48 protein-coding genes and 3 pseudogenes (1 of these 51 running past the window's edge) are annotated in these 57671 nt (G+C 63.8%); 35 read left to right on the forward strand and 16 right to left on the reverse strand.

What is annotated here, in order from left to right:
* Positions 1–262: 262 nt before the first annotated feature.
* From DWF00_RS20570 to DWF00_RS20590, 5 genes are all read right to left on the reverse strand, one after another.
* Entirely contained in the window at positions 263–2035 is a 1773-nt protein-coding gene (locus DWF00_RS20570; protein ID WP_181832895.1) for an ABC transporter permease subunit, read from the reverse strand.
* A gap of 23 nt (positions 2036–2058) precedes the next feature.
* Positions 2059–3081, reverse strand: a complete 1023-nt coding sequence (locus DWF00_RS20575; RefSeq protein ID WP_114832441.1) for an ABC transporter substrate-binding protein — start codon at positions 3079–3081, stop codon at positions 2059–2061.
* A gap of 27 nt (positions 3082–3108) precedes the next feature.
* Positions 3109–4197 (reverse strand): ABC transporter ATP-binding protein, encoded by a 1089-nt coding sequence (locus DWF00_RS20580; RefSeq protein WP_114832442.1) that lies wholly within the window; start codon positions 4195–4197, stop codon positions 3109–3111.
* The gene (locus tag DWF00_RS20585) at positions 4197–5402 is read right to left on the reverse strand and encodes a M24 family metallopeptidase (protein WP_114832443.1); all 1206 of its coding nucleotides are present in this window, start codon (positions 5400–5402) and stop codon (positions 4197–4199) included. The genes DWF00_RS20580 and DWF00_RS20585 overlap by 1 nt, the downstream gene beginning before the upstream one ends.
* Before the next feature lie 242 nt (positions 5403–5644).
* Complete coding sequence (locus DWF00_RS20590; protein ID WP_114832444.1) at positions 5645–6640, reverse strand: LacI family DNA-binding transcriptional regulator; 996 nt, start codon at positions 6638–6640, stop codon at positions 5645–5647.
* 357 nt (positions 6641–6997) lie between these two features.
* Here DWF00_RS20590 and DWF00_RS20595 point away from each other — a divergent pair, with 357 nt between their 5' ends.
* From DWF00_RS20595 to DWF00_RS29900, 11 genes and pseudogenes are all read left to right on the forward strand, one after another.
* Complete coding sequence (locus tag DWF00_RS20595) at positions 6998–8422, forward strand: amidase (protein ID WP_114832445.1); 1425 nt, start codon at positions 6998–7000, stop codon at positions 8420–8422.
* Positions 8423–8504: 82 nt separating this feature from the next.
* Positions 8505–9674 (forward strand): mandelate racemase/muconate lactonizing enzyme family protein, encoded by a 1170-nt coding sequence (locus DWF00_RS20600; RefSeq protein ID WP_114832446.1) that lies wholly within the window; start codon positions 8505–8507, stop codon positions 9672–9674.
* Between the two features lie 330 nt (positions 9675–10004).
* A pseudogene (locus DWF00_RS20610) lies at positions 10005–10217 on the forward strand (IS6 family transposase); the annotation flags it as partial.
* Between the two features lie 289 nt (positions 10218–10506).
* Positions 10507–11934, forward strand: coding sequence for a 3-isopropylmalate dehydratase large subunit (leuC, locus tag DWF00_RS20615; RefSeq protein WP_114832447.1), 1428 nt, complete (start codon positions 10507–10509; stop codon positions 11932–11934).
* Positions 11935–11936: 2 nt separating this feature from the next.
* Positions 11937–12530, forward strand: a complete 594-nt coding sequence (gene leuD, locus DWF00_RS20620; RefSeq protein ID WP_114832448.1) for a 3-isopropylmalate dehydratase small subunit — start codon at positions 11937–11939, stop codon at positions 12528–12530.
* Between the two features lie 66 nt (positions 12531–12596).
* Positions 12597–13655: a 3-isopropylmalate dehydrogenase gene (leuB, locus tag DWF00_RS20625; protein ID WP_210207954.1), complete on the forward strand. Its 1059-nt coding sequence runs from the start codon at positions 12597–12599 to the stop codon at positions 13653–13655.
* A 57-nt stretch (positions 13656–13712) separates the two neighbouring features.
* Positions 13713–14735 (forward strand): ABC transporter substrate-binding protein, encoded by a 1023-nt coding sequence (locus DWF00_RS20630; RefSeq protein WP_114832450.1) that lies wholly within the window; start codon positions 13713–13715, stop codon positions 14733–14735.
* Between the two features lie 2 nt (positions 14736–14737).
* Positions 14738–15586 carry an ABC transporter ATP-binding protein gene (locus tag DWF00_RS20635; RefSeq protein WP_181832903.1) on the forward strand — a complete coding sequence of 283 codons (849 nt, stop codon included), beginning with the start codon at positions 14738–14740 and terminating at the stop codon, positions 15584–15586.
* A complete protein-coding gene (locus DWF00_RS20640) occupies positions 15567–16373 on the forward strand; it encodes an ABC transporter permease (RefSeq protein ID WP_114832452.1) in 807 nt (268 codons plus the stop codon). The genes DWF00_RS20635 and DWF00_RS20640 overlap by 20 nt, the downstream gene beginning before the upstream one ends.
* A gap of 48 nt (positions 16374–16421) precedes the next feature.
* Positions 16422–17186 (forward strand): SDR family NAD(P)-dependent oxidoreductase, encoded by a 765-nt coding sequence (locus tag DWF00_RS20645; RefSeq protein ID WP_114832453.1) that lies wholly within the window; start codon positions 16422–16424, stop codon positions 17184–17186.
* Between the two features lie 100 nt (positions 17187–17286).
* A pseudogene (locus DWF00_RS29900) lies at positions 17287–17409 on the forward strand (SMP-30/gluconolactonase/LRE family protein); the annotation flags it as partial.
* A 32-nt stretch (positions 17410–17441) separates the two neighbouring features.
* Here the strand turns inward: DWF00_RS29900 and DWF00_RS20655 are convergent.
* Both DWF00_RS20655 and DWF00_RS20660 read right to left on the reverse strand, forming a co-directional pair.
* A complete protein-coding gene (locus DWF00_RS20655) occupies positions 17442–18332 on the reverse strand; it encodes a LysR family transcriptional regulator (RefSeq protein ID WP_114832454.1) in 891 nt (296 codons plus the stop codon).
* Between the two features lie 32 nt (positions 18333–18364).
* Entirely contained in the window at positions 18365–18727 is a 363-nt protein-coding gene (locus DWF00_RS20660) for an SDR family NAD(P)-dependent oxidoreductase (protein WP_245974150.1), read from the reverse strand.
* A 36-nt stretch (positions 18728–18763) separates the two neighbouring features.
* Between DWF00_RS20660 and DWF00_RS29905 the strand changes: the two are divergent.
* The 7 genes and pseudogenes from DWF00_RS29905 to DWF00_RS20690 all read left to right on the forward strand — a co-directional run.
* Positions 18764–18922 (forward strand): annotated as a pseudogene (locus DWF00_RS29905) (transposase); the annotation flags it as partial.
* Between the two features lie 299 nt (positions 18923–19221).
* A complete protein-coding gene (locus DWF00_RS20665; protein WP_114853070.1) occupies positions 19222–21591 on the forward strand; it encodes a CaiB/BaiF CoA-transferase family protein in 2370 nt (789 codons plus the stop codon).
* 558 nt (positions 21592–22149) lie between these two features.
* Entirely contained in the window at positions 22150–23472 is a 1323-nt protein-coding gene (locus tag DWF00_RS20670) for a Rieske 2Fe-2S domain-containing protein (protein ID WP_114832457.1), read from the forward strand.
* 184 nt (positions 23473–23656) lie between these two features.
* Complete coding sequence (locus DWF00_RS20675; RefSeq protein ID WP_114832458.1) at positions 23657–24763, forward strand: type 2 periplasmic-binding domain-containing protein; 1107 nt, start codon at positions 23657–23659, stop codon at positions 24761–24763.
* A gap of 207 nt (positions 24764–24970) precedes the next feature.
* Positions 24971–26002 (forward strand): ABC transporter substrate-binding protein, encoded by a 1032-nt coding sequence (locus tag DWF00_RS20680; protein WP_181832896.1) that lies wholly within the window; start codon positions 24971–24973, stop codon positions 26000–26002.
* A 9-nt stretch (positions 26003–26011) separates the two neighbouring features.
* A complete protein-coding gene (locus DWF00_RS20685) occupies positions 26012–27784 on the forward strand; it encodes an ABC transporter permease (RefSeq protein WP_114832460.1) in 1773 nt (590 codons plus the stop codon).
* A gap of 9 nt (positions 27785–27793) precedes the next feature.
* Positions 27794–28903, forward strand: a complete 1110-nt coding sequence (locus DWF00_RS20690; RefSeq protein WP_114832461.1) for an ABC transporter ATP-binding protein — start codon at positions 27794–27796, stop codon at positions 28901–28903.
* Here the strand turns inward: DWF00_RS20690 and DWF00_RS20695 are convergent.
* The 3 genes from DWF00_RS20695 to DWF00_RS20705 are packed head-to-tail and all read right to left on the reverse strand — an operon-like array spanning position 28896 to position 31253.
* Complete coding sequence (locus tag DWF00_RS20695) at positions 28896–29696, reverse strand: IclR family transcriptional regulator domain-containing protein (RefSeq protein ID WP_114832462.1); 801 nt, start codon at positions 29694–29696, stop codon at positions 28896–28898. The genes DWF00_RS20690 and DWF00_RS20695 overlap by 8 nt on opposite strands.
* Positions 29696–30928: an NAD(P)/FAD-dependent oxidoreductase gene (locus tag DWF00_RS20700; RefSeq protein ID WP_114832463.1), complete on the reverse strand. Its 1233-nt coding sequence runs from the start codon at positions 30926–30928 to the stop codon at positions 29696–29698. The genes DWF00_RS20695 and DWF00_RS20700 overlap by 1 nt, the downstream gene beginning before the upstream one ends.
* Before the next feature lies 1 nt (position 30929).
* Entirely contained in the window at positions 30930–31253 is a 324-nt protein-coding gene (locus DWF00_RS20705; RefSeq protein ID WP_114832464.1) for a 2Fe-2S iron-sulfur cluster-binding family protein, read from the reverse strand.
* A 269-nt stretch (positions 31254–31522) separates the two neighbouring features.
* On the opposite strand from DWF00_RS20705, the gene DWF00_RS20710 reads away from it, so the two are divergent.
* Positions 31523–31954, forward strand: a complete 432-nt coding sequence (locus DWF00_RS20710; RefSeq protein WP_181832897.1) for a type IV secretion system DNA-binding domain-containing protein — start codon at positions 31523–31525, stop codon at positions 31952–31954.
* A gap of 342 nt (positions 31955–32296) precedes the next feature.
* Here DWF00_RS20710 and gcvA read toward each other — a convergent pair whose 3' ends face one another.
* Positions 32297–33271, reverse strand: coding sequence for a transcriptional regulator GcvA (gene gcvA, locus DWF00_RS20715; protein ID WP_342769120.1), 975 nt, complete (start codon positions 33269–33271; stop codon positions 32297–32299).
* On the opposite strand from gcvA, the gene DWF00_RS29155 reads away from it, so the two are divergent.
* Positions 33205–33558 carry a DUF1127 domain-containing protein gene (locus tag DWF00_RS29155; RefSeq protein WP_147283836.1) on the forward strand — a complete coding sequence of 118 codons (354 nt, stop codon included), beginning with the start codon at positions 33205–33207 and terminating at the stop codon, positions 33556–33558. The two genes, gcvA and DWF00_RS29155, sit on opposite strands and share 67 nt — an antisense overlap.
* Positions 33559–33681: 123 nt before the next feature.
* On the opposite strand, the gene DWF00_RS20725 is transcribed toward DWF00_RS29155, so the two are convergent.
* Both DWF00_RS20725 and DWF00_RS20730 read right to left on the reverse strand, forming a co-directional pair.
* A complete protein-coding gene (locus DWF00_RS20725; RefSeq protein ID WP_114832468.1) occupies positions 33682–34059 on the reverse strand; it encodes a hypothetical protein in 378 nt (125 codons plus the stop codon).
* A 345-nt stretch (positions 34060–34404) separates the two neighbouring features.
* Positions 34405–35634 (reverse strand): citrate synthase family protein, encoded by a 1230-nt coding sequence (locus tag DWF00_RS20730; protein WP_114832469.1) that lies wholly within the window; start codon positions 35632–35634, stop codon positions 34405–34407.
* Positions 35635–35862: 228 nt separating this feature from the next.
* On the opposite strand from DWF00_RS20730, the gene DWF00_RS20735 reads away from it, so the two are divergent.
* The 8 genes from DWF00_RS20735 to DWF00_RS20770 all read left to right on the forward strand — a co-directional run bounded on the left by DWF00_RS20735 (position 35863) and on the right by DWF00_RS20770 (position 47153).
* A complete protein-coding gene (locus DWF00_RS20735) occupies positions 35863–37026 on the forward strand; it encodes a M20/M25/M40 family metallo-hydrolase (RefSeq protein ID WP_114832470.1) in 1164 nt (387 codons plus the stop codon).
* A 109-nt stretch (positions 37027–37135) separates the two neighbouring features.
* Positions 37136–38677, forward strand: coding sequence for an ABC transporter substrate-binding protein (locus tag DWF00_RS20740; protein WP_181832898.1), 1542 nt, complete (start codon positions 37136–37138; stop codon positions 38675–38677).
* Between the two features lie 33 nt (positions 38678–38710).
* Positions 38711–39661 carry an ABC transporter permease gene (locus DWF00_RS20745; protein ID WP_114832472.1) on the forward strand — a complete coding sequence of 317 codons (951 nt, stop codon included), beginning with the start codon at positions 38711–38713 and terminating at the stop codon, positions 39659–39661.
* Positions 39661–40545 carry an ABC transporter permease gene (locus DWF00_RS20750; protein ID WP_114832473.1) on the forward strand — a complete coding sequence of 295 codons (885 nt, stop codon included), beginning with the start codon at positions 39661–39663 and terminating at the stop codon, positions 40543–40545. Before DWF00_RS20745 ends, DWF00_RS20750 begins: the two co-directional genes overlap by 1 nt.
* Positions 40546–40558: 13 nt before the next feature.
* Entirely contained in the window at positions 40559–41935 is a 1377-nt protein-coding gene (locus DWF00_RS20755) for an MmgE/PrpD family protein (protein WP_114832474.1), read from the forward strand.
* A 17-nt stretch (positions 41936–41952) separates the two neighbouring features.
* Positions 41953–43809: a hydantoinase B/oxoprolinase family protein gene (locus DWF00_RS20760; RefSeq protein WP_181832899.1), complete on the forward strand. Its 1857-nt coding sequence runs from the start codon at positions 41953–41955 to the stop codon at positions 43807–43809.
* A gap of 10 nt (positions 43810–43819) precedes the next feature.
* Positions 43820–45871, forward strand: a complete 2052-nt coding sequence (locus tag DWF00_RS20765) for a hydantoinase/oxoprolinase family protein (protein ID WP_114832476.1) — start codon at positions 43820–43822, stop codon at positions 45869–45871.
* 16 nt (positions 45872–45887) lie between these two features.
* Complete coding sequence (locus DWF00_RS20770) at positions 45888–47153, forward strand: MFS transporter (protein ID WP_147283838.1); 1266 nt, start codon at positions 45888–45890, stop codon at positions 47151–47153.
* A 72-nt stretch (positions 47154–47225) separates the two neighbouring features.
* Here the strand turns inward: DWF00_RS20770 and DWF00_RS20775 are convergent, their stop codons facing one another.
* Both DWF00_RS20775 and DWF00_RS20780 read right to left on the reverse strand, forming a co-directional pair.
* Entirely contained in the window at positions 47226–48923 is a 1698-nt protein-coding gene (locus DWF00_RS20775; protein ID WP_114832478.1) for a M28 family peptidase, read from the reverse strand.
* On the reverse strand, positions 48923–49945 hold the full coding sequence (locus tag DWF00_RS20780) for a ketopantoate reductase family protein (protein ID WP_114832479.1): 1023 nt from the start codon (positions 49943–49945) through the stop codon (positions 48923–48925). Before DWF00_RS20780 ends, DWF00_RS20775 begins: the two co-directional genes overlap by 1 nt.
* 154 nt (positions 49946–50099) lie before the next feature.
* On the opposite strand from DWF00_RS20780, the gene DWF00_RS20785 reads away from it, so the two are divergent.
* The 5 genes from DWF00_RS20785 (at position 50100) to DWF00_RS20805 (ending at position 55302) form a co-directional block, all read left to right on the forward strand.
* The gene (locus tag DWF00_RS20785) at positions 50100–50825 is read left to right on the forward strand and encodes a GntR family transcriptional regulator (RefSeq protein ID WP_181832900.1); all 726 of its coding nucleotides are present in this window, start codon (positions 50100–50102) and stop codon (positions 50823–50825) included.
* The gene (locus DWF00_RS20790; RefSeq protein WP_114832481.1) at positions 50822–51580 is read left to right on the forward strand and encodes an SDR family NAD(P)-dependent oxidoreductase; all 759 of its coding nucleotides are present in this window, start codon (positions 50822–50824) and stop codon (positions 51578–51580) included. The genes DWF00_RS20785 and DWF00_RS20790 overlap by 4 nt, the downstream gene beginning before the upstream one ends.
* 128 nt (positions 51581–51708) lie before the next feature.
* Positions 51709–53343 (forward strand): ABC transporter substrate-binding protein, encoded by a 1635-nt coding sequence (locus DWF00_RS20795; protein WP_114832493.1) that lies wholly within the window; start codon positions 51709–51711, stop codon positions 53341–53343.
* 121 nt (positions 53344–53464) lie between these two features.
* Positions 53465–54406, forward strand: a complete 942-nt coding sequence (locus tag DWF00_RS20800; protein ID WP_114832482.1) for an ABC transporter permease — start codon at positions 53465–53467, stop codon at positions 54404–54406.
* Positions 54403–55302 (forward strand): ABC transporter permease, encoded by a 900-nt coding sequence (locus DWF00_RS20805; RefSeq protein WP_114832483.1) that lies wholly within the window; start codon positions 54403–54405, stop codon positions 55300–55302. Before DWF00_RS20800 ends, DWF00_RS20805 begins: the two co-directional genes overlap by 4 nt.
* Before the next feature lie 82 nt (positions 55303–55384).
* Here the strand turns inward: DWF00_RS20805 and DWF00_RS20810 are convergent, their stop codons facing one another.
* Positions 55385–56209, reverse strand: coding sequence for an IclR family transcriptional regulator (locus DWF00_RS20810; RefSeq protein ID WP_114832484.1), 825 nt, complete (start codon positions 56207–56209; stop codon positions 55385–55387).
* Between the two features lie 84 nt (positions 56210–56293).
* Here DWF00_RS20810 and DWF00_RS20815 point away from each other — a divergent pair, with 84 nt between their 5' ends.
* Positions 56294–57364: an extracellular solute-binding protein gene (locus DWF00_RS20815; protein ID WP_114832485.1), complete on the forward strand. Its 1071-nt coding sequence runs from the start codon at positions 56294–56296 to the stop codon at positions 57362–57364.
* A 12-nt stretch (positions 57365–57376) separates the two neighbouring features.
* Positions 57377–57671: the 5' end (the start) of an ABC transporter ATP-binding protein gene (locus DWF00_RS20820; RefSeq protein ID WP_114832486.1), read on the forward strand. The gene runs 803 nt beyond the window's last position; only the first 295 of its 1098 coding nucleotides appear in the window; its start codon is at positions 57377–57379; its stop codon lies beyond the right edge, outside the window.

Consider the following 57671-nt stretch of genomic DNA (forward strand, 5'->3'; position numbering starts at 1 on the left):
GCTGAACTCGTAGAACAGAGCCTCTTGCGCCACCCGCCGTTCGCCCATCATTGCGCCGCCCTCCGTAAGGACGACTGAATCAGGACTTCACGCCCGCAGCAACGGCGACTTTTTCAACGACATCCGCCACTTCCGGACATTGGCGCACCACCCGAAAGCGGACATCGCCATTGAGGTTTTGCTAACGCTCAGCGCCCATCGAATTTCGAGTGCCAGAACCGCGATGCTCGGCAGAATACTGCTTGTGGCCTTCCCAGCGTCGTTAAACCGGGGCTCTGTTTGATCTTAACAGACGAGCGCCGCGCTGACGGCCAAAGATTGCCGCGATACCGACAAGGATGATGAGGCATGTCACGCACAACAGCATGGCTGACACCGCGGCCGCTTCAGGGCTCGTATTGAACCGGATGCCCTCCCACAGCTTCCTCGGCAATGTCTTCACCGACAGGTTGCTGAGGAAGATGGACGCCACCGATTCATCGAATGAAAGTAGCATCGCCAGAAGGGCACCGATGGCCAATCCGGGCAGCAGCAGCGGGAAGACGACGGTCTTGAATATCCGCCACGGATTGGCCCCGAGGCTCGCGGCGGCGAATGACAGCCACGGGTCGATCGAACTGAAAGTCGCTGCGGCGACGAGATAGACGACCGGGAAGATCAGGACGGTATGGGCGATGATGATTCCCGCTTCGGTATCGACCAAGCCCACTCGCGCGAATGTCAAATACGCACCGAGCGCGAAGACGACCGATGGCACGGTCAGCGGAGACTGTACGAAAGCCTCTGCGGCAGCTTGGGACCTGAAATTTCGACCGAGGCCAAGAACCGTGAGGGTGGCCAGCATGACGCTCAGGACACAGGTGGTTGCGCCGATGCGCAGGCTGGTCCACCCGGCCTCGACCCATTCGGGGCTGCCGAGGATCCTCTCGAACCAACGCAGCGAATAGCCGGGAGGCGGAAAGATTAGAACATCCGCCGAACTGAACGAGACGGGAAAGAGCACGACCAGCGGAAGGAGGATGAAGGACGAGATGACACCGAGATAGATCGGTTCGGCGAGCATCGAGCCGGACTGAAACAATGCTGGAATGCGGAGCCGCGACTTCGGCAGAGTGACCGGCCGGCGAAGCAGCGAGGTGTCCGCAAGTACCGTCTGATGCGCGGACGAGACCGCCGACAATTGACTTGGGTTCTGCCAGCGCGAGAACAATCGCGCGACTATCGACAGCCCGAAGACAATGACGGTTGCGGTTATTGCGAGGGTGATGCCGAGCGCTGCAGCGAGAGGCCAGTCGGCGCCCGTCTCGATTTCCGACTGGATCACCTGCGCCAGCATCTGTTGGCGCTGATTGCCCAGCAAAGCGGGGGCGATGAAGCTCGCCATCGTAAACAGGAACACGATGATGACGCCGGACTGGATCCCGCGGATCGCCAGAGGAACCACAATCCCCAGCCAAGCGCGCAGTGGTGTTGCTCCAAGCGTGTGAGCTGCCAGAAGGACGCGCCCGTCGATGCGCCGCAGGACAGTGACGAGCGCGAAGACCATCATCGGAATGGATGAGTGCACCAGGGCAAGAACGACCGCCGGCTCGCGGAACAGCAGCGGAAGAGGCTCCTCGATCAGGCCGAGGTTCAACAGCATCGCGTTCACTAGGCCGCGTTGCCCGAGAATGGCCAGCCAGGCGAATGTTCTCACCAGCACGCTGGTCAAGAAGGGCACCAGAACCAGCAGGCTGAGGAGGAGAAGCTTCACCCCGGTTGCACGGCTGAGGATCCAGGCCAGCGGGAAGGCCACAACGAGTGTGATCGCCGTGGCTTCCAGGCCGATGCGCACGGTCGTCCAGATGACCGTCCGGTAGACCGGGCTGCCGAAGATCCGGACGAACCGCCCGGCGGCATCGCCGCCGAACGCTTCCGGGACGATCGCCAGCAACGGCAGAGCGAAGGCGAACAGAAGCAGGATGGTCACGGGCGCCAGCAGGAGGAGCCGGCCCCAGTTCACGTCCCAAGTTGCGAGCCCACTGCTACGCGCCATCGTCCCGTTCTCCGTTCTGCGCGTCAGTGCATGATGTACGTGTTCCACCGAGCCGATACGGCCTCGAGGTTCTCGTTCCACCATTTCGAGTTGAGTACGCCGCCGAGCTTCTCGTTCTCCGGATTGCCCGGCAGGCCCTTGGTAACCGCCGGATCCACGAGCTTCAGCGCGTCGACATTGGTCGGGCCGTAGAAGATGTGGCGCGGGAGTTCGGCTTGGGCCTGCGGTTGAGCGGCGAAGTTGATGAATTTCATCGCCTCTGCCTTGTTAGGTGCGCCTTTGATCACCGCCCAGTACTCGACCACGGTGACCGATGCCTCATAGCCGTAGGCCCAGCCTGCGCCGGCCTTAATGGCGTTGTCGATGCGGCCGCCCGGGCCAAAGGCGAGGTCGACCTCTCCCTGCTGGATCAGGGCCTGGAGATCCGATGGCGGCTTGAAGCCGACGACCTGGTCCTTGATCCGGTCGATGACCTTCAGGCCGCGATCCACATCCAGCGGATAAAGATCCGCAGGCTTCACGCCGTCGGCCAACAATGCGAATTCGAGGTTGTAATAGGGCAGCGCCAGCATGACGCGACGCGCTTTCACCTTCGGGTCGAAGAACTGGGCTGCCGTCAGACCATTCGGGAACTTGGTCTTGTTCCAGGCCATGTTCTGCGCGAACTTCATGTAGCCGACGCCGTATTGCTTGCGCAGATCGGCTGGAATGCCATCGGATTTGACCACCGAGTAGTCGATGGGCTCGAGAAGGTCGTCCTTGACTTCGTTCTCGTAGGCGGCGGCGTCGGCGGAGATGACGTCCCAGGTGATGTTGCGGCTCGCGACCATCGCCTTGACCTTCGCGTGGCCGGTGCCGGTGGTATCGGTAACCCTGGAGCCCGTCGCCTTGGCGTAGGGCTCGAAGAAGGCCTTCTTCTGGGCGTCCTGGAAGGAGCCGCCATAGGACGAGATCACGACCTTGCCGGTATCGGCGGCGGCCGCGCCGATGAAGATCACGCCGATCGCCGCGATCGACAGGCCCATATATCGCTTGAGATTTTTCATGTTTTTTCCCCTCTCCGTGAATCCGCTTTAGATGGTCCCCTCAGCCGGAAGAACAGCGACGGCGCCGGGCGCCCATCGCGCGATGACGTCTTTGCCGGGCTCGAGCCGGCCGGCGGCCTCGTCCCCGCGCACGACGGTGGCGAGCAGGGATTGCCCGTCGGGCAGCGCGAGCGTCACGCGCCAGCCGGCGCCGAGGTAAGTGACGTCCCGGATCTTGGCCGGAATTCCGAAGGCGCCGTCAGCGGCGGCGCTTGTCGCGGAACGGACGGCGACGTTCTCTGGTCGCACGACGATGTCGAACGGCGCTGCCGTCGCCAACGGCAATGCCTGACGGGCGCCAGCGATCTCGTATCCACGGCCATTGTCGATCGCGGTTGCCCGCAGGATCGAGCATTCGCCCAGAAAGCGCGCGACGAAGTGGCTGGAAGGCGCTGCATAGATGGTTTCCGGGTCGGCCACCTGGAGCAGGCGCCCGCCCGCCATGATCCCGATCCGGTTGGCCATCGCCATGGCTTCCGACTGGTCATGCGTCACATAGATGACGGTGATGCCGAGCTCGCCCTGGATGCGCTTCAGTTCCAGCTGCATCTGGTCGCGCAGTCTGCGATCGAGCGCGCCGAGCGGCTCGTCCATCAGCAACAGGCTGGGACCGAAAACGAGCGAGCGGGCAAGCGCGACACGTTGCTGCTGCCCGCCGGACAGCTGAGACGGGTACGAGGCGCCCCGGTCGGTCAGGTTGACGAGGCTCAGCGCGGCATTCACCCGCGCCTCGCGATCAGCGCGGCCGACTCCGCGCATCTTCAGCGGATAGGCGACGTTCTCGGCCGCCGTCATATGCGGGAACAGTGCGTAGTTCTGGAAGACCACGCCGATCTGCCGCCTATGCGGGGGAACATCGGAGACGGACGTGCCCGACATCAGGACGCTGCCTTCGGTGGGTTTGTCGAACCCCGCGAGGAGCATCAGAAGCGTCGTCTTGCCGGAGCCGCTCGACCCGAGCAGCGCGAAGAACTCCCCCGAAGCGATGTCGAGGCTCACATCGCTTACCGCGGCGACAGGCCCGTAGCGTTTCGTGACACCTTGAAAGGAAACGGCGGCGAGCGACGCGTCCGTCATCAGATGTCCCTGCCGAGATCGAATGGGGTGAGCACCTCATGGCCGGCTTCGGTCACGAGGACCGTATCGCCGAAGCGCGCGCCGCCGACGCCATCGACATAGATGCCCGGCTCGATGGTGATGACCATGCCAGGCTCGAGCACGGTCTGGGAGCCGGCCTTGATCTCGTGCCCGTCCCAGCTGGAATAGCCGATCGAACGGCCGGTGCGATGCAGGACGGGGTTTTCCCAGCCACCACGGTCGATCACGGCCATGGCTGCAGCGTGCACTGCGTCGGCCGTCGCGCCGGGGCGCGTGGCGGCCAACGCCGCCTCCTGCGATTCACGCGCGAGATCGATGACCTTGCGCATCTCCGCGGAGGGTCTTGTGGAGCCGACCTGCACGGGACGGTCATAGCCGATCAAATGCCCGAAGAAGCCCGTACTGCATCGACATATCTGCACGACGTCGCCTTCCCGCATTCTGCGGCCGGCGCCGGCGGCGTGGCAGCGCGCCGTGCGCTCGGCCCCGCTTCCCGTCATGTGCAGGCCCAGCGCCAGCGGCGACTGTTCCTCGTTTCCATTCCATAGCTCGGCAGCCCGCCGGGTGCCGGCCACGAAAGAAGCGAGCGAGACTTCCCATTCGGCAATGCCGGGAGCGACAGCGTCAACGCTGGCCCTGAACTGATGGCCGATGACATCGCAGCTCAGTCGAATGACGTCGAGCGCCGCAGCGTCCTTTATCGCCAGCAGATCGCGCAGCAGCAGGCCTGCGTCCCTGACGCGCTCTTGCCCGAGCGCCTGCCGGACGAGCTCGATGTTCGCGCCGTTCGTGCCATTGAAGTCGATGCCGATCGTACGGGCTTGCGGTGCGCTTTCTGCGACGTAGCCAGCGAGAGCGTCCTGGTGCGTCGTGGGAGCCGGGACGGGCTCCTCCCATTCCACCCATCTGGCAATCACCGGCGTGCCGGACCGTGCCTGGATTTCCTTAACTTCGCTGCCGGGCGAGACGAAGCCCGGATTGCCGTTTTGGGGAACGATCAGCCAGATCGGGCGGGTGACCGGAAGCCCATGCAAGCCGGTGAGAAATCTCAAGATGTCGGCGCCGGCCAGTGCGAGAATGTCGAACCCGCGCTTCTTCATCTCAACCTGGGTGCGCTTGAGGCGATTGCGATAGTCCGCATCGGACGGAACAGGAGGGGGGGCTGCAGTGGGGCTTGCGAGCATGGTCTCTTCTCGGCGTGATCCAATCGTTTGGACATCTCATACAATCGTTTGTATTGTCAATTGCCAATCGATTGGATTGGCATTTTCAGCGAAGTAGCAGCCTGATCGGTGATATGGCGGGCTCGGTTGGCTCAGAACAACGAGTTGGGCGACGTTTTGATGGCCGACCCGTTCCGTCTCATGTGATCGCGGAGGATGATCGCAGCCGCGGTGCCAAGCCCGCGAATTGCAGGTCGATCAGATCATCGGGCCTGCGCGACGCTGTCCCGCATCACCAATCGATGATCGAGCACGATCTTATCCGAGGGCGGTGCGCCCCTATAGACTTGGCGAAAGAGCGCCTCTGCTCCCTTCCGCCCCATCTCGAAGCGTGGAACGGCAACCGTCGAGAGCGGGGGGGACATCAGTCCGGCTACTTTCAGATCGTCGATCCCGAAGAACGACATGTCGCCGGGTATGCTCCGGTTGGCCCGTCGGGCTGCGGCCATGGCGGCGATCGCAAGTTCGTCAGTGGCGCAGAAGACCGCCGTGGCGTGCAGGCCATCGTCGAGCATGGATTTCATGATCGCGAAACCCGACTCGGCGTCGTCCTTGAAAGAGTCGGTCGAGCGCATGTTCACGAACTCGCCGAGCCCGTTATCGCGCATGAAATCGACGTAAGCGGCGCTTCGCTCGCGATATGTCTCGGAGCTGGTCGGTCCTCCGATATGCAAGATACGCCTGTGCCCCATGGAATGGAGCTGGACCATAACCTCCTTGGCGGCGGCGTAGTTGTCGATCGTGACGCAAGTCACGCCGTCATGCGGCACAGGACGCGATATCGCGACCACTTTGCTGCTGAGCCCTTGCATGCCGAGAATTGTCGTCGGCAGCGTTCCGGTGACCGTGATGATGCCATCCACGACGCCGGTCATCAGCTGGTTTCCAAGCTTCTCCTCGCGCTTCGACTGGCGCAGCGTAACGCCGAGCAACACGTTGATGTCGCGTTCCGCCAATGTCTCGACGATGCCTTGAACGACGTCGGAATAGAACGGAGCACCGATGTCTGAAACGATGACGAGCACCTGGTTCGCGCGGCCATCCCGCAGCGCGCGCCCTCTCTCGTTCACCACATAACCGGTGTCGCGCACGATCTGATCGATGAGCTCGCGTGTCTCCTTGGCGACGCGCGAGCTTCCCGCCAGGGCGCGACTGACCGTCGAGATGTCGACGCCCGCTATGCGCGCTATCTCGGCCATTTTGGGCCGCCGTCCATCGGCTGGCCCTTCTGCGTTTTCGTCGATCTGCGAGATGAGCGCGTTTCCTTTTTCAACGCCTTACGCTGTGAGTTGGTCACTCCGGCCCGACGAGCTGCTGCTACGCGCAAGCCGTCGGATTATCAAAGTCCTTTTCGGCCCTTGCTGCCGCGGAGATTCGAGTTCCGTTCAACGAACGCTACTCCTCCGGCTCGGTATTGACAATCCAATCGATTGTAAATAATTGCCAATCGATTGTATTATGATTTTAATGCCCATTGCGGCCCGTTTGGCACGAGCGCCGCCAATGCCGCGGATAGGGAGGTTTGGTTGGGACATCTCATCGCGAATGGAGCCGACATGGATGTCGGCTTCCTCTCGGCCACAGAGCTCGGGCGCGCATTGGCTCGCGGTGAGCTGACGTCTCAAGCGCTTGTGACCGCGCTGCTCGCTCGGATCCGGGCCTATGATCCGGTTTTGAAGGCTTTCGTCGAAGTCTACGACGACGACGCTCTGCAGGCGGCGTGGCAGTCGGATGAGCGGCGGTCCCGCAACCAGACCAGAGGCTTGCTCGATGGCATCCCTTTCGCGGCCAAAGACCTCTTCGACGTCGAGGGCCGTCCGACATTGGCGGGATCGAAAGCGTCGGACGCGACGCCTGCCGCGCAGTCAGCCAACGCGGTCCTGCGACTTCTGGCCGAGGGCATGATTCTGATCGGCAAGACGCGTACGGTCGAATTCGCCTATGGCAGCTGGGGAACGAACCCTAGCTGCGGCACCCCGGTTAATCCGCGCGACACCGTCGTTGCGCGCGTAGCGGGCGGTTCATCCAGCGGGTCAGGGGTAGCGGTCGCGGCCGGGATGGTGCCCGTCGCGCTCGGCACCGACACCGGGGGCTCGGTGCGCACCCCTTCGGCTCTGTGCGGAATCGTCGGAATGAAGCCATCGCCCGGGCTGATCGGCCGCAGCGGAGTTCAGCCCTTGGCCCTGGTCTTCGACACCGTGGGCCCGATGGCGCGTTCGGTCGAGGACGCCGCACTTGTCCAGGCCGTGCTGCAAGGGGAGGATCCCGACGATCCCGCGACTTTCAGCATTCCCCGAGCGAACCCGATGGCCGATCTGGGCAAGGGCATCGCAGGGCTGAGGCTGCGCCACCCGTCGATGGAAAACCTGAAAGCCGCCGATCCCGAAATCCTCGACAGATTCAGGGATATGCTCGCCGATCTGGCCGGCATGGGTGCGCTCATCGAGGAGAAGCCGCTGCCTCGCCCCCTCGAACTCTATGCAAGTCTCGCCGCCAACATCACCACCGCGGAGGCATGGAACCGTTTTCGGCCCTTGATCGATGTGGACGACAGTCTTGTCGACCCGGAAATCGCGACGCGGATGTCCCGCGGCAGGGCGATGAGCATTGCTGACTACCTCGGCTACGAAGAGCAACGCCGGCTGATGCAGACGGAGTTCCACCACTACTTTTCGGGGGCCGATGCGCTCCTACTCCCCTCGTCTCCGATCACGGCGAAACCCATCGACAGCGTGCACGACAGCTTTGCGCCGTTCGGCATTTTCACCCGTCTCGCCGGTCTGATGAGCCTCGCTTCGCTGAGCGTACCGATGGGCGATGTGGAACGGCTCCCAACAGGCGTTCAGATCATGGTTCGGCGCTACGCCGATCCGCTTGCATTCCGGATTGGGCATGCCCTCGAAATTCGGCGTGGCGGCTCGTTCGTACGCCCGCTTGGATATGAGCGCCTGGATCACCCGGACCCGGTAGCCGCGGAGTGAGCATTTGGATTGCCGGGAGGCGGCGCGCGTCAGGTTCGCTGGTCCCAATCACCTATCGTTTTCAGCACAGAAAGCCACGTCGATGCTCGCGATCGAGAACCTTCGCATTTTCAATGTCCGCAGCGGTCCTCAGCGCCCCGTCATCGTCGAGTTGACGACGAAGGATGGCATCGTCGGCTATGGCGAAGCCGCCGTCGCATATGGGATGGGCGCCGCCGCCGCCGCAGGCATGCTGAAGGAACTGGCCCCCGCCGTGATCGGCGCGGACGCGACCTATCCGCGTCATGTCTGGCACGAAATCTACGACAATTCGTTCTGGGCCAAGGGCGGCGGCGCCATCATGTTCGCAGCCCTCAGCGCGATCGATCAAGCCCTCTGGGACATCAAGGCCAAGGCGCTGGGCGTGCCTGTCTACGAGCTGTTCGGCGCGAAGTTCGCGGCCGAGATCGAGGTTTACGCCAATGGCTGGAGCACCAGGCATGACGACGTCCTGGGATGGGCCAAATCGGCCGAGCGTCCGATTTCGGAGGGGTATCGGCAGCTGAAGTGCTATCCGCTCGCGAACTACGAGAAAGGGCGAACGCTGCGGCATGTTCAGCGTCGCCAACTCGATGATGTGGCGTTCAAGCGCGCCATCGACCGTGTCAGGACGCTGCGCAAGGTCGTGGGACCGGATATCGGGCTGATGTTCGACCTCTCCGGTGGGCTCAACAACGACCAGCTGATCCGTTTCATGGACGTTTGTGCCGAGCTCGATCCGATCTGGGTCGAGGAACCGCTCGACGCGTTCAATTTTGGCGGCCTGCGCGATCTGGCCGGGCGATGGCCGATCCCTATCGCCGCCGGCGAGCGCGTTTATACCCGCCACGGCTTTCGCAATCTGCTGCAGAGCGGAGGCGTCGACGTTGCAATGCCGGATGTCGGAAATTGCGGCGGCATCTTCGAGTTCGTCCAGATCGCGGCCATAGCAGAAACCTACAATGTCCGGGTTTCGGCCCATAACTGCGCGAGCACTCTTTGCACTGCAGCCTCTATTCAAGCGATCGCCGCAACGGCTATGGCTATGCCGCTCGAAACCTATCCCTATTATTCGGAAGCGAACGACTACGTTCAGATCCTGAAAAATCCGCCAGAAAAGGCGATCATCAACGGCCGGCTTGCCGTTTCCACCTCGCCAGGACTTGGTGCGGAAATTGATATCGACGCGATCACTCCGTACCGCTTCTTCGACTATCGCGAAGCGGCGGCTTGAAGTCATTGCCCAGGCCAGTGCGCGCAAGGCGCAAGCCGACGCACGTGTGCCGAATCTGCCGGTGCGCCGCCGACGGCAAAGCAACGACTGCCAATTGTTTTGGCTCATGATACCAGCGATCAACAGGTACCAGGCGGCGGCGCGCCAGGTGCGGACGTTGAGTGTCTACCCAGAAGCGGACGTTCCCGACGGGATATCCTTGACCGTCTGGAACAGCCCGGATTGATGATCAAGCAGAAGAAACAGCGTATCGAACGGGTTCAACAGGGCTGCGCCCCCGCCTGTCGCGAGCACGTCGATTTTTCGGACGACGATTCCATCGCAGTTCTGCGCCACCAACAAGGTTTGCACCGGAACAACAGGGCGGCAAACTCACACTAGGTGGTGCGGCGACGGGAGCAGAAGATGCAGCGCTTCAAGTCACCAGGCTCCGCCCAGCGCTTCCTCTCGGTTCATGCCGCCGTCCACAACACGTTCAATCTCCAGCGCCACCTCATCTGCCGACGCACGCTGCGGCTCTTCCGAGCCGAGGCCCAACAATAGTGACAGACCGCAACTGCGGCCGCCTGAGCACAACATCGACTGACATAAACAGCGGCTCTCTCAGGTTCGCGTGACAATGCCCGAGCCGGCAATCCACCATCACGGATCGCGATGGTGGATTGCCCGATGACCATGCCAAAAACCGCCGATCCCGATGCAGCATGGTCGCGAATAAGAGCGGCCAGCCCAGCGCTCGTGCCGGACAGGCGCTGCGGACCCTTGAACGGCCGCTGGCTCCGCGTTCGACATCGCCCTGCGGACCGGTCGCCATGGGTAGGGAAACGACACCATGCGGTCCAGCGCCGGCAGCGCGCAGACGATGCACGACAAGATCTGGAACAGCCACCGGATCGTGTCGCGCGATGACGGGCAGGACCTCCTGTTCATCGATCGCCATTTCATCCACGACATCACCGCCCCTGCCTTCGAGATCTTGCGCGAGCGCGGGCTGAAGCCGCGGGCGCCGCATCGCATCTTCGGCACGGCCGACCACTATGTCCCGACCCACAGCCGCGACATGGCCGCGGTCAACCATCCCGAGCGCCGCACCATGATCGAGGCGCTGACTAGAGACGCCGCCGAGTCCGGCATCCAGATCTTCGGGCTCGGCGATCCACGCCAGGGCATCGTCCACGTCATCGGGCCGGAACAGGGGCTCAGCCTGCCCGGCATGACCATCGTCTGCGCCGACAGCCATACCTCGACCCATGGCGCGCTCGGCGCGCTCGCCTTCGGCATCGGTGCGACCGAGGTCGGGCACGTGCTCGCCACGCAGTCGCTTTGGCAGCGCAAGCCACGCAGCATGCGCATCTCGATCGACGGGACGCTCGGGGCCGGCGTCACCGCCAAGGACATCATCCTCACGATCATCGCCACGATCGGCGTTGCGGGCGCGACCGGCCATGTCATCGAATATGCCGGCTCCGCGATCCGGGGCCTGTCGATGGAGGGCCGGCTGACTGTCTGCAACATGTCGATCGAGGCCGGCGGGCGCGCCGGCATGATCGCGCCGGACGACACCACCTTCGCCTATCTGAAGGACCGGCCCTATGCGCCCAAGGGCGAGGACTGGGAGCGCGCGGTCGCCGGCTGGCGCGAGCTCGCCTCCGATCTCGATGCCGTCTTCGACCGCGAGATTACGATCGACGCGGCCTCGATCGCGCCCATGGTGACCTGGGGCACCACGCCCGAGGATGCGACGCCGATCACCGGCGTGGTGCCCGATCCCGATGCGATCGCCGATCCCGGCCGGCGGGAGGGCATGGCACGCGCGCTCGCCTATATGGGGCTCGTGCCCGGCACGGCGCTGGAAGAGGTGCCGATCGACCGCGTCTTCATCGGTTCCTGCACCAATGGCCGGATCGAGGATCTGCGCAGCGCCGCCGCGGTGGTGAAGGGGCGCAAGGTCGCCGGCCGCATCGAGGCCTGGGTCGTCCCCGGCTCGCAGCAGATCAAGGCACAGGCCGAGGCCGAGGGACTCGACCGCATCTTCAAGGCAGCCGGTTTCGACTGGCGCTTCGCCGGCTGCTCGATGTGCCTCGCGGCGAATGGCGACACCGTCGCGCCGGGGCAGCGCTGCGCATCGACCTCGAACCGCAACTTCGTCGGCCGGCAGGGGCCGCGCGCCCGCACGCATCTGATGAGCCCGGCCATGGCGGCGGCCGCGGCCGTGACCGGGCATCTCACCGATGTGCGCCGCCTGATGGAAGGCGCCTGAGCATGGACCGTCTCGACCGGATCGAAGCCGTCGCACTGCCCATCGCCGAGGCCAACTGCGATACCGACCAGATCCTGCCGGCGCAGTATCTGCAGAAGCCGCGTGCTGATAATTTCGGCAACTACCTCTTCGCCGCCTTCCGCTTCCGCGAGGACGGCTCGGAGATCCCGGACTTCATCCTCAACCGTCCAGCCTATCGCCCGGCCCGGATCGTCGTCGCCAGCCATAATTTCGGCTGCGGCTCGTCGCGCGAGCATGCCGTCTGGGCGCTCTACGATTACGGCATCCGCGTCGCGATCGCGCCGAGCTTCGGCGACATCTTCCAGACCAATTGCCTCAAGAACGGGCTCCTGCCTGTCGTGCTGCCGACCGATGTCGTCGCGGCCCTGCTGCAGGATCTCGAAGCGACGCCCGGCGCCACGATCAGCGTCGACCTGCCCGGCCAGATCGTCGTGCTGCCGGACGGCTCGTCGCATGGCTTTGCAGTCGATGCCTTCGCCAAGGATTGCCTCGTCAACGGCATCGACGAGCTCGATTACACGCTCGCCCGCGCGAGCGAGATCGACAGGTTCGAGCGCGACCACAGCCCCGCGTAGGGCGATGCGGTTGCGCTTCAAGGTTCACGTCACTTAACGGAGAAGCCACTCGTGAAGATTGCAATCATGGCCGGCGACGGCATCGGGCCGGAAGTCGTCGCGCAGGCGGTGAAGGTGCTCCGCCACGTGCTGCCGCAGGCGGAAACCGAGGAAGCGCCGGTCGGCCTCGCCGGCATCGAGACCCGCGGCGTGCCGCTGCCCGACGAGACGCTCGCACTGGCGAAGCGCGCCGACGCGATCCTGTTCGGCGCCGTCGGCGGGCCGGACGAGGCGAGCCTGCCGCGCGAGCAGAGGCCCGGCACCGGGCTGCTGAAGCTGCGCAAGGAATTGACGCTCTTCGCCAATTTCCGGCCAGCCTTCATGTTCCCGGAGCTGATCGGCGCCTCGACACTGAAGCCCGAGATCGTCGATGGGCTCGACCTCGTCATCCTGCGCGAGCTGAACGGCGATATCTATTTCGGCGAGCCGCGTGGCATCGAGACCGGGCCTTCTGGCGAACGCTACGGCATCAACACGATGCGCTACACGGAATCCGAGGTCGAGCGCATCGCGCATGCGGCCTTCCAGGCCGCAAGGCGCCGCCGCGGCAAGGTCTGCTCGGTCGACAAGGCCAATGTGCTTGAGACCATGCAGCTCTGGCGCGAGGTGATGACCCGCGTCGGCCGAGAATACCCGGATGTCGAGCTCAGCCATCTCTTCATCGACGCGGCGGCCATGACGCTGATGCGCGCGCCCAAGCAGTTCGACGTCATCGTCACCGGCAACATGTTCGGCGACATCCTGTCGGACGCGGCGGCGATGCTGACCGGCTCGATCGGCATGTTGCCCTCGGCCTCGCTCGGGCTCGACCGCAAGGGCCTCTACGAGCCGGTCCACGGCTCGGCGCCGGACATTGCCGGGCAGGACATCGCCAATCCGCTCGCCGCGATCCTGTCCTTCGCCATGCTCTTGCGCGAGAGCCTTGGTCTCGAAGACAAGGCCCAGGAGGTCGAGAGCGCGGTGCGCTCGGTGCTGGCCGGCGGCTATCGCACCGCCGACATCTACCAGCCCGGCACGCACCGGGTCGGCACGGAAGAGATGGGCGACGCCGTCGTCCAGGCTCTGCAGGCGCGGAGGGCCGCATAGCGCTCAACGCCGGCCAGACCACCTAAACAAAATAAAACTGCAACGGAGGGAAACGACATGAAACGGATGCTGAAGTCGGCCTTGTGCGCTGCCATCGCCATGGCCGGCACCGTGAGCGCCATCGCCAAGGACACGCCGGAAAAGCCTGCGGTCCACATCGCGGCGGCCTCGATCGGGGTGACCTACCTGCCCCTCATCCTCGCCAAGGAGCTCGGCTACTTCAAGGACGAGGGCCTCGACGTTACCATCGCCGCCTTCTCCGGCGGCGCCAAGGCGCTCCAGGCCCTGCTCGGCGGCAGCACCGACATGGTCGCCGGCGCCTATTCCAACACCCTGACCATGGCGGTGAAGGGCCAGAAGCTCGTCACCATCGCCGCCCAGGTCAATTGCCCGGCCTGGGTCTTCGGCATCGCCAAGAAGAATGTCGGCAAGGTGAACGCGGTCAAGGACCTCAAGGGCATGCGGGTCGGCGTCAGCTCGCCGGGCTCCAGCACGCACATGGCGGTCAACTACATCCTGCACAAGGCCGGCCTGAAGGCCGAGGACGTCTCGATCATCGGCGTCGGCCAGGCGGCGGGCGCCGTCGCGGCGATCCGCTCGGGCCAGATCGACGCGCTCGTCGTCAACGACCCGGTCGCCACGATCCTGGTCGAGGGCGGCGATCTCACCCCGCTCGCCGAGATGCGCACCGAAGCCGGCAACAAACTCGTCTTCGGCTCCGACTATCCGGAATCGAGCATCTACGGGACGAAGGCCTTCGTCGAGAAGAACCCGAAGACCGTGCAGGCCGTGGCCAATGCCATCGTCCGCGCCGAACGCTGGATCGCCAAGGCGACGCCGCAACAGGTGGTCGATACCGTTCCGGCCGAATATGTCGTCGACGACAAGGGCCTCTACGCCAAGGGCTTCGAGAACAGCCGCCGCTGCATCTCGCAGACCGGCATCCTCGATCCCGCCGGCGCGCAGACCGTCCGGGACGTGCTCTCGGCCTTCGATCCGGAGATCGGCTCGGCCAAGATCGACATCACCGAGACCTACGACAACAGCTTTGCGCGCAAGGCTGCGGAAACGATCCGATGAACATGGCGGTCGCCAGCATCGGTGAGCGGAGCGCCGCGCAAGACGTGCACCCGGCGCTCTGCTTCGAGCATGTCACATGCACGTTCGCCAGCAACGAGGGCGCAGGGAAAACCTATACTGCCGTCCACGATGTCAGCCTCACGGTCCGGGAAGGCGAGTTCGTCTCGGTGGTCGGACCGACGGGCTGCGGCAAGTCGACCTTGCTCAACGTGGCGGCGGGCCTGATGCGCCCGTCATCGGGCGCGCTGAGCGTGTTCGGGCGGCCGCTGAGCCAGGGCCTCAACCGGGATGCGTCCTATCTCTTCCAAGTGGACGCGCTGATGCCCTGGAAGAGCGCGGAGGACAATGTCGCCGCCGGGCTGATCTTCCATGGCAAGCCCAAGGCCGAGGCGCTCGCGATCGCACGCGAGTGGCTCGTCCGCGTCGGCCTCGACGGCCATGGCAAGAAGTACCCGCACCAGCTCTCGGGCGGCATGCGCAAGCGTGCCGGCCTGGCCCAGGCGCTGGTGCTCAACCCGCGCATCCTGCTGATGGACGAGCCGTTCAGCGCGCTCGACATCCAGACGCGCCATCTGATGGAGGACGAGCTGCTGCGGCTCTGGTCGGAGGATCGCAAGTCGGTGGTCTTCGTGACCCATGATCTCGAGGAGGCGATCTCGCTGTCGGACCGCGTGATCGTGCTCTCGGCTGGCCCGGCGACGCGGCCGATCGCGGAGTTCGAGATCGACCTGGAGCGCCCGCGCGAGGTCGCGGAGATCCGCATGACCCAACGCTTCCTGCAATTGCACTCGGCCATCTGGGATGTGCTGAGGGGTGAGGTTCTGAAAAGCTATGCGCGCAATCGCTCTTGACCCGAACAACCGCGCGCTCGTCAACGTCACGCGCTTCCTGCTACTGGCCGGCGGGCTGTTCTTCTGGTGGCTCTCGACCTCGCAGGGCTGGCTCTCGCCGTTCTTCTTCGGCGAGCCGTTCGGCGTGCTCAAGACGCTGATCCGCTGGTTCACGACCGGCTCGATCTTCATCCACCTCTACACGACGCTGCTGGAAACGCTGCTCGCCTTCGGCATCGGCACCGTGCTCGGCCTAGCGGTGGGGCTCGGCCTCGCGCTCAACCCGTTCCTCGCGGTGGTGACCGACCCGTTCATCAAGGCGTTCAACTCGATGCCGCGCCTGATCTTCGCCCCGATCTTCGCGCTCTGGTTCGGGCTCGGCATCTGGTCCAAGGTTGCGCTGGGCGTGACGCTGGTCTTCTTCGTTGTGTTCTTCAACGTCTTCCAGGGTGTGCGCGAGGTCAGCCCGGTTGTCCTCGCCAATACCCGCATGCTGGGGGCGAATTCGCGGCAGCTGCTCCGGCACGTCTACATGCCCTCGGCGATGAGCTGGGTGTTCTCCAGCCTGCACAACGCGGTCGGCATCGCCTTCGTCGGCAGCGTGGTCGGCGAATATCTCGGCTCGGAGAAGGGCGTCGGCTACCTCATCCTGCTGGCGGAAGGCGTCTTCGACATGAATTCGGTGATCGCCGGCATCCTGCTGCTGACCGTGTTCGCGCTGGTGCTCGATATCGCGGTCTCCCAGTTCGAGAACCATTTTATGCGCTGGCGGCCGGTGAGCGGCGAGACCGTCGCCGCTGCCGCCTGATCCTTCCATGACATCGGCAGCAACTCCCTGCGAATAGGAAACTTTGTCTTGCAAACCAATGCGATCAATCTGAACGGGCGCGTCGCCGTGGTCACCGGCGGCGCGCAGGGGATCGGCCACACCGTCGGCCGGCGCCTTCTGGCCTCGGGTGCGCGGCTCGTCATTTGGGACATCAATGCGCAGGGCCTGGCCCAGGCGAAGGCCGAACTTTCCGCCGATGGGGGCCATGACATCCATACCGAAGTGGTCGACATCGCCGACTATGCCAGCGTCGAGGCGGCCGTCGCCGGGACGGTCGCGGCGGCGGGCGGCATCGACATCCTGATCAACAACGCCGCGATCGTCGGGCCGAACTTTCCGCTGGCGAGCTATCCGATCGACGCCTGGCGGCAGGTGCTCGACGTCGACGTCAACGGCACCTTCCATTGCTGCCGCGCCGTCGTGCCGCTGATGGTCGCGAAGAACTACGGCCGCATCGTCAACATCGCCTCGATCGCCGGCAAGGAGGGCAACCCCAACGCCGCCGCCTACAGCGCCGCCAAGGCCGCGGTGATCGCCATGACGAAATCGCTCGGCAAGGAGCTCGCGGGCAACGACATCGCCGTGAACTGCGTGACGCCCGCCGTCGCGCGCACGCCCGGCGCCATGGAGCAGGCGCCGGAGCACATAACCTACATGCTGAGCAAGATCCCGCGCGCCCGCTTCCTCGAGCTGAACGAGGCGGCGGCGATGATCGCCTGGCTCGCCAGCGAAGAGAACTCGTTCACGACTGGGGCGGTGTTCGACCTGTCCGGCGGCCGGGCGACCTATTGACGGCAGGGCTAGAGCATTTTCGAGCGAAGTGGATACCGGTTCGCGTGAAGAAAATGCGTTAAAACAAAAAGATAGAGCATTTCCGCGCTCCAGAGAAGCGCGAAAATGCTCTAATATCTACTTCGGCGGGCCGAACCTCCGCACGGCCTATATCACGCTGTCGGGAACCGGGCGCCTTGCGATGGACTGGCCGGAACCGGGGCTGCCGCTGGCCTATTCCTAGCGGCTTTCGCGACAGCCGCGTCCCCTGGAGGCTCACGCGTGCCGGGTGCCGAGATGCGTCATCAGGAGCTGGACCGGCGCGGGCAAAGAGAGCACGTCGCGCACGCAGATGTTCCAGTGGCGAACGGCCCAATCCTCGTCGAGAGGCACCGCGACGAGCGGAGCGGTGGCGACATAGCGTGCGGCGTGGTGCTCCGGCACAAGCGCGATGCCGAGTTTCGCCTCGACCATGCTCCGCGCCGGCTCGAAGCCGTTCACCCTGATGCGCAGCCGCAAGGGTTTGCTGAGATCGGCTGCAGCGCGCAGCACGAGCGAGTTGAGATAGCTGCCCTTCTGGGGGCCGACGAGGTCGTGCTCGGCTACCTCGTCGAATTTGAGCTTGGCCGCGCTGCTCAAGGCATGATCCTCCGGCATGATCACGACTAGCCGATCGCTCCGGTACGGCAGGATGTGCAGGCCGCTCACCAATGCATTGCCGCCAAAGATTCCGATATCGGCGGCATTCTCGGAGACCGCGCGGACGACGTCCTGGCTCAGCCCTTCCTCGAGATCGATCAGAACTCCCGGGTGCAGCGTCATGAAATCGCGAATATCCGCCGGCAAGTACTGCACGACCGTGGACAGGCTCGCATGCAGGCGGATCTGCCCACGTATCCCCTTGGAATGATCGGCGAGCTCTGTTTCCATCTGGGAGATATCGCGCAAGATGGTCCGCGCATGCTGAAGCAGGCTATAAGCCGCCGGCGTCAACTCAAGGCCTCTGTTACTACGAGTAAAAAGAGGCGTTTTAAGAATTCTTTCGAGAATTGAGATTCTTTTGCTGACCGCCGATGCAGAAATATGCTCAATATCCGCCGCTCTGACGATATTTTTCTGCTCGCAAACAGTAACGAACAGTTTGAGCGACAAAAGATCGAACAGCATGTCGGCCCCTCCCATATGCGCCATACGTACCTCTAACACAGGATACCCGGCCTGCGAGATCTACGCGTGGCGGGTGATGAAAGTCCCGGTTGACGATCTCGAAAAGGCAGCCGCCTACGAATTTTATCGGCGCGCCGTCCGCGAGCGAGTAGTCGGACCACCTGGATCGAGCCGATGGCGTTGGCGTCAAACTGATGGCGGATCTGCTCGTCGGATACCTCTTTCGCAGCGCCCGTGAGGCCGTATCCTGCGTTGTTCACGATGACGTCGATACGCCCGAAGTCGCCGAACGCTTTGGCCACCACCTGTCGAACCGCGGCAGTGCTGGTGACATCGAGATGGCGCGTCCAGAACAGCTCTCCGTATTCGCGAGAAAGGTCAGCCAGGACCTCCATCCGGCGCGCCGTTCCCGCGACGCGATCACCGCGCTCCAACAGCTGCCGAGGCGGTGGGTCGTCGAGCGCACCTTCGGCTGGATGACCCGGTGGAAGCGCCTCGTCCGAGACTGCGAACAGCGCCTCGACGTCTCCGCAGCCATGATCCACGTCGCCGTCGGAAGCCTCATGCTTCGGCGTATCGTCCATCCGTGAGCATTCTCAAAACGGACTCTTAGAGCCTCGATTTGCTCGAACTTGATTCTTGCGCTGTCAAAAATTATCCCACAAACTAAAAGATGAAACAAAAGTCCGCTATGCGGACAATTGGTGGGTCCCGACATGCCGGCCGATCATCAAGACAATCCAACGATGCTGGAAAGCTTCGCGCATTCATACGCGTTCCGCTCTTCACATCGTGTCCCTGAGGGACCGGGTGGCGATAGCGAGTGTGTTTTCTAGAGAATGAAGCCGCTCCACTTTCTTCAATTGCCACAGGAATTCATTTGTCGACCATGTCCGATCATGTCACCACGCCATCGCTTGCCCCGCTCGCCGGATTACGAGTGCTTGAACTAGGCGGCGACGTCTCGCTAGCTTTCGCCGCGCGCCTGCTGGCCGATCTGGGCGCCGAGGTGCTCAGGGCGGCTCCACCAGGAGGCGATGCGATACGCAATGCCGCCCCGCTGACGGTTGGCGGTAGCGGGCTGTTTACCTATCTCAACCATGGAAAAAAGGAGATATCCGCCGAGCCCGCCACACTTGCACGGCTGGCGCTGCAGGCCGACCTGCTTCTCTGGGCGCCGGAGGCTGAGGGAAGCGCGGCTTTTCGGACAGCTGTCCCCCGACAGGATGAGGCCGCGCGGCCACCGGTCATCGTTTTTACTGCGCAAGGGCTGACCGGGGCTAGGGCCGGCGCTCCCGGCAATGCCTTTACCGCTCAGCACGGCGGCGGCTTCGCATGGCATCAAGCATCTCCAGTGAGCGATCCCGAGGGGCAGCCGCCTCTCGGCTGCCCCGACCTTGAGGCTTCCATGCTGATTGGCCTGGTCGGCGCCAACGCGGCGATGACCGCGCTGGCCGAGCCGCGTGGCGAAACCCCGCCGTCATGGCTGGACATCTCGGCCGAGGACGTGTTCGCGTGGAACCTGGTCGATGCGCTGGCCGAATATCATGACGGCGTTTTGACGCCGGGCCGCCAACGCACGCCCGGCCGGGAGATCACAATTGCCGGCGGGCTGATCTGGCTTTTGCCCTGCGCCGACGGAACCATCGTCGTATCGCCTCGCGAGGACCACCAATGGGAGCGCTGGGTGGAGCTCATGGGAAACCCTGACTGGGCAAAGGATCCGAACCTATGCGGTACGCGCGCCGTACGGACGGCGCATGCTTCGGAGATCGGAAGGTATATGCGCGACTGGTCGGTCGGCGTGTCCGCCCGTCCGATTTTCGAGGCCGCGCAGGCCGCGCGCGTGGCCTGCTTCCCAGTCAGCACAGCCCGCGACCTGCTTGAGAACCGGCAGTTGGCGGCGCGCCATTTTTTCCGTTCCTGGGTGCTGCCGGATGGTGTGGCGGTGAAGATGCCGGGGTTGCCCTTCACAATGCGAAGCAGCGGTGGCGCTGCGTTGCTTCGCACCAGTCCGATCCAGCCTCCGGTGCCGGCGGACCCATGCTTCGCGACACCCCATCGAGATATAGTCGAACTACCGCGTGCGCGACGTCACGCTCCCCTGGCAGGCATAAGGGTGGTGGACTTCTCCTGGGTTGTCGCCGGGCCGATGGCTACCAAGATGCTCGGCGCGCTTGGGGCTGAGATCATCAAGATCGAATCCTCGCAGCGGGCCGAGTTCGCCATGCGCGGGGGCTGGTTCGCGGGCGTCAACAACAACAAGAGAAGCTGTACCATCGACATCACGACCGAGGAAGGTCGGGCGCTCGTACGCGGACTCGTGGCCAAAAGCGACATCGTCGTGGAGAACTTCTCCGCGCGTGTGCTGAGCAAGAACGGGCTCGCATACGAAGACCTGAAAGCGGTGCGGCCGGACATCGTCTACGTCTCCGCCTCCGGCCTGGGCCGTGAAGGCCCCGAGCGCGATCTGGTCGCTTACGGATCGCTGCTGCAGTGCTATAGCGGACGCGTCGGGCTGATCGGAAAAGCCAATCCCAAGCTAGAGGCGATGGGCGTGATGCCGGCATGGACAGACCCCATTACGTCGCTTTGGGAAAGCTTCGCCATTCTCGCCGCGCTTCGGCATCGCGCTGCCACGGGCGAAGGGGCCTACGTCGATCTCTCGATGCTGGAAGCCACGGTGGCATTGCTGCCGGACGCACTTCTGCATGTAGCCCTCGGACGGAACCCGCCGCGCGATGGCAGCGCCGAAGATCTTGGCGGCGCGCCGTCTGGACTGTTTCGGTGCGCCGGGGACGACGCATGGCTTGCGGTTTCGGTAAGCGGCGAGACATCTTGGCGAGGGCTTTGCAGGGCGCTCGGTCGAGCGGATTGGGCAGCCGACGCCGATATGGCATCGGCGGAGGGGCGGCGGAATGCGGCCGAAAGCCTGCGTGAGGATGTTGCTGCTTGGTGCCGTGTTCGCGACGCATTGGAGGCACAGGCGGCGCTTCGCTCGCATGGAGTGCCTGCCGCGAGGTCGCGGGGAATAGTCGATCTGGTCGAGGACGTGCAGTTGCGTCAGCGCGGAATCTATAGGCAACTCGCGAACGGTGCCTGGAGCATTGCCTTGCCTTGGATGGATACCGATGGCTGGCGGGGCAAACTAACGCCCATGCCGGAGTTAGGTGCTGACAACGAGTATGTGTTCGGAGAAATCCTGGGATTGAACCGCGAACGGATGGCGGCGCTTAAAGCCAGCGGCGCGATCCGGTAAGGAACGGAGTTCCTTCGTCCACAATTCGCGCGATAGGACACGTTCAGGGCAACTATTGAACGCAAGGGCGTAAACCGGCGGTGAACTCGAAACGTGTATTGTCGGCAACCGCTTACGCCCAGAATGGAACCCGCGTCGCAAAGACGGAGGCGCGCTTCGTGCTTCGGCGACGGCCGCTTATGGCACCTTGATAATCTTGGGAACAGCGGCGCGATGGGACGAAGGCGCAAGCAGCAAACTGAGATAACAAAGTTTCCCCGTTTCAGGCGTTCAGAGCCTCAAGAGAGCGCTTGCCGAGCGGCGTGACAGCGATTCGAACCGGCGCTTTCGCCGGATGAAATCCAAAGTGAAAAATATATAACAGAATAGATTAATTTGTTTTCGGGAGTGTTGCCCGTTTTTCTTATGGTATAACCTAACAGTATTTAGTATAGAACATATTTCAAAGAAAATTATTTCTTCCGCCGCAATAGACGTTGCAAAGTCCGCGAAGTTCATAGTACGCTCATTAGAACGAACAAAAGTTCGCTTAACGAACGCACCTTATAGGAGGACCGGATGATCTCTGCTCAGGACAGTGAACTGTTGACCCGTGTCGGCCCCGGTGCGGCGCTGGGCGAACTGATGCGACAATACTGGATACCTGCGTGCCTCTCGAGCGAACTGGAGAGCGACGGCGCTCCGGTTCGGATCATGTTGCTGGGCGAAAAACTGATCGCATTCCGCGACAGCGAGGGGCGAGTCGGCCTGATGGATCACAGGTGCCCACATCGTTGCGCCTCTCTTTTCTTCGGGCGCAACGAGGAAGGCGGTATCCGTTGTGCTTATCACGGCTGGAAATTCGGCGCCGACGGCCAGTGCCTCGACATGCCAAACGTGCCGCCGGACTACGAGTTTTCGCCCAGGGTGAAGGTGACGGCCTACCCGACGAAGGAAATGGGCGGTCTAGTCTGGACCTATATGGGCAAGCGCGAGAAGGCTCCGCCACCACCGGCCATCGAGGTTCTGTCGCTGCCGTTGGAGGATCTACAGATTCGCTGCCATATGCGGGAATGCAATTGGCTGCAGTCGCTGGAAGGCGACATCGACACCTCGCATTTCGGGTTCCTTCATGTGGGCACCGTGGATGCCGACGACGTCGATGAAGACAACATGCACCGCTGGGGTCTGTTGGATCGCGCCCCGATGTACAAGGTCAAGGATACCGACTGGGGCACGATGTACGCCGCATACAGGCCGGCTGACGCGGGGCAGCTTTATTATCGCTTTGCCCACTTCATGTTCCCCTGCTTTGCAATGCCGCCGGACGGCAACATCGAGGACATGATCCAGACGACACTTAATGTACCGATGGATGACGAGCATACCATGGTCTACAATCTGGCCTGGAAGCGCCGCACACCGTCTATGCGCAAGCTCAAGGACGGCAGCCCCATTCCCGGCGCCTCCGTCAACCTGAACTATATGCCGCGGACTGACGATTGGTTCGGCCGCTGGCGTCTGGTCGCCCGCAAGGACAATGACTACCAGATCAATCGCGAGATGCAGCAGAACGACGTCTCCTATACGGGGATCGAGGGTGTCGGCGTGCAGGATCAGGCGATGGTCGAGAGCATGGGGCCGATCGTCGACCGCACGCTGGAGCACCTGGCGCCCAGTGACCGGATGATATCGGCCACGCGGCGCCGGATCATAGCGGCTGCGCGGGCTTTCCAGTCGGACGGTTCGTTGCCGGCGACCGTGGAAAACCCCGAAGTTACCCGCCGAGCGCGCGGCGGCTCGATCATCGCCGACGAGCGTATCGATTGGCTCGACGTCTACGCCCAGGGGTTGGGCAACGCAAAAAGTCCAGCGAACTTCCTCAGCAGCGCCGCCGAATAGGGAGCACCGGACGGGTTGGCTGCCGCTGCCCAATGGCTACTAGAGCATCGGACCGAAAAGTGGAATCCGGTTTTCGGAAGAATCCGATGCAATAACAAAAGGCTAGATCGCCACATTGCGTCCGATGGGACGCACGGCGATCTAGACGGCATCTTATCGAGCACACGAATTCTGGGAGGAAGGGATGTTCGATTGCAACAATGGCGCCGCGTCCTCGGCGTACCAGGGATCTGGCCGTGTCTCGCGCCGCGCCGTTTTGGCCGGCGGTACGGCCAGCCTTCTCGCTGCGGCCACTGCAAGCCGCGTGAAGGCTGCAGCCGAAGAGCTTTTCTCGAAACCGCTCTCGCCGTTGCTTGCCGAGCTTTACGAACGCGCGAAACCCGAGAGTCAGGTCACCATCTGGGCGGCCGGAACCGGCAATCTTTTCTGGCTCGACGGCACGTTCGTTAAGCGCTTTCCGGCAATTAAGCTCAACTCGCTGGGCGCCCGCGATGTCGGCACCCGCATCATCGCTGAGAGCCGGGCAGGCAGAAACGTGGCCGACGTCTGGAGTCATTCTCTCGGCGGATCGCTGCAAGTCCAGGAGCGTGGGATCTTCGACAAGGTGGACTGGGCCAGCCTCGGCGTGAATCCGAACGATCTCCTGTTCGACGGCAAAGGCGCGCCACAGCACAATTTCGTCTACACGCCGATCTTTTTGAACTCTCGTCTCGCCGAAACGGATCGGCCCCGCAAATGGACCGATCTGACGGAAAATCCCTTCTGGCACAACAAGATGGTTTCCAGCACGTTCCATCTGCCGCGCGTCTCGGCCTTTCTCGCGCTTGAATGGGGCGAGGAGCGCACCATCGAATGGCTGCGAATGATGCTGGAAAAGCAGAAGACCCTGATCACCACCGGCGAAGGCACGGATTTTCTGACGTCAGGCGAGCGTATCCTCGCACCAGGCGAAAGCACCGGCACCGCCTTCCGGTTTACGCGCAACGGCTTGGAAATGGGCCACCAGGTGATGGACATTGTCCCGGCGACCCAATTCGTCCTGTGCAAGCCTAAGGCGGCGCCGCATCCGAACGCGGCTAACCTTCTTCTTGCCTGGCTGCTTTCCCCGGAAGGAAAGGAACTGAACGAGACTGTCGCCGGCTGGTCGGACATTCGCTCAAATTCCGCTTCCCCGCTGCGGCGTGAAATCGCCGCCGCCGGCTCGAAGATCCTCTTCGAGGACACCGACACGATGCAGAAGCGCGCGGACTACTACAAGAATTTCTCGGACGTCGTTCGCGGCCTCAGGTAGTCCACACGACCGCTGCGGTCGTGGGCGGTTGTATTGCGCGGGATGGACGGTAGTCCCGTTCAGAAAGGAGACCAAGTCGTCACGTCTTCACGGCATGTAGTAGCTGCTTTCCGCTGGATGGCTTGCTAAAATAAAAAAGAAACGCGTTATTGGGAGGAAGTAATGTCAAAAATACGCGCTTCCAGCAAGGTGGAGGCCTCGAGATCTATGACAATTTCCAGGCGTGCGGCATTGTTGGGCGGTGCGGCGAGCGTACTGGCTACGACGACGGGCCGCCAGGCCGTGGCTCAAACCGCGCTCTCGCCGCAACTGGCGGAACTCTACGAACGCGCAAAGCCGGAAGGCGAGGTCTCTATTTGGGGGCCAAGCGCCACCACCATAGGATGGATTCCCGATATCTTCGCCGAACGCTTTCGGGACATCAAGGTAAGCTTCGTCGGCAGCGAACAGGCGGCTGCGAGGTTCATCACGGAATCGCGTGCGAATCGCCATACCGCCGATCTCTGGTTCTATTCGCTCGGCGCAACCCTCGACATCCAAAGCCGTGGACTTTTGCAGAAGCACGACTGGGCAAGCCTCGGCGCCAAGCCGGAGGGCATCTTCTTCGGCGGCGAGGTCGTGGCTATGAACAACCACGTTTCCACGCCCATCTTCTCACGCAGCCTGGTCAAGGACGATGACGTGCCCCGGCAGTACGAGGCGCTGCTTGACCCGAGATGGAAAGACAACATGGTCGCGAGCAGTTTTTTGCTGCCGCGCATGGCGGCCTATCTCGCCATTGAATGGGGCCTTCAACGCACTCAAAAATGGATGCGGGCCTTGATCGATGACAACCGCACGATGATCACGACCGCGCCGGTCAGCGACCTGTTGTTTTCCGGCGAGAGGCGCCTCGCGATCTCGGAAAGTGTCGGCGCTGCGCGGCGTATGAACAATGCAGGCCGCAATGTTGGCTACAGGCTGATGGAAATCGTGCCTTGCACGCAGTTCACTCTCGCGGTCACCAAGAATACGCCACACCCGAATGCGGCACGCTTCCTTGCAGCCTGGCTGATGACGTCGGAAGCCAAGACGCTGTTCTCCGAGCGCGCAGGTCTTTCCGACGTCCGGACAGACCCGAATTCCCCGTTGTCCAGGGAAATTCAGGCGGCGAGGCTAAAACCTGTCTTCGAGGACGTCAATACCATGGACCAAAGGGCGGATTATTATCGACAATTGTCGGCGATCGCGAAGGGATAGCAACAGGCAATGTCTGAGCAGATGACGACAGCTTCAACGGTCGGAATTCCGAATGCCGGCGGCACGCCAAAGCGCCGCCGGGGTGATGAAATAGGCATGGCTGGCAAGCTCATCCTTGCCGGAGCGGCCGTTGTCGCCATTTACCTCATATCGGTGCCGCTCATCTTCCTGCTGGGTACCGCTTTCCGAGGCCCCGCCGATTTTCTGCCCTTCGAGCCCGGCTCCAGGTGGACGCTGGACAATCTCTGGGATGTATACCTCGACCCGGCGCTTTATAGGAGCATCCTGCCCAACACGGCGATATTTGCCGCCGGGTCCGTAACGATTACCTTCGTCATCGCATTTACGCTGGCATGGCTGGTCGAACGTACCGATCTGCCGTTTCGCTCGGCCATTTTCACTGCGATCCTATTTCCCTTGCTCGTTCCGACTGTGGTGTTGGCCATTGCCTGGACGCTGCTCTGCGCTCCTAACGCCGGCTGGGTTAACGTGGCCATTCGCGGCCTTTTCGGCGTGCAAGGTCCGGGCCCGATCAACATCTTTACCATGCCGGGACTCATCATTTGCCAAGGCATTGCCTCGACGCCCTTTGTCTTCCTGTTGCTTTGCGCCGCCCTGCGCACCATGAATCCGTCGCTGGAGGAAGCGAGCAACACGTCGGGTGCCTCTCCGATCGTCACTTTCTTCAAAATTACGCTGCCGGTGCTGCGTCCCGGAATCCTTGCTCCCCTGATCCTTGCCACACTGCTGACGCTGGAACAGTTCGATCTGCCGCTGATCATCGGCTTCCCCGCGAGGGTCAACGTGTTCACGACGCGCCTGTTTTTCGACCTCAATGCCGAGGATCAGCTACCTAAATACGGGAGCGCAGCGGCGGTGGCGCTGTTGTTCCTTGTCATCGCCATTCTGCTGCTGGCGCTTTACAATTACATGGTCCGGCGCGCCGAACGCTACGTCACCATGACGGGCAAAGGATATCGTCCAACCCGGCTCAAGCTCGGACGATGGCGGGCGCCGGCATTGGTATTTGTCGGTGCCTATCTGACCTTCGCCGCTGTGCTGCCAGCACTGGTTCTGCTTTGGACGAGCCTGACCGGCGGTGTTACATGGAGCGAGGCGACGCTTAGCTGGACCGCCTACGAGAAATTGACCTCGGATCCGCGCTTCTGGAAGGCTGTGGTCAACACCTTTATCGTCGCCGCTTGCAGCGCGGGTATTGCAACGCTCGTCGGCGCACTGATCTCCTGGCAGATCCTGCGGACGCGCTTCATCGGCCGCAATCTGCTCGACTTCATCAGCTTCCTGTCGATCGGCATTCCGTCCGTCATCGCCGGTTTCGCGGTGATGCTCCTGTATCTTTCCCTTCCGATCGGCGTCTACGGCACGATCTGGATCCTTGTACTCGCTTATTCCTACCGGATCGCCGTCACGACCCGCTTGTCGCGCGCCGCGCTCATGCAGATCCATGCCGAGTTGGAGGAGGCTTCCTCCATCTCCGGTGCGGGCTGGCTGGATACGATCCGCCGCATCGTCTTGCCGCTGATGACACCCGCGCTTCTCTCCAGCTTCCTGCTGCTCTTCATGGTCGGCTTCCGGGAATTCACCATTCCCATGATGCTGCAATCCGACGACAACTGGGTGCTCAGTGTCGTTATGTGGCGACTGCAGAACGACCGCCAGACGGGCGAAGCTGCGGCGGTCGGGACGCTAATTGTGCTGTTCGTCATTCCCATCATCTTCCTGATGCGTCGCTACCTGCTGGCGCAGCAGAACAACGATTGAAACGGGCCAATGCTGAAAGTTAAAAGTCTCCACAAAACCTATCAGGGTCCGGACGGCAGCTTTCATGCCGTCAGGGGCGTAAGCTTCGAAATACCTCAGGGCGGCTTCTTCACCCTGCTCGGACCGTCGGGTTGCGGCAAGACGACGACCTTGCGTTGCATCGCGGGCCTCGAGGATGCGGACGGCGGCAGTATTACGATCGGCGAACAGTTGGTTGCCGACCCCACGAACGGGGTGCACATGCCAGCCTTCCGCCGCAATATCGGGATGGTGTTCCAATCCTATGCGATATGGCCACATATGGACGTGTTTTCGAACGTCGCCTATCCCCTGCGCGTAGCCCGCCCGCGGCCGTCCCACGACGAGATCGAGACGAGCGTGATGGAAGCGCTGAAATTGGTGGGAATGGAAAGCCTAGCGAAGCGCTCCGCTACCAAGCTGTCCGGCGGGCAGCAGCAGCGCATCGCTTTCGCCCGGGCACTTGTTCGCCAGCCGCAATTGCTGCTGCTCGACGAACCCCTGTCGAATCTCGACGCCAAGTTGCGGGAGCAAATGCGCTTTGAATTACAAGAGCTGGTGGCACGTACCGGTGTGACCACGCTCTATGTCACGCACGACCAGGCGGAAGCACTGGCCATGTCGGACCAAGTTGCCGTCATGTCGGGTGGGCAAATCGTGCAGAGCGGAGATCCGCGCGCGGTCTATGAGCGTCCTCAGGATGCCCAGGTTGCGGACTTCCTCGGTATAGCCAACTTCATGCCTGGCCGCATCTCCGCATTGGGTGATTCAAAAAGTCTCTCTGTGAAGTTGGACGGCTCGATAGGCGTTTTGCGCTTGCCGGACTTGAATAGCTTCGCGCCGGAAACCGCCGTGCGTGTGGTATTCCGCCCGGAAGACGTGGTCATGAGGACCGCCGCCGCCGATGATACCGTCGAAGGCAGAATTGAGCGCATCAACTTTCAGGGTACGGTCAGCGAGTGTCACGTGCGGGCTGGAGAGACACTTGTGCGCATGCTCATCCACCCCTCGGTGCGGGTCCAGCGCGGTGACCAGATATGGCTGGCTGTCGATCCGACGCGTTGCGTCGTCTTCCCGGCGGAGAGCGTGGCGCTCAGATAAGCTCGCGCTGAAGCCGGGCGCTTTCGCGCCGAAGAATGTCGATGCTGCGGTCCATGAGATCGGGGCTGCTTTCGCAATGCTCGATCCGCAGCGATATGCACAGCGTCCCAACCGTAGAGCCGTCGCGGCGCTGCAGCGGGAAAGCGACAGCGCGATAGCCGATGACGGATTCCTGGTTGCTGATGCAATATCCTTCAGCGCGGCACTTCAGAATGATCTCCCGCAGCTTTCCGCGATCGAGGATCGTATGTCGCGTGAAAGCTTGGGGGTGCAGATCCTTGAGGAAAGCCTCCAGCGTGTCATCGGAAAGAGCGGCCAGGAGCACCCGGCCGGCGGCGGTGGCAAAGGCAGGATGCCGCAATCCGATATTGGTCGTCAGCCGCTCCGCGCTACGCGGGGACGCATGGGCAACGGTTACGACATGCCGGCCGTCAAGCACACCGACGAAACACGACTCTCTGAACAACCGGCTGATCCTCTCGCAGAGCGGCTGAAGCAATGTCGTTACGGGATCCGAACCGAGGAAGGCGCCGGCAAGAGTCAGGACATGGGATGTGAGGCGGAATACCCGCCCATCCGTCTCGACGTACCCAAGCGTGTCAAGCGTGCGCAGCAGGCGACTCGTGCTGGCCTTCGGCAGATTGGCCGCACGCGAGACCTCGCTCAGCGTCATGGGGCGTCGCTCGATTCCGAAGGCCAGGATCACGTTCAGTCCACGGGCGAGACTTTCGACGAAATCCTGTTGCCCGCTTTCCGCGCGGCGCGCGGCATCCTCGCTGCGCAACCGCGGCATTAAATATTGCCCAGACGCGAAGCAAGATCAAAATTCGTATCCCCCGCCTCTCCGGATGTGACGGACGAATTCGCTGCTAGAAGTTTTCGGGCCATGATGTGATCGGCGGGACGGTTTATCGAATCTACACCTGATAGCTTACCATCCCTGAAATAAAAGATCGAGAAGCGTCCGCTATCCGGATCGCCCCGGACTACATGCTCGTCTTCCTTCCGCGGAAGGCCCGTCATCTGCAACTTCATGTCATACTGGTCGGACCAGAACCAAGGGACGGCATGATAAGCTACCGGACGTCCTCCCAAGGCCATGCCAACCACTTTCGCATGATCCTGGGCGTGCTGCACCGACTCCAGCCGGATCATCTGCCCTCCCGCATAGGGGTTTGGATGGCGGGCACACTCGCCGGCCGCGAAGATGGCGGGATCGCTGGTGCGGCCGAACGCATCAACCAGAATGCCGTCATTGCAAGCCAGGCCAGCAGCCTCGGCCAGTTCAACGCGGGGAGTGATTCCAATGCCCACAATTACGGTGTCGGCAGGATAGCGCGTGCCGTCGCGGGTTATGACAGCACGTATACGCCCCCCCGCATTGCCTTCCAGGCGCTCGGCGATGGCCCCGAACGCCAGCCGGACTCCGGCTCGCTGATGTGCGGCTTCGACGTAGCGGGCGAGCGCGGGCATGCCGCCTCGCGCAAGCACTCCCGCCTGCGCCTCCAGCACCGTGACGCATCGTCCGGGCGCAGAAAGGGCTGAGGCGACCTCCAGTCCCACGAAGCCGGCACCGATAACGACGATATTTTCTGAATCCGCCACGATTGAACGGAGTTCGGTCGCATCTTCTATTGTCCTAAGGGTGATAACGCCCTTCAAGCCCGCCCCGGCAACTGGTAGCCGGCGTGCCTGGGATCCCGTCGCCAATACGAGAACATCATGAGAGAAAGCGCGTCCGTCCGCCGCAATGGTTCGCCGTTCCTTGCGGTCAATTAATATTACACGGCTATCGAGATGGAGCTCGATCGCATTTTCCCGCAGGAAGGCATCGCTCTTCAGCTGCAGAGCGGCAGCCACGGCCTTGCCTGTGAGCATGCCCTTGGAAAGGGGTGGCCGCTGGTAAGGGGCCGAGCGTTCCTCGCTGAGGATCCTGATGGGTTCGGCATAACCTGCGGCGCGCGCGGCCGCGGCGGTATTGATCGCGGCATAGCAGCCACCAACGATTGTCAGGCCCTCGGCCATGTCAGAACTGCCGGTCGGGGATGGTAACTATCAGGCCGTCCAGATCCGGAGTCATCGATATCTGGCAACTCAGCCGGCTGCTGTCCCGCCGTTCCGCTGCAGCTCCAGAGAGCATTTCGTCTTCCATCGCGTCAGCTGCTGGAAGGCGCTCGATAAACGCCGGATCGACATAGATGTGGCAGGTGGCGCAGGAGCAGCAGCCACCGCATTCTGCGTCTATTCCGTGCACGTTACCTTGGACGGCCCCCACCATGAGACTCGTGCCGGAGGCAATATCGATGTGTCGTTCTCTACCATTCGGCTCGATGAAGATGACTTCAGGCATTTGAGCGCTTCCAAAAATGATTGTCCGCATAGCGGACTATTGTCCGATAATAGCAAGTTAGAAGCTCTCTCTGCAAGTCGGACGAGCGTCGTGGGGCCAACGGAAAAAGGCCTGTGGGCAGGCCCTTCCAGATGCTTGTATCATACCAGGCGGAAACCATTATTCTATATTAGGTGCGAACATCACAGTTTATCGGATACCATCGACCGCGACATTGAGCCTAATCCTAAATTTATATTTGGCTTATAAACAATATACGTTGAGTGTTATTGATCAATATCTATCTGAAATCTGATCAGAAAGCACAGACTCTTCTGCTGATCAACGGATTTATTCCGCAAAAATTCCCAAAAATTAGGCTCCAGAACGATTTCTCTGTAGAGCGCGTAGATCGAAATTTGGCGGGTCATTTTCGCCTCCTGCCGCTTCTCTATGGTCGGGATGTCGGCAAGTTGCTGCTCGATTTCTTCAGCATCCGGATCTTCCTGAAGCTGTCGGCTGGCGATTCAGCCGAAGAGGCGTCACGGCTCATCGGCCGGCGGACAATCAGGTACTGGGAACCCAATCTGTCGCCGTCAGTCGACGACAAGCGAACACATGTCCCAGTCACGGCTGAGCGGCCGCTCATCACCGCGGCCGTCTTGCAAGGCGAGCTCGGTGTGGGGTTGCACGTCAGCCGGGTGGCTCCGCCTTCCAGGTGAACGGTATCGTCACCGCCGGAAAGAACGCCACTGGATCACGTGGCCGATGTCCGGCTGGCCCATGGTCAGGGGCGAGCCAAAGCCTGCCGCTTGGCTGCGAGCTCTGCGGCCGGTCGAAACGTCCGAGATTCGGAGCCTCCCGTAGTCACAGCCAGGAGGCAACGCAAACCTCGTCCCAAAATTGAAGGAAGCCTCTCAAAGTCCGGAAGTGGCGCCATTTCAGCCGGCCGCGGCACCTGGCACAGGCATGGCCGCGGAAACGCATTCAAAGTGGATATTGCGATCGTTCGCTTGGCGCTCTTCGGGCGAGGTATCACCCTGGCCGCTCTGTTGTAGTCATGCTCACTGGCTGGCGCCGAGGGCGACATGGGCTGCAGCCTCAGCGCAGATCCATCTCCGGAACGCTGCGATCGCCGGCCGCTGCGCCGATGTCTCCGGGCAAACCAGGTAATACTGGTGCGGGCCCCTGAACTGATGCGCGAATGGCCGGACCAGGCGGCCAGCATCAAGGTAGTCCCCGATCAGAACATTGGTGGCGAGCGCCACGCCCTGTCCCGATGCGGCGGCCTGCAGAGCCATGAAGGTATGCGAGAACTGCGGCCCCCGAGTCGCATCAATCTCGGTCATTCCCAAAGCCGCGAGCCAGCGCGGCCAGGTGACGAAATCGGGGATTCCCTCCGGAATCTCGTGCAGCAAGGTGTGATAGCGCAGATCCGATGGCTCGCGCAGTGGCCGTGCCGGATCGCCGAGCAGAGTGGCGCTGCAAACGGGAAAGAAATTCTCCTCCATCAGGAGATCCGTTTGCATGCCGGGATAGTGGCCGCGGCCGGAGCGGATCGCCACATCGACATTCTCTCGCGCGAAATCGGTCAAGCTCACCGAGATCTCGACCCGCACTTCCAGATTGGGCTGGCGCTCCTTCAGCGAGCCGAGTCGTGGGATCAGCCAGTTCAGCGCGAAGCTCGGCAAGGTGCTGACCGTCAGGGCATTCGGGGTCTCCGGCCGCAAGGCCCGCGCCGTGGCTTCGTTGAGCTGATCGAGCACCTGCGAGATGGTTGCCGCATAGCGCTCGCCGGCCTCGGTCAAGGCCACCCCCTTGCTCGGCAGCCGAGTAAAGAGTGGGCGCCGCAGCCAGGTTTCGAGTGATCTTACGTGCTGGCCGATCGCGCTGGCGGTGACGGCGAGCTCGTCTCCCGCCTTCTCGAAGTTTCGGTGCCGGGCGGCAGACTCGAAAGCGCGAAGGTAAGTCAGTGGAGGGAGATCGCGACGGCTCATGGCAGGCCAAGCTGAGTTTGGGCAATGCGAAGAACTTCTCATTTGCTTCAGCTCCGCGCAAGGCGCAGCTTTTTCAGCAGATTAGCTCTCGTGAGGGACGTGTTATGTTCGCCAGCCCAGCCATAGCCCATCTTTCCTTCTCTGCCGTCCTGCTGCCGCGCGGCATCTTGCTGAGGTCGTTGTTGCAGCTTGAGGCCTGGCTTGATGCCAGGCGTAGCGCACGGGCACTCTACTTTATGGACGATCGCGGCCTGTCCGATCTCGGTCTGTCGCGAAGCGACGTCGAACGCATCAATGCGGACGTCAACCGGCCGGCCGGGTTGGCCTGAGACGCTTGTAGCCAGGGCAGGATGTTGTCAGCGACGTCCAACCTCTTGTCATGACGCGCCGGAGCGGAGACGGAGCGTTCACTTTTCCCTATGTCTTGGGCTTCCTCGGCGATAAGGCGCGCGTCAGCGAGTAACCGGTCGGGCATCCAACATTGCGTGCAGCCTGCCGACCGTGCCCTCGTCAAAGCTGATGTCGATATCCACGCCGGAGCGGGTTTTCGTCCTCAGGATCAACGTTCCATCGTCCGCCATCACGAAGCTGGTCTGTTGCGCCAAGACGGCGCTGACAACGTCCGCATTTGAAGGGGAGCAGCGCACTTCGGCGGCGTGCATGGCAGCGGCTTCGAACCGCGATAGGAAATCACCCTCGAGCAGGTGCGGAATGTGCAGGACGAAGCGGCGTCCATTGCCGTCCGTCAGATCGAGGCAGCTATTCTGCCCGCTGGTGGAGGAGCCGTGGCCATTGACGCGGCTCAATAGGATCGTGGCAGGTTCTGTCATTCTGGCGTTCCAAAGACTTTGGCGTTATCCGCTTCGGGGCCAAGTCGGAATGCAGATGGTCGCGATCGGGCAAGTGATCTATCTCACGCATCATCTGCGCCTTTGCGCTATCGCGCGTGTTGCCTGTCAGGGGCTAGAGTTTACGAGCTTGCCAGCGGCCTGCAATGATGGCTCTTGAACCTATGGTACTCTCGACTAGCGGAAGCTGGACTCACGGGGATCAAAATAGGACAGGCAGCCGCGCCGACAGGCTTCGATCGGAGCGACATCACGCTCGGTTCTCGGGCAAGAGAGTACGAGGCGGTACGGCGGCCTATCGAAAGTACAGAAATTCCTAGCCCCAGACTAAAGGGGTTGGTTAGCCGCTGCCAGCCGAGTTGATCGGTCGGATGTCAGCGTAGCGTGAGAGGCGCGAGGTCGAATGCGAATGCCGCTCGCGCGTTGCTCCGTTGCATGGGCAATCCACCCGACCGCACGGCCGGTGGCAAACATCGCCTCAGCCGCTCCGGTCGGGAGCCCATAGCCCGCTTCAACCACCACGAGCGCGATATCGATGTTGGGGCGCAGACCGGTCCGCCGCTCGACAGTGTCGATCAGCCGTCGCGCTTCGGGGATGACCCGGCAACGCGACAGCACCATTGCCGCACGCGGATCGCCATCAGGATAGAGCCGGTGGTAAAATCCCGCGAGTGGCTTTTCGCCAGCCTGCGCTTCGTCGATGAGGTCGTCGAGATCCGCGCCACGGCGGGCCGCTGCCAAGAGAGCTCTCGACCGTCCAATGACCCCGGTATGTTCATAGCCGCAGAAGGCGGTCAGCGCCGACACCAGGACGGTACAGCAATCGACATCCGTCGAGGCGACGACCCTCGCAGTAAATGCGGATGTGTTGAGTTCGTGGTCCGCGCTGCAAACGAGGATGCGGCGAATGACGTCGGCAGCATCGGGGACGTTCCAAGCCTGGGCTAAGGCTTGATGCAGGGGTAACCTGGTGTCGAGGGCGCGGCCGGTCGTGGCGCAGGCGAGGGCCTGAACAAGCCTCGCCTCGTCGTTACCGGGAACATGAGACAGGCGTCTCGCCCATGCCACCCGGCGCGTCAAGGCCATCAGGGCGATGGCGCGGTCGATTGGGCCTTCGCCCTCCAACAGGGCCAAGAGAGAATCCCAGCCGGGAACGTCGGCCGGTTTGAAGCAGGCATTCTGAAAAGGGTCGCTAGCTACGCCCCAGAGCAGGGAGGCCACCTGTTCGAGGGAGGTTGCATCCGCGAACTCGCTAATCGGCTGGCCACGATAGGTCAGAACGCCGCGATCGATTTGGCTGACCTCGGTTTCGAGGACCGGTAGCCCCCAACTGAGCGCAGTTGCCGCCGCTCCGCTAGGCTTTCGAGCTCGTGTCTTGCGCCAGACCAGGCGCTCGATGTCGGCAAGCGCATAGAGGTGAGCTCGGCCGTTTTCGACCTGTCGTTCAGAACGGATCAGCCCGCGGCTCACGTAGGCGTAGAGCGTTGCGCGGCTGACACGCAGCCGGTGCGTGGCCTCATCAACGTCAACCAGGGCCTTCGACGGATCAATGCTCATGGAAGCCAACCTCTAACATGTTGAAATATTGATTCAAGCTTGACCCCAATTCAAGTGGTTCATACGCTGGATTTATGCGTAGTTGACCTGCACATTCTGCATGCAACTCTGCATAATAAGGCGGCTGCGATACTATTAGAAACGTAAGCAGCCGTACTCGATGCCGGATTATTGAGCTTTACATGGCTCGATACCGAAAGCCCGCGATGAGAGTCTTTCATTTTGGCCATGTCATCAGTCGATAAGCAGGCAGAATTTTTGCATTTGATCGCCCAATCCGAGGAGACGCTTCTCCAGGAGGCGATCGGCGTTGCGACGATCCCCGCTCCGCCCTTCGGAGAGGCCGCTCGCAGCAAGCATATCGCCAAGCGCTTTCGCGAGGTCGGCCTCGAAGATGTCACGGTCGACGAGCTGGGCAATGTGGTTGGACGGCGGAGGGGGCCGGGACCGCGGATCATGGTCGTCTCGCATATGGATACGGTATTCCCCGCCGGGACCGCGCTGCAGCCGCGCATCGAAGGCGGGTCGATCTATTGCCCCGGTATCCGGGACAACTCGACGGCCGTCGCCAACCTGATCAGTCTGGTTTCTCTGGCCGGGCAGGCCGGCTGGCAGGCGTCTTGCGATCTGATCCTGGCCAGCAGCGTCGGCGAGGAGGGGCTCGGCGATCTGCGTGGCATGCGCCGCCTCATGGCCGATTGGGGCGGCGAACTCGATGCGGTCATCGCCTATGACGGCGATCTCGGCAATGTCGTGTACGGAGGCGTCGGCAGCGAGCGCTATCGGGTGACCTATCGCGCCGCTGGCGGTCACAGCTTCGCCGCGTTCGGCAACCCGAGCGCGATCCATGGCCTGGCCACGGCCTGCGCGCGCTTCTGCCAGATCGCGGTTCCGAGTGAACCCAAAAGCACCTTCAACATCGGCACGATCCAGGGCGGCACCTCGGTCAACGCGATTGCCGAAGAGGCGGTCGCGCTGATCGACATGCGCTCGGTCTCGCAAACGGAACTCGACAAGCTGAGCGCTCAAGCGTTGCGGATTTTCGAAGAGACGGCGTCGGAGTTCGACTGCCGCGCGACGCTCGAGAAGGTCGGCGACAGGCCGGCGGGCAGCGTGCCCGTCGAGCATCCGCTGGTTCTGGCGGCTGCCGGGGTGCTCGAGGATATGGGCCTCAAGGCGCGTCTGTCGGCATCGAGCACCGACGCGAACATCCCGCTTTCGCTTGGCATCCCGGCGATCTGCATCGGATCGAGTCTCGGCCATGGCGTGCATACGCTCGGCGAAAGCATGGAGACGGCCTCGGTCGTGCCCGGTCTGCAGCAGCTCGTGCGGCTGCTGTCGCGCATCGATGCAGCCGTGGCCAGGGCGCCGGAAACAATGCAGCCGTCGTAACGCGGTGGCTGAAAAACCAAAAACGAGGGGTATCGGCATGTCGGGCACACCAGTTTCATCGGGTTTATCGCGCCGTTCGCTGCTTGCTGGACTTGCGTCCGCGCCGGTGATGACGAGCATCCTCGGCGGCCCTGCAGGAGCGCAGGCGCCTGTTGCAGGCGGGGCATTTACGATCCCCGTCATCAGCAATCCGGCGCTGTGGCCGCTGATCGGCGGCGTGCAGAACGTCATGGTCAATCGCGTCCTGTTCAACAGCCTCACCAGCTATGATGACCCCAACCAGAAGGTCGTGGGTGATCTGGCGGAGAAATGGTCGGTCTCCGAAGACGGTCTGACCTGGACCTTCTCGCTTTATCCGAACGTGACCTGGCATGACGGCAAACCGTTCACCGCCGATGACGTGGTCTTCACGATCACCAAGATCTGGCTGAACCCGAAGATCAGCTTCCCGCAGCGCTCGAACTTCGCGACGCTGACCGGTGCCGAAAAGGTCGACGAGCGCACGGTCAAGCTCGTGACGAACGTGCCGACGCCGGCACTCCCGGTCATGCTCGGCTATCTCGCGCCGATCCTGCCGGCGCACGTCTTCTCGTCCTGGTCCAACGAGGACTTCACCAGGCCGACGGCCTTCACCAAGAGCCCGGTCGGGACCGGGCCGTTCAAGTTCGGCGAATTCACCCCAGGATCCTCGGTCCGCCTGGTGCGGAACGACGCGTATTTCCGCGGCAAGCCGCTGCTCGATGCTCTCGTCTTCAAGATCATGCCGGATGTCGAGCAGCAATTCGCCCAGCTTCAGAGCGGCCAGCTCGACTGGATGATCATCGAACCCTACCAGATCGACGCGCTGAAGGGGAATGCGCGCATCAAGGTCAACGACGTGAAGTCCAACATGTACTTCTACGTCGGCCTCAACGATGCGATGCCTCCTTTCGACGACAAGCGCGTGCGCCAGGCCCTGTCCTACGCAGTCGACCGCCAGGCGATCATCGACGGGGCGCTCGCGGGGCGGGCGGACATCGCGGCCTCGCCGATCACGCCCGTGCTGGCGGATTTCCACAACGACAAGGTGGAAAGCTACGCCATCGACCTCAAGAAGGCCGGAGACCTGCTCGACCAGGCTGGCTGGAAGGTGGGAGCGGGTGGCATTCGGGCCAAGGACGGCAAGCCCCTGAAGATCACGCTGGATGTCGATGCCGGCAACACGACCCGCGAGCAGATCGCGCTGATCGTGCAGGACAACTGGAAGAAGATAGGCGTCGACACCACGATCAAGACCGGCGATTTCGGCGCCTTCGTGCAGCGCATGCGCGCGAAGCCCTCCGATCTTCAGGCCTTCATCTGCTGGTGGATCACCGCGCCGGATCCGGACATCATCAGCTATTACGGCACCGACAAGACGCTCAACATCTTCGCCTATTCGAACCCCGCGGTCGACAAGCTGCTCGACGAGGGCCGCAAGACGATCGATCTTGCGCAGCGCGCCAAGCTGTACAAGGACGCCCAGGTTCTGATCGCGCAGGATGCGCCCTGCGTGTTCCTCTACTATGCCCGCGAGATCGAGAGCGTCAGCGCGAATCTGCGCGGCTGGTCGCCGACGCTCGGCTATCGCTATGCGCTCGGACAGGCCGAGAAGATCTGGAAGGCCAAGTAGCATGCTGGCGCGCAACGAGGGAGGCTTGCCGTCATGGCGCGCTATCTGATCCGGCGCACGGGCGAGGCGGCCGTCCTGATCCTGGTCGTCTCCTTCGTCGCGTTCCTGCTGGTCTACATGGCGCCGGGCGGGCCCGCGGTCCTGCTCGACCCCAACATGACGCCGGAAGACGCGGCGCTCATGAAGAACCTCATGGGGCTCGACGAGCCGTTCCACGTCCAATATTGGCGCTGGCTCGCCGCGATCGCACAGGGCGACCTTGGCCTCTCGCTCAGCGTGAGGCTGCCGGTCTACGATATCATCCGCCAGCAGCTTCCCAATACGATGGTACTCGCTGCGGCTTCGCTCGTCGTTGCCGTGACGATCTCGGTTCCGCTCGGCGTCATCGCTGCGGCGAAGCGCAACAGCATCGTCGATCAGGCCGTCGCTTTGCTCAGCTCCTTCGGCCTCGCCGTGCCAGCCTTCTGGTTCGGGCTGCTCCTGGTGATCGCGTTTTCGCTGAAGCTGGAATGGCTCCCAGCCGGCGGCATGGCCACGGACGGAGATGGCAGCTTCTGGGACGTCGCCAGGCATCTGGTCCTGCCGACGCTGGTGCTCGCGACCAGCAACATGGCGCAACTCACCCGGCATACGCGCTCGGCGATGCTCACCGTGCTGCGCGAGGACTACGTCCGCACGGCGCGCGCCAAGGGCGTGAGCGAGACCGTGGCGATCTACCGGCATGCGTTGCGCAACGCCCTGGTGCCCGTGCTCAGCGTCATCGGCCTGCTGCTGCCGCAGCTCTTCGGAGGCGCGGCCGTGACCGAGACCGTCTTCTCCTGGCCGGGCATCGGGCAGCTCGCCGTTCGCGCCGCCTTCGAGCGCGACTATCCGATGATCATGGGCGTCGCGATGGTGACTTCGGTGATCGTCATCCTGGCGAGCCTGATGGTCGATCTCCTCTATGCGTGGATCGATCCCCGCATCAGCGTAGCGGGGCGGTGATGAGCGCGTCTGCCATCGAAGAGGCACCTCTGCCCCCATCCAGCGGCCGCTCTCCCGGCTCGCGGGCCTGGGTCCGCTTCCGCAACAACAGGATCGCGGTGCTCGCGCTCGTGCTGCTGGCGCTGATCAACATCGCGGCGGTGCTCGCGCCTGTCCTGTCTCCCTATCCGCCGAACGCGGTCTCCCTGCGCGAGCGCCTCCAGCCTCCGAGCGTGAAACATCCGCTCGGCACGGACGAGAACGGGCGGGACATGCTGTCGCGACTGCTCTACGGAGCGCGGATCTCGCTGGCGGTCGGGATCGCGGCGGTCGTCTTCGCCGTTTTCCTGGGCGCTCTCGTCGGTGGCGCGGCCGGTTTCGTCGAAGGCATGACCGACAGCGTGTTGATGCGCGTGACCGACGGCATGCTGTCGGTGCCGATCTTCTTCTTCATGATCACGACGCTGGCCTTGTTCGGCGCGACGCTGACCAACATCATCCTCGTCATCGGCGTGACGAGCTGGATGAGCGTGGCGCGCATCGTTCGCGGCGAGGTGCTGCGCAACCGCGAGATGCCATTTGTCGAGGCCGCGCGCAGTCTCGGGGCCGGGCCGTTCCATATCCTGTTCAGGCATGTGCTGCCGCAATCCTGGCCCGCCATCATCGTCTCCGCCACGCTCGGCATCGGCTGGGCGATCCTGATGGAATCGTCCCTGTCCTTCCTCGGCCTCGGCGTCCAGCCGCCCGACTCGAGCTGGGGCAACATGCTCTCCAAGGCGCGCGGCTACATGTGGAACGCGCCGCTGCTGGCCTTCATCCCAGGCTTCGCGATTTTCCTGACGGTGCTGCTCTGCAACTGGCTGGGCGACGGCCTGCGCGACGCGCTCGACCCGACCGGGACGTGAGGAAAAGCAGTCCGTGACCATCATCGAATCCATTGCCCGGTGGGGCAACGAAACGACGGCGTTCGCGCCTCTGGCCCGGGAGCGTGCGACCCACGCCATTCTCGACACCGTGGGATGCATCCTCGCCGGTGCCGACGACGAAGCGACGGCGATGACCGCCGCGTTCCTCGACGACCGCTGGCAGGGCCCCGCGACGGCTGTCGGCGGCAAGCGGGCGACGCCGGGCCATGCCGCGCTCGTCAACGGGACGGCGGCCCATTGCCTCGACTTCGACGATAGCTTCCGCCCTCTGATGGGGCACGCATCGGCTGTCCTCGTACCGGCCCTCTTGGCCGTGGCGGAAGCGAGGGGAGCGACTGGCGCGCAGCTGATCGACGCCTATCTCGTCGGGCTCGAGGCCCAGGCCGTGATTGGGGCCGGCATGAATCCACGCCATTATGCCCTGGGCTGGCATGCGACCTCGACCATCGGTGCAATCGGCGCGGCCGCCGGCGTCGCAAGGCTGCTGGGACTGGACGCGCCGGGGACGGCGCGCGCGCTCAGCCTCGCCGCCAGCATGGCGGCTGGCCCCAAGGGCCAGTTCGGCACCCCGGCCAAACCGCTTCATGCCGGCCTGGCGGCGCGCAACGCTGTCGAGGCGGGCCTGCTTGCCGCGACCGGCCTGACCGGACGCCTGGACATCGTCGAGCATCGCTTCGGGCTGCAGGCCCTCTACGGCACTGAGGTTGAGAACTGGCAGGACATCCTCGCGCGGATCGGAGCGCCGCATTCGATCGAGGCGATCGGCCTTACGCCCAAGCGCCATCCCTGCTGCGCCTCGACGCATAACACGCTCGACATGATCCTGGATCTGAAGGCCGCTCATGGCTTCGCTGCGGCCGAGGTTGCGGCGGTCGAAACGCTCGTGGGCTCGATCAACAGGAACAACCTGTCCTACGACGCCCCGGTCGACGAAATGCAGGCCCGCTTCTCGATGAACTACTGCGTTGCCGTCGCGCTGGAGCAGGGCCGGCTCAGCATCGCCGACTTTACGCCCGCCGCGGTCGCACGGCCCGCGATCCGCAGCCTCCTGCCGCTGACGACGATGCGGGCCTATGCGCCGGAGGAGGAAGCGTCCTCGGCCTACTTGCCGCACAAGGTCACGATCCGCCTGAAGGACGGCACCGTCCTGCGCGCGGAGCGCGACATGGAGCGCGGCACCCTCGCAGACCCATTCGACGAGGCCGACCGTCGCGCCAAGTTCATGGATTGCTGCGCCGGCTACTTCGACGAGGCCCGGGCAGGCGATCTCTACGACCGGCTGTGCGCCGTCGAGCCTCAGGGCAGCCTCGTTTTTCTGTCGCAGGCGTTGCTGCGCTCGAAGCCGCGGCCTGTCCGCCACGCATCCTGATATCCGAGAGGCCTATCGTGAACCACATCGTCCCTGAGAACCAGCTGCGCAACGCGCCCGCCGTGACGCCCGTCACGCTGGAGATCGTGAAGGGCGCGCTGCGCTCCGCCCAGGCGGAAATGGAGCGGCTTCTCCAGCGCACCGCCATGTCGCCGGTCATTCGCGAGAAACAGGACTATTTCTGCGGGCTTTTCGACAGGGACGGGCGCCTGCTGATCGGCACCAAGCTGCCGATCCTGGGCAACATCCTCGCGCCGATCCTCGAGGAGTTTCCGCTGGAAACGATGCGCGAGGGCGACGTCTATTGGTACGACGATCCCTATCTGTCGAAGGGCGGCGTCTCTCATACGCCCGATCAGGTCTTCGTCAGCCCGATCTTCGTCGACGGGAAGATCGCCGGCTTCACCCATTCCTGGGCGCATTTCCTGGATGTCGGCGGCATGCGGTCCGGCTCCACGACGCCTGACGCCACCGAGATCTTCCACGAGGGCATCCTTATACCGCCGGTGCGGCTCTATCGCGAAGGGGTGCTGAACGAGGACCTGTTCCGCACCTTCATCCGGAATTCGCGCTTTCCCGAGATGAGCAAGGGGGATGTGCGGGCGATGATGGCGGCCGTCGAGCTCGGGCGGCGCCGGATGATCGAGCTGTTCGAGCGCTTCGGCGTCGAGGGCGCGCATGCGGCCTTCGACCAGCTCATCCGGCAGACCCATGACTACGCCCGGGCGCAGATGCACGACATCTTCCCGCCGGGCCAGTACCGGTTCGCCGAGCTGATCGACACCGACGGTCACGGCACCGGGCCGATCGCCATCCGCATGACCCTGACGGCGACGAAGGACCGCATCGAGATCGACTGCACGGAGACCGACGACCAGACGCGCGGGCCGATCAACTTCATCATGCACCCATCCTGCGTGCAGATGATGTTCGGCATCTACACCGTCGCCGGGCATCCCGAGTTCATGTTCAACGAGGGTCTGCTCTCGATCATCGACGAGGTGAAGCTGCGCGAAGGCAGCGTGATTCAGCCGCGCTTTCCAGCCTCGCTCGGTCAGCGCTCGGTTACGCTGTCGCGGGTCACGAGCGCATGCATGGGTTTGATCAACATCGCCAGTCCCGACAGGGCGATGGGCTCCAGCTCCGCCTACAGTGCCAATAAGCTGCGCGGCACCTGGGCCGGCAGCGGCGAAGCCTTCCTCAAGACGATGGCGATTGCGGCCGGGCAGGGCGCGAGGCCGGTATCGGACGGGCCCGATGCGATCTACTACCTGAACCAGCAAAACTACCCGGTCGAGTTCGCCGAACAGAATTATCCGCTCGTCGTGAAGCGCTACGCCATCAATCCCGACTCGGGCGGGCCGGGGCGCTGGCGCGGCGGTTGCGGCGTCATCCGCGAATTCGAGATGCTGTCCGAGACCGCCTCGATCTCGCTGCGGATGAGCAATGTCGACTTCCCGGCCTACGGCATCGCGGGCGGCATGAGCGGACGCTCCGGCCAGTTCATCGTCAATCCCGGCCGGCCTGACGAGCGCGTCCTGCCCAGCCTGCAGGATGGCGTGGTGCTGAAGACCGGCGACGTGCTGCGTATCGCGATGCCCGGCGGCGGCGGCTTCGGCCATCCCTTCGATCGCGAGCCCGAACGTGTCCTGGCCGACGTACTCGCCGGCTTCGTCAGCCCGGACAGCGCGCAGGACGAATACGGCGTGATCCTCGACGTCGCCAGCGAGACGGTCGACCTCGAGGCGACGCAGGCCTATCGCACCGCGCATCGCTGGCAGACGAAGCTGCTGCACCGCCGCGATTATTTCGACCCCGACCAGTGGTGGGACCATGCCGACAGCGTGACCCATGCCAAACACGCCCGTTCCTGAGAGCGCGACAATGACCCAGATGGTTTCCATCGCCGTTGACACCGGCGGCACCTTCACCGACGTCACGCTCGTCGACCGGCGCACCGGGGCCTTGCACAAGGCCAAGACGCCCTCGACGCCCGAGGACCCCTCGATCGGCTTCATCAATGGCGTGCGCCAGATCCTGGCGGAGGCCGGAGTGGCGCCGTCCGACGTCAGCCACGTCTTCCACGGCACGACCGTCGCGACCAACACGATCCTGGAAATGAACGGCGCCGAATGCGCGCTGCTGACCACGACCGGCTTTCGCCATGTGCTGGAGATCGGGCGCCACGACATCCCGCGGGCGGACAACGTCTACTCCTGGGTCAAGCCGAAGCGGCCCGTCGCGCCGCAGCGCATCTACGAGATCGACGGCCGGATGAACTTCGAGGGGCAGGAGCTGGAGCCCCTCTCCGAGGACGCGGTGCGCCACGCCGTGGCCGAGATCAGGCGCCGCGGAATCAAGGCGATCGCAGTCTGCTACATCCATTCCTACGCCAACCCCGAGCATGAGCAGCGCACGCGCGAGATCATCGCCGAGGATTATCCGGAGGCGCTGATCTCGCTGTCCTCGGACGTGCTGCCGACCTTCCGCGAATACGAGCGGAGCATGGTCACGCTGCTCAACAGCTACGTTATGCCGAAGGTCTCGCGCTACGTCGCTAATATCGAACAGCGCATCGCCCGCGATGATATTTCGGGCCGACTGCTGCTGATGAAGTCGAGCGGCGGCGTCACCGGTGTCGAGACGATCCGCAGGCAGCCGGTTCATACGGCCCTGTCCGGCCCCGCTGCAGGCGTCGTAGGGGCGAGCCTGGTCGGCCGACTGACCGGCGAGGCCAAGCTGATTTCTTTCGATGTCGGCGGCACCTCGGCCGACATCGCCCTCATCAACGGCCATGATCCCGACATCACGATGGAGGGCAGCGTCGGCGATTGGCCGCTGCGCCTGCCGATGATCGACATCCACACCATCGGCGCCGGCGGCGGCTCGATCGCGCGGGTCTCGAACGGCTCGCTCGTCGTGGGGCCGATGAGCGCCGGTGCGCTGCCCGGTCCGGTCTGCTACGGGCGCGGCGGCACGGAACCCACCGTCACCGACGCGCATGTCGTTCTCGGTCACCTTCCGCCGCACCTGCTCAAGGGCAGCATGGCGCTCGACGTCGATGCCGCGGCGAAAGCGATCGAGCAGCGGGTGGCGAAGCCTCTCGGCCTCTCGATCCAGGATGCTGCCAGCGGCATCATCGAGATCGCCAACAACAACATGGTCGGCGCGATCCGCGTGGTGTCGGTCGAGCGCGGGCACGATCCGGCCGACTTCGCTCTCGTCCCCTTCGGCGGCGCCGGCCCCTTGCATAGCGGCTTCCTGACCCGGTTGCTGGGCATGAAGGGCTCGATCGTGGCGCCGGAGGCGGGCGTGCTGTCGAGCCTCGGATTGCTCTGGTCGGATCTGAAGAACGACTTCTCAATGACGAGCATCCTGCGGCCGCCATCCTACGATCTGGAACGGCTTACCAGTGTCTTCGCCCAGCTCAATGCCGAAGCCCGTGCCTGGCTCGACGCCGAGAATGTGCCGGAAGCCGGCCGGAAGATCGAATGGTCGGTGGGAATGCGCTACATCCACCAGGGCTTCGAGCTGAACGTGCCGTGGCCGGCCCATGAGGTGAGCGAGACTGCATTGCGGGTGGCCATCGATGGCTTCCACGCCGCGCATCACCAGCTCTACACCTTCTCGCAGCCCGAGATGCCGGTGGAGATCGTGCTGATCCGGGTGAACGCGACGGGGCAGCTCGCCAAGCCCAGGACGCAGACCGTGCCTGCCGGCACCGCGACCGAGGAAGCACGCTTGGGCGCTCAGAAAGTCTATGCCGCCGGCCAATGGCTGAACTGCCCGATCTACGACCGCACCGGGCTGGGCGCCGGCGCGACGATTGACGGACCCGCGATCCTCGAGCAGCTCGACGCCACGACCTATCTGCTGCCGGGCCAGAGGGCCGTCGTCGACGTCCACGGCAACCTGTTCATTCGCGAACGGGTCTGAGCGCCAGGCGGGGGGAGTGGGCGGTATCGTGACCGGCGCCGGCATCTCCCCGCCGTCTCCACGGCCATTGGCCTGGGTCGCCCCTGTCGCGGCGATCCTCGTGCTGCAAACGATGGCCGCCTTCCTGACCCGCGTGATGCCGACGGTCGCTCCAGCGCTGTTCGCGGAGTTCGGCTGGGCGAACGGCCTTGTCGGCTATGCCGTCGCAGCGACGACGGCCGGCTCGATGCTCGTGCTGCTGTTCGGTGCGCGGACGATCCACCGGGTCGGATCGATCAGGTCGATGCAACTCGCGCTCGGTGTGGGCGCGCTCGGCATGGTTCTGCTGTTTGCGCCTTTACCCGGTGCCGCGATGTTGGCGAGCGCGGTCATGGGGCTGGCGCATGGCGTCGCCACCCCAGCCGGAAGCGACATCCTGCAGCGCTTCACGCCGCGCAATCAGCGCAACCTGGTCTTCTCGATCAAGCAGGCCGGGGTGCCTCTCGGCGGCGTTCTTGCCGGGGCCTTGCTTCCCTTCATCGTGGAGCGGGTTGGCTGGCGCAGCGCCTTGGCCGCCGCCGCAGGCATGGTGGCCTGCTTCGCAGCTCTGACGGGTCTGCTCCGCGGACAGTCGGATCGCACGGATGACGACGAGAAGAGCCGACCGCGTCCGTCGAATCGTCTCGCCGCCCTGCTGGCTCAACCAGCCCAATCTCTCGCAAGTCTTTCGAGCGAGCCCACGTTGTGGCGCCTGTCCGTAGCCGGCGCGCTTCTCGCGACGGCCCAAAGCTGCTGGCTGGCCTTCAGCGTCGCCTTTCTCGTGACCGAAATCGGTCTTCCCCTGACGGTGGCGGGACTTGTCTTTGCCGTGATGCAGGCCTCGGGCGTCGTCGGGCGCATCGCGCTGGGCTGGATTTCAGACCGGATCGGCTCCGGCATTCCGACCCTGCAGGCCGCCGCGCTTGCCTCTGCGGCGACGATGGTGCTCCTCGCCCTGGCGGATCGGCAATGGCCGGTCTGGGCTCTGACGCTGCTGGCCATCGCCGGCGGCATCTCCGCCTCGGGCTGGAACGGCGTGCAGATCGCCGAGATTGCCGCGCGTTCGCCACCGTCCCTGGTCCGCCTCACGGCCGCCGGCTCGACGATCCTGATCTTCCTCGGCAACATCATCGCACCGGCCTTGTTCACGCTCTGCGTGACTCTCAGCGGCCGTTACGACCTCGCCTTCGCGATCGTCGCGATCATCAATCTGGCGTCGCTTCCCTGCCTGCTCGGTCTCGGGCGGCCGCCGCTCCGCGATTGAACGGACCGGTACGGGGCTGGCGCCACACGGTTGCGCAGATGCACGCCAACAGAGGCCGACAAGATATCCGGCTTAAGACAAGGACTGATCGAGTTCGCGCCGGGCCCGGCGAACGGCGTCCATGACCATGTTCCTTGCTCGGCGCGCTTCGATCTGAAGCGGATACCATTGCCCGGAATCCTTCGGCTCGGCCGCGAACCTGCGGATCGGGTCGAGCGCCGGCCATTTGCCCTGCGGCAGGGCCGGGTCATGGGCGAAGCGCGCGCCGGTGGTGTAGTCGATCGGCACCAGCGCCCGCGAGAGGCGCATCAGCAGCTGATCGTGCTGGCGGGCCGCCGCGCCGGAAAGCCCCTTTGCCTTGCCGGAGAGCGATGCCGCGCCAGCCCTGAGCTCCGCTATCTCCGAGAGGAGCCCGGCGAGGGACATGCCGCTATCGTCCCCGACGTTGATGCCCTGAACTGTCGTTTGGAGGTCGCCTACCTGGGCGGCGATGTCGATGGGCAGGACCGGGTCGGTCAGCACCCGCGTGAGGAGCGCCCGATAGATGCGGGTGTCGCGCGCGAGCAGGGCCGGATCGATCTTGTCGATCAAGTCCTCGGGCGTGTGCCACCACCAGCCGAGGCTGTTGCGCAGGCCGAGATTCTCGTCGGCTTGAGTGCTGAGGATGCCGAAGATCGAGGGGATGCCGATGCCCCAGAAGGATTGGTCGCTGTTGCGGCCAAGGCGCTTGATCGGGAAGGTCTCGCCGGCTTCGGTGGCCAGAATTGCGCCGGCCAGGCCCGCAAGCTCGGTCGCCGCCGGCGCTTCCGCCAGATTCAGGGCACCGATGCCGCCGGTCGAGTCGACGTTGACGTGGATCGCGCAGCGGCTTTCGAGCTCGTGCCAATGCTCGTCGGCGTACCAGGACGAGCCGGAATAGCGGCCATGGGAATGGCCGGACCAGAAGCAGAAGCGCAGATTGCGGCGCCATGTCCGCCGGTGCTCGGCGCTGAGCCGGGCGACCTCCATCATCGTCGCGTTGGCCGAGCCGTTATCCATCACGCCCTGGTACCAGGTGTCGTGATGGCCCGAGAACAGCACGAAGGGCGTCGTCTCGTCGGCGTCCGGCGCCGCCATGTCGGCGACGAGGATCGGCGTCGGGCGCCAGCCGGTATCGACCTCGGCATGAAGCACCACTTGCGGCTCGTCGCCCCGCGCGAGCCTTTCGCGCAACGCCGCGCCGTCCGCCAGGCTGATCGTGACCGCGACCGTGCTCGGCAGCAACGCCATGGTGCGCGTATCCGGACTGCCCCAGACTGGCGAGATGCACATCTCGTGCAGGTGCTCGTGCGAGCTGATGTGCAGTTGCCCGACGGCCCCGGCCTGCGATGCGCGCAGCGCGACCGGCGGCGTCGCCATTCCGTCGACCAGCACGATCGCGCCGCGAACGTCCTTGCCGGCGAACTCCGCGTCCGTGCCGCTGCCGACATGGACGAGCCGGCCCCTGGTGCCCTCGGGAGGCGAGGACTGCGACATGGAATGGGTGATCGCCCTCAGGGTTTGCCCCTCAGTGACGACCCGCGCCGGCCCCGGCAGGCTGATATAGGCGGGATGGTGCAGGATCTGGGTCGAATAGCCGTAGAGCGCCATCTGCTTTTCGACGTAGCGCAGGCTCTCGGCCTCCTCAGCGCTGCCGCTCAGCTTGGTCCAGCGCGCGAATTCGGCGAGGTGCCGCATCATCAGGTCGGTATCGACCTCGCCGGCGAGCGTGCGTTCGGCAGGTATATCCATCACTGCATATCCTTCGTCGCATCGCGCAATTCCGCGAAAAGCGCGGGACCGACGCTGCGCCGGCCAGCTTCCACATCCCCGATCATCGCGATCACCCGGTCTACCAGCGGCGTCGTCAGCCCGTGCTCGCGCGCCGTGGTCTGGACCGGGCCGAGCTGGGCCGCGACGTCGGTCTGGCGCTTGCGCACGACGATGTCGCGCCAGACGCCGCTATGGGATTTCGCCGCCTTGCTGTTGTAGTCGAACAGCGCTTGCAGCGAGGCGTCGATCGCGGCCGGGTCCTTGCTCGAGAAGGCGGCGGGGTCGAAGCCGTTGAAGCCGAGCGGGGTGACGCCGGCGGCATCGGCGACCCGCAGCACCTCCTGGATCAGCGCGACGGTGGTGGCCTTCCAGGCCGGGTTGGCGATGAAGCCGGCGATCGGCTCATCCGCCAGCGCCGAGGTCTTGAGCAGCGTGCCATAGGCCGCCTTGCCCCAGAGATAGCCGAAGATGTTGTCGGTCTGGATCGCGTCCGGGTCGAAGATGCGCAGCAGCGCGTGCAGGGCCTCGATCCGCGGCGTCCACGCTCCGTCCAACTCGCCGACCACGACGGCGCCGCGCCCGCCATAGAGGATCCGGCCAGGCTCCATGTAGTCGGCCATGAAGTTGACGAAGGCGCCGATGGTGCGCTCGCGGCCGACGATCTCGGCGATGACGAGCTCGTTCAACCCGTTCTGGCAGGAGACCACGGCGCCGTCCGGAGCGAGGTAGGGCGCGAGGGCGCGCGTCGCCGCCTCGGTATGGTGGGCCTTCACGGCCAGCAGGATGAGGGGATGCCGGCCGCTCATCTCCTCGGGAAGGAGCGCCGGTCCGCCGATCGTGAAGTTGTCCAGAGGGCCTTCGATCCTGAGCTGATCGGCCTTGATTGTATCGACATGCTCTTTGACCACGTCGACGAACAGGACGTCATGCCCGGCGCGCTTGAGATAGGCGCCGATCGTGCCGCCGATCGCCCCGGCTCCCCAGATGACCACCTCTGCCACGTCTCGCTCTCCTCAGCCGAAGGGATGAATCTTCCCCTGGATACGGCATTCGTCGAATGATTGTCTGCTATAGCATGGGAATTTGATCAGAAAATAGCGTTGACTATTGTCTGACAATCTCGATAGTCGCCCTATGAGACAGCAGCAAGCCCTCATGGATGACGCCGAGCACGAGCGGAGTGGTTTTGGCGTTCGCGAGATAACCGCGGACCGGATCCGCACCGCGGTCGTTTCGGGCGAGCTGCTTCCCGGGCAGCGCCTGCCGGAGCGCGAGCTCTGCGCGCTGACCGGCGCGTCCCGCGCGACGGTACGGGAGGCCGTGCGGCAGCTCGAAACCGAAGGGCTCATCACCACCATCCCCTATCGTGGCCCGGTCGTCTCGACCCTGAGCGAGCAGGAGGCGCGCGACATCTACGAGCTGCGCGCCATGCTCGAAGGGCAGGCGGGTCGTCTCTTCGTCGAGCGCGCCAGCGATGAACTGGTGGTGGCGCTGCGCTGCACGGTGGAGGAGATTGGCCGCGCCCATGCGGCCGGCGACATGGTCGGCGTCATCGCCAATTCCGACGAGTTCTACGTGGTGCTGACCAAGGGGGCCGCGAACAAGGCGCTCAGCCAGGCCTTGCTGACGATTCATAACCGCCTTGCGCTCTTTCGCTTCAGCTCGACCCGCTGGCCGGGCAGGGCGGAGCGCAGCATGGCGGAGCTCCGTGAGATCGCTACGGCGGTGGAGGCGCGCGACGCGGCGGCTGCGGAAGCCAGCTGCGTTCGTCACATCGAGGCGGCGGCCGAACTTGCCTTGATGGTGCTGGCCGAGCGCATGCAGGGCGCGGCGATTGCGGGCCGGTCCCGCGCGCCGTCGCTTATCGGAGCGAAGTCATGAGCTTCGATTTCTCCGGTCGCATCGTCGTGGTGACCGGCGCTGCCGTCGGCTACGGCCGGGCGATCACGGAGAGTTTCGCCTCGCGCGGCGCAACCACCTACGCGCTCGACAAGGACGCCGAGCGCCTGACGCCGGAGAGCTTTTCGTCGGGACGCATCGTGACCCATGTCGTGGACATCACCGACCGTGATGCCCTTGGCGGGCTGTTCGCCGCGATCGAACGCGAGGCCGGCCCGATCGACGTGCTCGTCAACAACGCAGGCGGCGCGCTGGGGCGCGGCTTCGTCCCGGTGGAGGATGTCGATTTCGGGGATTGGGACGCTGTCCTCGACGTCAATCTCAACGGCACCTTCGCTGCGATCCGCGCTGTAGCGGCGGGTATGAAGCGCGCCGGCCGTGGGCGCATCGTCAACATCACCTCCGGTGCAGGCTTCAGGGCCTCGCGCACCGGCGTCCAAGCCTACACCACCGCCAAGCACGCGCTGCACGGCCTGACAAGGCATCTCGCCAGCGAGCTCGGGCCGTTCGGCATCACCGTCAACGCCGTGGCGCCGGGGATCCAGCCAATCTCTCCCGGCGTCGAGCGGCAATGGGCCGGGTACAGCGACGAGGTGCGGGCCAACATCATCGCCGGGATTCCGCTGCGCAGCCTGGGCACGCCACAGGACATCGCAAATGCGGTCATGTTTTTGGCGTCGGATATGGCCGGCTACGTCACCGGGCAGATACTGCCCGTGAATGGCGGGGCGTTCTAGGGCCTCTCGCGACACAGACATAATGGACGGACCGAGCCGATCCCGTCCTGGCAGAGCAACGGCAATAAAAAAGACGGGCGGGCAAAAAGTCGAGCGGGATTGAGTTTCGAGCACAACGGGAGTTGGTCATGACAGGCAAGACGTTGGCGCTGCCGACATTCGACAGGCGCGATCTCCTCAAGCTCGCGGGGGCGACGGGCGCTGCGGCGCTGAGTGGTTTGCTGCCCAATGCGGCCTTCGCGCAGAAGGCGGGCGTGCTGCGGGTTGGCCTCAACGCGCGCGACATGGGCCTGCTGCATCCGCATGTCGCGACCGGCTCGAACGATACGCCGGTGATCGACTCGATCTTCAGCGGCTTGCTCGCCTACACGCCGCCTAAGGTGAGCATCGACGCGATCCAGCCCGACCTTGCCGAGCGCTGGGAGGCGTCGGACGACCGCAAGACCTACACGTTCCATCTGCGCAAGGGCGCGAAATGGCACAAGGGCTATGGCGAGGTCACGGCGGAGGACGTCAAGTACTCGCTCGAATGGGTGCGCGATAACCCGCAATCCACCTTCCGCACGATCTACGCGAATATCGAGCGCATCGACACGCCCGATCCCTATACGGTCGTCATCTCGCTGAAGACCGTCGACCCCGTCTTCCCGATCTGCGTGACCAACTGGCAGGGCGGCTACATCATCTGCAAGAAGGCGATCGAGGAGCTCGGCGACAAGTACAAGAGCCAGCCGATCGGCTCCGGCCCGTTCCAGTTCGAGAGCTATCGGCCCAAGGAGAGCGTCACCCTCTCGGCCAACCCGGACTATTACGCCGGCAAGCCGAAGCTCAACCAGGTGGTGTTCTCCTATATCTCGGACCCGACCTCGGCGCGCTTCGCCTTCGTCCGCCGCGAGGTCGACGTCATCCAGGGCCAACCGAGCGAGGAATGGCTCGCCGAGGTCGTGAAGGCCACACCCGGCGGCGCGGTGGTCGACCTGCTAGGTCCGACGCGCACCGTTATCATCCACATGAAGAAGAGCGTGAAGCCGCTCGACAACCTCAAGGTCAGGCAGGCCATCGCGCACGCCATCAACCGCGAGGACTACGTCCATTTCTTCGGCCGCGTCTTCCTGCCGACCTATGCTGCGGTCCCGCCCGAGTATTTCGGCGGCCTGACCAAGGAGATGATCCCGCCCGAGCTGGTCTACGAGTTCGATCCCGACAAGTCGAAGAAGCTCCTGGCCGAGGCCGGCTTCGCGGGGGGCTTCAAGCTCGAGACGGTGGTCAGCGAGCGCAGCGACTATCTCAACCTCGCGCAGATCGCGCAGGAGCAGCTGGCGAATGTCGGGATCAAGCTGCAGATGAACATCATGGACCACGGCTCCTGGGTCGCGGCCATCATCAAGGACAAGAAGGGCTCGCTGGTCTGGTCGACCGCCTCGCGCTATCCCAGCGCCGACACGCTCATCCGCGAGTTCTTCCTCTGCGCCGCCGACGTCACCAAGCCGACGGGCGTCCAGGGCTTCGCCGAATACTGCAATGCCGATCTCGACAAGGCCTACCAGGCCGGCATCGCCGCCTTCGAGCCGGCGGAGCGGGCAAAGTTCTTCAAGGAAGCGCAGCTGCTGCAGCTGAAGGACCTGCCGGCGATCCCGATCGGCGCGATGGCGACGGCGGCGCTGCGGCAGCGCCATGTCGACCTGGGCTACAAGGTCGAGGAGGGCAAGAGCCTGCTCAGCCTGCCCTACATGTACCACCTGACCCAGAATACGACCGTCTGAGCGGGCAGGGCGCCTCGTACCTGCACAGCAATGATCGGCCCGCGTACGGGCCGATCGCGGCGGCGCATCATGAGAGACGTGGCCCGGCCTGTCGGCCGACCCGGAACGGACAACGAGCGAGATGCTGAGGCTCATCGTCACCCGCATCCTTTTGATGCTGCTCGCCGTGTTCACGGTGCTCACCGCGCTGTTCTTCGGCATCCGCCTCGGCGCTGGCGATCCCACGGTCGCGATCCAGGGCAGCTACGCCACCGCCGAAAGCCTGGCCAAGCTGAGCCAGGCGCTCGGCTTGGACAAGCCGCTCTGGCAGCAATACCTGATCTATCTCGCGGGGCTGCTCAGGGGCGATCTCGGCGTCTCCATCCAGAACGGCAGGCCGGTGCTGCAGCAGATCCTGCAGGTGGTGCCCTATACGCTGGACCTGACCTTCTGGGGCGTCCTGATCGGCGTGGTCATCGGCGTGCCGCTCGGCTTCCTCTCGGCGATCAGGCGCAATTCGCTGCTCGACCACGCCATCCGCGTGGTGACGCTGAGCGGCATTTCGGTACCGCCCTTCATCATGGGCTATGTCCTGATCATCGTCTTCGTGATCGGGCTCGGACTGTTCCCGGTGGCCGGCGGCGGCGACCGCGACGATCTCGTCAGCCGCTTCAGCTACCTGACGCTGCCGGCGCTCTCGCTCGGCCTGATCATGACCTCCTACGTCACCCGCGTCACCCGCACGGCGGTGCTGGAGGTCCTGACCAAGGACTTCATCCGCACCGGCCGCGCCAAGGGGCTCAGCGAGGGCGCGATCCTGTATCGCCACGTCCTGCGGCTGACGCTGGTGACGCTGGTCACGCTCGTCGGGCTCTACGCCACGATCACGGTCGGCAGCTCGGTGGTGATCGAGGTGGTCTTCAGCCGGCCCGGAGTCGGCCAGCTCATCGTCGGCGCGATCAGCCAGAGCGACTACACCGTCGTCCAGGGCGCGGTGATCTTCTACGCCGCCTTCGTCAGCCTGGTGAACCTGGCGGTCGATCTCGCCTACGCCGTCATCGACCCGAGGATCAGCTACGAATGACGAGTGTTCCCGAACCGGGCACGCCCGCATCGTCCAGTCAGCCCAGGACGGGCTTCTGGCCGAACACGCTCCGCTTCATCGCGCGGCTGCCGCTGACCGCGAAGATCGGCGGCGTGATGGTGCTGCTCATGATCCTGGTCGCGATCTTCGCGCCCCTGCTGCTCACGCATGATCCGACGACGCAGTCGATGATCCGCCGTAACCAGGGTTTTTCCGCACGGAACTGGCTCGGCACCGACGGGTTCGGCCGCGACGTCTATAGCCGCCTCGTCCTCGGCGCCCGCTACACCCTGGCGATCACCATGACATCGCTGGTCATCGCCGCCGCGCTCGGCACCTTCATCGGGTTGGCCGCCGCCTATAACCGGGGCGGCAAGCTCGACATGGTCGTCGTCTGGCTGATCGATGTGCTGATGACCTTCCCCACCATGATCCTCGGCGTCATCGTCGTCGCCGTGCTCGGGCCGGGCCTGACGAATGTCGGGCTGGCGATCTGCATCGCCTTCCTCCCGCGGCTGACCCGCATGGCGCGCGGCGTCGCACTCAGCATCGTCGCCAACGACTATATCGAGGCGGCACGGGCGTTGGGCGCGAGCCGGCTGCGCATCATCCTGCGCCACCTCCTGCCCAACATCATGAGCGAGATGACGGCGATCACCGCGCTCTGGCTCGGCACAGGCGTCCAGGTCGAGACCAGCCTGAGCTTCCTCGGCCTCGGCGTGCAGCCGCCGACGCCGAGCTGGGGGCTGATGATCAAGGAGGGCATCGCCACCCTCTACATCAACCCCTGGCCTTCGCTCTTCCCGGTCATGGCGATCCTCTTCGTCATTCTCGGGCTCAACCTGCTGGTCGACGGCATCCAGGACAACAAGACCCCCGGCATGCGCGACGCATGAGAGGGGCCGCGGGCACCACGGCCACGGCCGGGGCGATCCTGGGTCGAGATTGCTCTACGCTGCGCCGTGGATAGGGGCGAAGCTACCCCACTGCCGCCTCGGACGGCTCCTGCTGTCGCACCGATCGCGCCAACCAGACGAGCCGAGGCCCGATCTCGGTCACAAGCTGCTCCTCGCTGAGGGAGTAGGCCGGCGCGCCGCAGATCAGCCCGTAAACTCCCTCGCCCGGCCGCGTGAACGCCGGTACTCCGACGGTATGCACGCCTGACTCGAACGCGCCGATGCTGACGCAGAAGCCGCGGGTGCGCACATCCTCGCGCGCCTGCTCGATCTTCCTGACGAGCTTCGGCCAAAGCTCCTGATCGGCGATCCTGATCTGGTCCATCGTCCGTATGAAGGTCGCCTCGTCGAGGCCGGCGAGGTAGCCCCAGCCCATCGCCGACCGCATGATCGGCATCGCCGAGCCGACGTCGAACCGGAATGGCACGGGCGACTGGCCCTTGCTGCACTCGACATAGATCATCTCGCGCCCGCTGCGCGCGCCGAGCGCCACGGAGGCCGCGTATCTGTCGGCGAGATCGCGCATGCCCGGGCGGAGTTGGTAGCGCAGCGGGATCCCGCCGAGAAAGGCCTGGCCGAAGCTCAGGACGGCCGGAGTCAGGCTGTAGGCCTGCATGTTCGCGTCATGGACGAGATAGCCGAGCGCGACGAGGCTGCCGGTGATGCGTGATACCGAGGATGGCGGGATGCCCGTGCGCCGCGCGATGTCCTGGTTCCGCAAGGGGGGATCACCGGATTGGAACGCCCTCAGGACGTCGAAACCTCGGGCAAGCGGAGCGATGACGGGACTCTGGTCCCCGGTGATCGATGGGTGTCTTGGGCGTGCCATGTGCAGATAATATTCCATATTACGGAAAATGAAAACCGTATTGCAGAATGAAATTCCGGTGATACTCTCCTCGCATAACAAACAACATCTCGAGGGTTAGCCATGAACGGATCGCATGATCGTAATTCTGGCCTCGTGGCCAATCGCCGGCAGTTCCTTGCCGCGGCGGGCGCCGGCCTTGCGTTGAGTTTCGCTATCAAGGGCGCCCGCGCCGACGGACCAGCCTTCACGATCATGACGGTTGGTGGCACCTGGGGCGACGCCATCCGGAAGATCATCTGCGAGCCGTTCGCGGCCAAGCACGGTCTGACGCTGGCCTTCGACAACCGCCCGAACGCGCAGCAGCTCGCGGTCCTGCAGGCCAGCCGCGGCAAGCCCACCATCGACACGATCGAGCTTGGTGGCCCGCGGCTTGGCCAGGCGACGGCTCTCGGCCTGATCGACAAGATCGACCCGGCGCTGGCGCCGAACATCAAGCGCGTCTTCCCGGCGCTCAAGGACGAGTTCTGGGCCGCCCGCTCGATCGCGCCCTGGGTCATGACCTTCGACAAGCGCGTCTTCTCGAAGGAGGAGGTCGAGAAGCGTGGCTGGTCGATCCTGCTCGATCCCAAGGTCAAGGGCCGCGTCGCCATCCCGAATTTCGGCTGGATGGGCGAGATGTGGCTGAACTCGGTCAACCAGGCCGCAGGCGGCAGCTATGATCGGCTCGACCCGGGCTTCGAGCTCGCCAGCAAGGTCATCAAGGAGAATGGCGGCGTCGTCATGATCTCCAACGACCAGGGCCTCAAGCTCTTCACCACCGGCGAGATCGTCGCCGCACCGTTCTGGAGCGGCCGCACGATCGAGCTGCAGCGCAAGAACCTGCCCCTCGACTTCGCCTTCGTGAAGGGCTGGAGTCCCTACGGCTTCGGCTTCAGCGTGGTCTCCGGCGTCGCCCGTCCCGATCTGAGCCAGCAATTCGTCGACTTCTCGCTGTCGGACGAGCCGCAGCTCACCTTCGCCCGCCAGTTCGCCTATGTGCCGACCTTGCAGGACCTGAAGGTGCCGGACGACATGCCCGATTCCAAGGTCTCGGCAGCGGCTTTCGATCTGGCGGCGAACCTCGACTATTCCCAGGTCGCGCGCTTCTCCGATTCCAGCCTGGAGCGCTGGAACAAGCAGGTCGTAGGCTGAGACGGCGCCGTCATGATCGAACTCGATGCCATCGGCAAACGCTTCGGCACTGTCGATGCGGTGAAGTCCGTTTCGCTGACGGTGGGCGAGGGCGAGTTCGTCTCGCTGCTTGGCCCGTCCGGCTGCGGCAAGACCACGACGCTGCGCATCATCGCCGGCTTCGAGAGCCCGACCTCCGGCCGCTTGCGGATCGGTGGCCGCGAGATGAACGACGTCCCGGTCGAGCGCCGCGGCCTCAGCATGGTCTTCCAGAACTACGCGCTGTTCCCGCATCTCAGCGTGTTCGAGAACGTCGCCTTCGGCCTCA

The sequence above is a fragment of the Allobosea caraganae genome (genome assembly GCF_003351345.1).
Taxonomy (GTDB): domain Bacteria; phylum Pseudomonadota; class Alphaproteobacteria; order Rhizobiales; family Beijerinckiaceae; genus Allobosea; species Allobosea caraganae.

Excerpts from the sequence above, each read along its gene's own strand:
- DWF00_RS20570 (WP_181832895.1), bottom strand. The coding sequence starts at position 2,035 with ATGGCGCGTAGCAGTGGGCTCGCAACTTGGGACGTGAACTGGGGCCGG.
- DWF00_RS20575 (WP_114832441.1), bottom strand. The coding sequence starts at position 3,081 with ATGAAAAATCTCAAGCGATATATGGGCCTGTCGATCGCGGCGATCGGC.
- DWF00_RS20580 (WP_114832442.1), bottom strand. The coding sequence starts at position 4,197 with ATGACGGACGCGTCGCTCGCCGCCGTTTCCTTTCAAGGTGTCACGAAA.
- DWF00_RS20585 (WP_114832443.1), bottom strand. The coding sequence starts at position 5,402 with ATGCTCGCAAGCCCCACTGCAGCCCCCCCTCCTGTTCCGTCCGATGCG.
- DWF00_RS20590 (WP_114832444.1), bottom strand. The coding sequence starts at position 6,640 with ATGGCCGAGATAGCGCGCATAGCGGGCGTCGACATCTCGACGGTCAGT.
- DWF00_RS20595 (WP_114832445.1), top strand. The coding sequence starts at position 6,998 with ATGGATGTCGGCTTCCTCTCGGCCACAGAGCTCGGGCGCGCATTGGCT.
- DWF00_RS20600 (WP_114832446.1), top strand. The coding sequence starts at position 8,505 with ATGCTCGCGATCGAGAACCTTCGCATTTTCAATGTCCGCAGCGGTCCT.
- leuC (WP_114832447.1), top strand. The coding sequence starts at position 10,507 with ATGCGGTCCAGCGCCGGCAGCGCGCAGACGATGCACGACAAGATCTGG.
- leuD (WP_114832448.1), top strand. The coding sequence starts at position 11,937 with ATGGACCGTCTCGACCGGATCGAAGCCGTCGCACTGCCCATCGCCGAG.
- leuB (WP_210207954.1), top strand. The coding sequence starts at position 12,597 with ATGGCCGGCGACGGCATCGGGCCGGAAGTCGTCGCGCAGGCGGTGAAG.
- DWF00_RS20630 (WP_114832450.1), top strand. The coding sequence starts at position 13,713 with ATGAAACGGATGCTGAAGTCGGCCTTGTGCGCTGCCATCGCCATGGCC.
- DWF00_RS20635 (WP_181832903.1), top strand. The coding sequence starts at position 14,738 with ATGGCGGTCGCCAGCATCGGTGAGCGGAGCGCCGCGCAAGACGTGCAC.
- DWF00_RS20640 (WP_114832452.1), top strand. The coding sequence starts at position 15,567 with ATGCGCGCAATCGCTCTTGACCCGAACAACCGCGCGCTCGTCAACGTC.
- DWF00_RS20655 (WP_114832454.1), bottom strand. The coding sequence starts at position 18,332 with ATGCTGTTCGATCTTTTGTCGCTCAAACTGTTCGTTACTGTTTGCGAG.
- DWF00_RS20660 (WP_245974150.1), bottom strand. The coding sequence starts at position 18,727 with ATGGAGGTCCTGGCTGACCTTTCTCGCGAATACGGAGAGCTGTTCTGG.
- DWF00_RS20665 (WP_114853070.1), top strand. The coding sequence starts at position 19,222 with ATGTCCGATCATGTCACCACGCCATCGCTTGCCCCGCTCGCCGGATTA.
- DWF00_RS20670 (WP_114832457.1), top strand. The coding sequence starts at position 22,150 with ATGATCTCTGCTCAGGACAGTGAACTGTTGACCCGTGTCGGCCCCGGT.
- DWF00_RS20675 (WP_114832458.1), top strand. The coding sequence starts at position 23,657 with ATGTTCGATTGCAACAATGGCGCCGCGTCCTCGGCGTACCAGGGATCT.
- DWF00_RS20680 (WP_181832896.1), top strand. The coding sequence starts at position 24,971 with ATGACAATTTCCAGGCGTGCGGCATTGTTGGGCGGTGCGGCGAGCGTA.
- DWF00_RS20685 (WP_114832460.1), top strand. The coding sequence starts at position 26,012 with ATGTCTGAGCAGATGACGACAGCTTCAACGGTCGGAATTCCGAATGCC.
- DWF00_RS20690 (WP_114832461.1), top strand. The coding sequence starts at position 27,794 with ATGCTGAAAGTTAAAAGTCTCCACAAAACCTATCAGGGTCCGGACGGC.
- DWF00_RS20695 (WP_114832462.1), bottom strand. The coding sequence starts at position 29,696 with ATGCCGCGGTTGCGCAGCGAGGATGCCGCGCGCCGCGCGGAAAGCGGG.
- DWF00_RS20700 (WP_114832463.1), bottom strand. The coding sequence starts at position 30,928 with ATGGCCGAGGGCCTGACAATCGTTGGTGGCTGCTATGCCGCGATCAAT.
- DWF00_RS20705 (WP_114832464.1), bottom strand. The coding sequence starts at position 31,253 with ATGCCTGAAGTCATCTTCATCGAGCCGAATGGTAGAGAACGACACATC.
- gcvA (WP_342769120.1), bottom strand. The coding sequence starts at position 33,271 with ATGAGAAGTTCTTCGCATTGCCCAAACTCAGCTTGGCCTGCCATGAGC.
- DWF00_RS20725 (WP_114832468.1), bottom strand. The coding sequence starts at position 34,059 with ATGACAGAACCTGCCACGATCCTATTGAGCCGCGTCAATGGCCACGGC.
- DWF00_RS20730 (WP_114832469.1), bottom strand. The coding sequence starts at position 35,634 with ATGAGCATTGATCCGTCGAAGGCCCTGGTTGACGTTGATGAGGCCACG.
- DWF00_RS20735 (WP_114832470.1), top strand. The coding sequence starts at position 35,863 with ATGTCATCAGTCGATAAGCAGGCAGAATTTTTGCATTTGATCGCCCAA.
- DWF00_RS20740 (WP_181832898.1), top strand. The coding sequence starts at position 37,136 with ATGACGAGCATCCTCGGCGGCCCTGCAGGAGCGCAGGCGCCTGTTGCA.
- DWF00_RS20745 (WP_114832472.1), top strand. The coding sequence starts at position 38,711 with ATGGCGCGCTATCTGATCCGGCGCACGGGCGAGGCGGCCGTCCTGATC.
- DWF00_RS20750 (WP_114832473.1), top strand. The coding sequence starts at position 39,661 with ATGAGCGCGTCTGCCATCGAAGAGGCACCTCTGCCCCCATCCAGCGGC.
- DWF00_RS20765 (WP_114832476.1), top strand. The coding sequence starts at position 43,820 with ATGACCCAGATGGTTTCCATCGCCGTTGACACCGGCGGCACCTTCACC.
- DWF00_RS20775 (WP_114832478.1), bottom strand. The coding sequence starts at position 48,923 with ATGGATATACCTGCCGAACGCACGCTCGCCGGCGAGGTCGATACCGAC.
- DWF00_RS20785 (WP_181832900.1), top strand. The coding sequence starts at position 50,100 with ATGGATGACGCCGAGCACGAGCGGAGTGGTTTTGGCGTTCGCGAGATA.
- DWF00_RS20790 (WP_114832481.1), top strand. The coding sequence starts at position 50,822 with ATGAGCTTCGATTTCTCCGGTCGCATCGTCGTGGTGACCGGCGCTGCC.
- DWF00_RS20795 (WP_114832493.1), top strand. The coding sequence starts at position 51,709 with ATGACAGGCAAGACGTTGGCGCTGCCGACATTCGACAGGCGCGATCTC.
- DWF00_RS20800 (WP_114832482.1), top strand. The coding sequence starts at position 53,465 with ATGCTGAGGCTCATCGTCACCCGCATCCTTTTGATGCTGCTCGCCGTG.
- DWF00_RS20805 (WP_114832483.1), top strand. The coding sequence starts at position 54,403 with ATGACGAGTGTTCCCGAACCGGGCACGCCCGCATCGTCCAGTCAGCCC.
- DWF00_RS20810 (WP_114832484.1), bottom strand. The coding sequence starts at position 56,209 with ATGGAATATTATCTGCACATGGCACGCCCAAGACACCCATCGATCACC.
- DWF00_RS20815 (WP_114832485.1), top strand. The coding sequence starts at position 56,294 with ATGAACGGATCGCATGATCGTAATTCTGGCCTCGTGGCCAATCGCCGG.